The organism is Aeromonas eucrenophila (assembly GCF_000819865.1).
In the GTDB taxonomy this organism is placed as follows: Bacteria; Pseudomonadota; Gammaproteobacteria; order Enterobacterales; family Aeromonadaceae; genus Aeromonas; species Aeromonas eucrenophila.
Genome location: NZ_CDDF01000005.1, coordinates 483,477 through 540,126 on the forward strand (window position 1 = coordinate 483,477; position 56,650 = coordinate 540,126).

Sequence of the window (56,650 nt, forward strand, 5' to 3'; positions counted from 1 at the left end):
CGCCTTTCTTGTTGATGCCCTTGTTGTTGGACAGGGGGCCGGCGACGGTGACGCTGGTGTGAATGCGGGTGCCTTCGACCTGCTCGACTTTGAGCTGTACGCGACCGTCGTCCAGCAGCAGGATGTCGCCGGGGACCACGTCATTGGGCAGGCTCTTGTAGTCGATGCCGACCTGCTCCTGGCAGCCTTCGCCCTTGCCGAGGGCGGCGTCGAGCACGAACTTGTCACCGATGGCCAGGTAGATCTTGCCATCCTTGAAGGTGGAAACGCGGATCTTGGGGCCTTGCAGATCGCCCATGATGGCAACGTGGCGGCCGAGCTTGGCGGCGATTTCACGCACCTGATTGGCGCGCAGGATATGATCTTCAGGAGTGCCGTGAGAGAAGTTCATCCGCACCATGTCGGCACCGGCGCGGATGATCCCCTCGAGGATGCCGTCGCGATCGGTGGCTGGACCCAGTGTGGTTACAATCTTTGTACGTCTTGGCATGAAAGACTCCGGTATGAAGTTGATATGACTTGAAATTCTGCCCCGTCAAGCGTGTGGGATTGGCGTCCGCTTGCAGGCCATCTGGGTGGCCTTATGTTATTAAATTACAATACTACACCAAGCCAAGTGGCATAGACAGTCGGGGGGACTGGCCCCCGGCTGGTCAGGAATTGTGCGGGGTATCGAAGCGGGATTCGCGCAAACCTTCTTTGACTTTCTTCAGGTTTTCGCGAAATTTCATGCCACGGCGCAGGGTAAAACCGGTCGCCAACACATCTACCAGGGCCAGCTGGGCGATGCGGGAGGCCATCGGCATATAGACGTCGGTGTCTTCCGGCACATCCATGGAGAGCACCAGGTTGCACTCGCGCGCCAGGGGGGAATCCTTGGCTGTCATGCCGATCACGGTGGCATCGTTTTCACGGGCCAGTGCGGCGATCTCGACCAGCGCCTTGGTGCGACCGGTGTGGGAGATCAGCACCACCACGTCCCCTTCGCTGCTGTTGATGCAGCTCATGCGCATCATGACGATGTCGTCGAAGCTCACCACCGGAATGTTGAAGCGGAAGAATTTGTTCTGGGCATCGCGGGCCACGGCCGAGGAGGCGCCGAGGCCGAAGAAGCTGATCTTCTTGGACTGGGTCAGGATGTCGACGCAGCGATTAATGGCGGAGATGTCCAAGCTGTTCTTGGCGGCATCCAGACAGGCCATGGTGGATTCGAAGATCTTGGCGGTGTAGGTGTCGGGACCGTCTTCGGCTTCCACGTGGCGATTCACATAGGGCGTGCCGTTGGCCAGGCTCTGGGCCAGGTGCAGTTTGAAGTCGGGGAAGCCCTTGGTATCGAGGCGGCGGCAGAAGCGATTGACGGTCGGTTCGCTGACGTCGGCCATCTTGGCGAGGGTGGCAATACTGGAGTGAATAGCGGTCTGGGGCGACGCCAAGATCACTTCAGCCACTTTACGCTCTGATTTACTGAAACTTTCCAAATTGTTCGTAATTTTATCGAGGGTATTCATCATTACCACCAGGCATTTTTGTAATTTAACTTCAGTGTCTGTGCACTAAGTTCACAGCTCAAGCAGGTTTCCAATCAACTTGATGACTATACAAGACAAGCGCTTATCGGAACTAATCTCGGCCCCATAAAGTATGACTCATGTCTAATTATTTCGTATTTTTGGTTACAAACTTCCATTCGCCCTCTGAAAACGCTTACAAATGTTGCAAAGCAACAACACTGTGAGCGGGCGCACAGTTGCATCCATCAAACGCGCGGCCGGGTCCTGGGCTCGGGTAGAATCTTTGCCAAATAATAATGTCGGGACGGTAAGGGCCGCCCCGAGTCGGTAACGAAGGAGTTTGTTATGCAGCATACCCATGCGCTGGTCGGCGACGTCGGCGGCACCAATGCTCGGCTGGCCCTCTGTGAGTTGGCAAGCGGCACCATTTCCCAGGCAAAGACCTATTCCGGCCTGGCCCATCCCAGCCTGGAAGCCGTGGTGCGCCTCTATTTAGAGGAGCACAACACCGAGGTAAGCGAGGCCTGCATCGCCATCGCCTGCCCGATCAACGGCGACTGGGTCGCCATGACCAATCACAGCTGGGAGTTCTCCATCCGCGAGATGCAGGCCAATCTGGGCCTGACCCGGCTGCAAGTCATCAACGATTTCACCGCCGTCTCCATGGCGGTACCCGTGCTGGGTGAGGGTGATCGCATCCAGCTGGGTGGCACAGCCCCGGTGGCGGGTAAACCTATCGCCATCTACGGGGCCGGTACCGGCCTCGGCGTTGCTCACCTGGTACAGGCCGGGGATCTGTGGCTGAGCCTGCCGGGCGAGGGTGGCCACGTGGATTTCGCCGCCAACAGCGAGGAAGAGGATGCGGTGCTGCAGGTGATGCGCGCCGAGTTGGGCCATGTCTCGGCGGAACGGCTGCTCTCGGGCCCGGGTCTGGTCAACATCTACCGTGGTCTGGTGAAATCCGATGGCCGTGAACCCGAGACCTTTGCCCCCAAAGACATCACCGAGCGAGCGCTGGCGGGATCCTGCCTCGACTGCCGTCGTACCCTGAGCCTGTTCTGCGTGCTGATGGGACGTTTTGCCGGCAATCTGGCGCTCAACATGGGTACCTTTGGTGGCGTTTATATCGCCGGTGGCATAGTGCCGCGTTTCCAGGAGTTCTTCCTCGGCTCGGGCTTCCGGGTCGCCTTCGAGGACAAGGGGCGCTTCAAACCCTATTTGAAAGATATCCCTGTATTCCTCATCACTCACGAGGGGCCTGGCCTGCTCGGTGCCGGTGCTTATCTGCGTCAATCCCTCGGGATCCGACTCTGACATCAGGCAGGGAAAACGATTTCAGCCTGGTTCAGTCCCGATTCAGTGAGCATGGCGTAAAGTGAACTCACGTACTCAAGAGGACAGGGCTTCATAAGGAATTGGAACCGGTCTTCATCCGCTGGGTGCGATTGTCACCTGACAAGCCTGAACTGTTTCACCGGCCCTCGCGGCCGGTTTTTTTATCTCCTTTTGCCAGGCGGCTCTCCTCCATGCCTCGTTTCCTATCTCAATATTCCTCGTTAATGCAGGAAGAGGTTGCTCCCTCAAGCGTTGCCATTCAGCCGTCGATGATCCCCAGCCGCGATCTTACAAATCTGCCCACGAGTACAGTCCCTGTGCCAATAAACAACGCAGAGAGTGTCTGATGAAGGGATAAATAGGTGCTGACTACGAACGGATGCGGCAGGTCCTGTTACCTTGGGGTGGTGGTGAGGGTAGAAAGAGACGGGTGGGGCTAGGGAAGGCTTGTCGGAGCGGCATGCTCTCAGAGGTATATTCCGCGGTAACTCAATGGTGCCCGCCCAGGCTGGCTAGGCGGGTACTCATGGTTCAGGGGAGGGTCATCTGGAATCTGGCTCCGCCGAGTGGAGATTCATCCACCCGAATGTCACCGCCATAGCTGTGCACTATCTCGGTCACCACCGCGAGGCCTATGCCCTGACCGGGGGAGCTGTCAGCCCGGACTCCGCGCTGGAAGATCTGTTCTGACTTGCCGGGCGCGATGCCGGGGCCGTCGTCTTCCACCACGATGAGCAGACCGCTGCCCTGACGATGCACACGCACCTGGATTTCGCTGATGGCAAACTTGCAGGCGTTATCGAGCAGGTTACCCATCAGCTCCATCAGGTCACCCTGCTCGCCATGGAAGAAGACATCGTCATCGAACTGGAAACCTGTCTGTAGCTTCTTGTGGCGATAGACCTTGGCGAGGCTCGCCAGCAGTTTCTCGATGAGCGGAACCGGCTCGGTACCCTTGCTGGCGAGGCGTTTGCGGCCGGTGACGGCACGGCGTAGCTGGTACTGGATGATCTGATCCATGGTGGTGATCTGTTCATTGATGTTGTCATGGATGTCATGGCCGAGCTTGAGCTCCTGCGCCGTGATCTGGATGAGAGCCAGCCGAGTTTTCAGACTGTGGGCCAGATCGTTCAGTGCATGCTGGTAGCGCTGAGTTTGCTGGCGCTCGTTCTCCAGCAACTGGTTGACCGATTCGGTCAATGGCGTCAGTTCCCGCTCGTAGTCGCTGGAGAGTGCCTCGCGTTTGCCAGCCCGGATGTCGTCTATCTGTCGCGCCATGGTACGCAACGAGGAGAGGCTCCAGAAGCTGGTCAGCAGCAGCAGGGCGCCAAGCAGGCAGTAAGAAAGCAGCGCTTGGCGAATGCACTGGTAGAGATATTCCCGGGTCTGTAGCTGGTAGCGCTTGGCCGAGTCAACCATCACCACGTAATAAGTGGTGGGGCCATCGCCGTGATTGCGCAAGAAACGCAGGCTGTAGATGAAATAGCTCTCACCGTTCTTGATGGTATGCAACTTGAAGAAGTAGTCCTGATCCAGGCCACCGAGGTACTTCATCAGATCCCGACAGATGGTCTCCTTGATGGTGATCACTTCCGGCATATGCAGGCTGGACCAGCTCAGTTCGCCATCTGCCCGGCAGATCAGGGTATCGAGATTGGGATCGATGGCATCCGGTGTGATGTTGCTGAGATCGGTGATGGCGTGGGGATCCGGCTGCTTGGAGGAGAACAGCTTGGAGAGGTTCTCCTGCATGCGGGTACTGGCCTTCTGGGCCTGCTCCTCGGTGTGACCCAGGTAGAGGATATAGACGGAGAAGGCCATGATGATGGCGATGACCAGCATGGCACTCAGCATCAGCTTGAGATGGAGAGAGTTGCGGATCAGGTGCATAGGACTCTTCATGGTGGTCACTGCGGCAGGATCAGCTGCACGAGAGATTGAAGATATAACCCTGGCGACGAATGGTAGAGATGGGTGATACCAATCCTTCCGGGTCCAGTTTTTTGCGCAGCCGGCTCACCATGACTTCGATAGTATTCGGATCCCCTTCGCCATCGCCGTAGAGCTGGTCCAGTAGTTGCTGTTTGGAGACCACTTGACGGGCATTGCGCATCAGGTACTCCAGGATGAGGTATTCGAAGCTGGTGAGCACAGTGACTTCGCCCGCGATGGTGAGCTCTTTGCGGGACAGATCGAGCTCGTAGTCACCCGCTTTTACTTTGGGTGAAATAAAGCCGGCACTGCGACGCACCAGGGCATTGAGGCGAGCAAGCAGCTCGTCTTTCTGGAAGGGTTTGACCAGGTAATCATCGGCACCGGCCTCCAGGCCTTCTACCTTGTCCTGCCAGTTGCCACGTGCGGTCAGCACTATGATGGGGAAGGGGATCTGCTGCTCTCTCAGCTGGCTGATGAGCTGCAGGCCGTCCATGTCCGGCAGGCCGAGATCGATGATGGCCACGTCGATGGGATAGTCGCGAGCATAGTGCAGTGCGACCAAAGCACTGTCCGTGCTGTGGACCTGATTCTGGGCCTCGGTCAACAGCGTGGTGAGATGATGATTGAGCAGCTTGTCGTCTTCGACCAAAAGAATTTTCATAAGATGCATGATGATGAGGGTCCAGGCTGTCAATTAGAGGGTGTATGGGGAGGAGAGTCAATGTGGATCCTACACAGAGCCCCCTGTATCGAGACTGAATCGCATATTCCTTATTTCCTGAGGGTTTCCTTGAGCAAGTGTGTACGGCCAATGCGTGTCCATTTGACGGATGCTCTAGGGGCTAATCTGGTGCCGTAGGCCTCTGCTCCGTCCTCTTCGGAGGGCGATTACGACTAATATGATCGCACCGAAAGGTTGAACACCTGTTTAGAGGCTCATGATGACAAGCCACCATGTGTTCAGAAAACATTCTGAACACATAAAATCCTTATCTATAACCATATAAAAGGGAAAGGTTTTCTTTATACTCAGCTAACTTTACCCAAAAATGGTTGAGGAGTACCTCATATGATGAGTCCTTTAAGGGGCTCGTTTGAGGTGGTTTTTTTTCCATGTTTTGACTGTTCATTCTCGGGGGAAGCGAGATAGAATCGGGCGCGAATCGGGTATAGGGCTTTAAATGCCCAAGATGTGAACAATGCATGCTCTTGGAATGCCCAGATGTGCAACGTGATTTGACGTTATTGTTACGCATCAATCAATACAAGAAGCTGGAGGATATGATGACCAACAGCGCGCACAATCAGGTTAAAAGCAGCATATTGGGGGCTGTAACTCAGGGGCGGTAGCCTGCATTTTTGCCATGTTCGGGGTTATCTGATTATCTCCCTTATTCAATTATCTTCATTTGCTAGAGTACCTATCTATATGAAAATCCTTGTGACTGGTGGTGCGGGCTTTATCGGCTCTTCCGTTGTTCGCCATATCATCCGTGATACCCAAGACTCCGTCATCAATCTCGACAAGCTGACCTATGCGGGCAACTTGGAGTCCTTGGCAGAAGTATCGAGCAGCGAGCGCTATGCCTTCGAGCAGGTGGATATCTGCAATCGCGTCGAGCTAGACCGCGTGTTTGCAACGCATCAACCGGATGCCGTGATGCATCTGGCAGCCGAGAGTCACGTCGATCGCTCCATTACTGGGCCCTCAGATTTCATCGAAACCAATATCGTCGGCACTTACGTGCTGCTCGAAGCGGCCCGGGCCTATTGGAACGGTCTAGATGACACGCGCAAGAGTGCTTTTCGTTTCCACCATATCTCCACCGACGAGGTATATGGCGACCTGCCTCACCCGGATGAGGTGAATGCGGGTGAGGCTCTGCCCCTCTTTACCGAGGCCACGCCGTACGCACCCAGCAGCCCTTACTCTGCTTCCAAGGCATCGAGTGATCACCTGGTGCGAGCCTGGCGCCGGACTTACGGTTTGCCGACAGTGGTCACCAACTGCTCCAACAACTACGGCCCCTATCACTTCCCCGAGAAGCTGATCCCGCTGGTGATCTTGAATGCCCTTGATGGCAAGCCCCTGCCCATTTACGGCAAGGGTGACCAGATCCGTGACTGGCTCTATGTGGAAGACCATGCCCGCGCACTCTACACAGTAGTGACCACTGGTATGGTCGGTGAGACCTATAACATCGGTGGCCACAATGAGAAGCAGAACCTGGAGGTGGTGCACACCATTTGCGATCTGCTCGATGAGCTGGTACCCAAGGCAAGCTCCTACCGCGATCAACTCACTTATGTGACCGATCGCCCCGGCCACGATCGCCGTTATGCCATCGATGCCAGCAAAATGAGCCGCGAACTGAGCTGGCAGCCGCAAGAGACCTTCGAGTCAGGCATTCGCAAGACGGTGCTGTGGTATCTGGAAAACACGCAGTGGGTCAACAACGTCAAGAGTGGGGCCTATCAATCCTGGATTGCGCAGAATTACGGGGAGCGTGCCTGATGCATATTTTGTTGTTTGGTAAGAATGGTCAGGTTGGCTGGGAGCTGCAGCGCGCATTGGCCCCGCTGGGCCGCATTACCGCAGTGGATTTCGATTCCACTGACTATTGCGGTGATTTCAGCAACCCTGCCGGGGTGGCCGAGACGGTCCGCCTGCTCAAGCCGGATGTGATTGTCAATGCCGCGGCCCACACCGCCGTTGACAAGGCCGAGAGTGAGCGCGAGTTTGCCGAGCTACTCAATGCCACCAGTGTGGCCGCGATTGCAAAAGAGGCCGAAACACTCGGTGCCTGGCTGGTACACTACTCCACCGATTATGTGTTCGATGGCAGTGGCGAGCGGCCTTGGGTTGAAACAGACCCGACGGCGCCGCTGAACGTCTATGGGGAGACCAAGCTGGCAGGCGAGCAGGCCGCTACGCTGTGTTCCCGCCACCTTATCTTCCGGACCAGCTGGGTGTATGCCGCCCGTGGTGCCAACTTTGCCAAGACCATGCTGCGTTTTGGCAAGGAGCGCAGCGAGATGTCGGTCATCAATGACCAGTTTGGTGCGCCGACGGGGGCCGAGTTACTGGCCGACTGCACCGCTCACGCGATCCGTATTGCACAGGATAAACCGGAGGTAGCGGGCCTTTATCACCTGATCGCCTCCGGTACCACCACCTGGTTTGACTATGCCAAGCTGGTCTTTGCCACAGCGAAAGACGCCGGTGTTGAATTGGCCGTGACTCAAGTCAATGCCGTATCGACCAGCGCGTTTCCGACCCCCGCCAGGCGCCCTCATAACTCACGGCTCGATACCAGCAAATTCCAGCGCACCTTCGAGCTGGTACTGCCGGACTGGACAGTGGGTGTGGAGCGCATGCTGACCGAGATCCTCGGCAAATAATAAAATGACAAGCGGTGCGGGGATGTTATGCCTCTCGCCGACAGGGATAAACGCAAAAGGAGTGGTGTTAAGTTCACTCTTTTTGATGACTTACATAATTCAAATATAAGAAATCAAGTACGATGACTAAACGTAAAGGTATTATTCTGGCCGGTGGGTCTGGCACCCGTCTCTATCCTGTGACCATGGCCGTCAGCAAGCAGTTACTGCCTATTTATGATAAGCCGATGATCTATTACCCGCTGAGCACCCTGATGCTGGCGGGGATCCGCGACATCCTCATCATCAGCACACCACAAGACACCCCCCGTTTCGAGCAACTGCTGGGAGATGGCAGCCAATGGGGACTGAACCTGCAATACAAGGTACAGCCGAGCCCGGATGGATTGGCACAGGCCTTTATTCTGGGCGAAGAGTTTATTGGTAGTGATGACTGCGCGCTGGTGCTGGGTGACAACATCTTCTACGGCCACGACTTGCAGAAACAGCTGGAAGGAGCGGCGGCTAAATCCAGTGGTGCCACCGTGTTTGCCTATCACGTGCATGATCCCGAGCGCTACGGTGTGGTGGAGTTTGATGGCAAAGGGACGGCGATTTCATTGGAAGAGAAACCACTGGAGCCCAAGAGCAACTATGCGGTAACGGGGCTCTACTTTTATGACAACAGTGTGGTCGAGATTGCCAAGAGTCTGAAGCCATCCCCGCGTGGGGAGCTGGAGATCACCGACGTCAACCGCATCTACCTTGAGCAAGGCAATCTGTCGGTGGCCATGATGGGTCGCGGATATGCTTGGCTGGATACCGGCACCCACGAGAGCCTGATTGAGGCGAGCAACTTCATTCAGACCATCGAAACCCGCCAGGGGTTGAAAGTAGCTTGCCCGGAAGAAATCGCTTATCGTCAAAAATTTATTGATGTAGACCAAGTCCGCCAACTAGCCGCACCGTTAGCAAAAAATGCGTATGGCCAATATTTGTTAAAAATGGTTGCCAAAGCCTGACTTGATAATGAGGGGGAGATTAGTACCCCTCACATTAAATAAATTCGATTTGGATATGAGAAATGAATGTAATTAAGACTTCGATACCCGATGTGCTCATTTTTGAACCAAAGATATTTGGTGATGAACGTGGATTTTTCTTTGAAAGCTTTAACCACCAGCAATTTGAAGCGGCGATTGGTCATCAAGTGACATTTGTGCAAGATAACCATTCCAAGTCATCTAAAGGCGTGTTACGCGGCCTGCATTATCAATTACCCCCCCATGCTCAAGGCAAGCTGGTACGTTGTATTGTGGGTGAAGTATTTGATGTAGTCGTTGATATCCGTAAGAAATCACCCAGCTTTGGTCAATGGGTGGGGGTTAACCTGTCAGCTGAGAACAAACGTCAATTGTGGATTCCAGAAGGATTTGCACACGGCTTTCTGACATTGAGTGAAAGTGCCGAGTTTTTGTATAAGACAACGGATTATTATAATGTAAGTAGTGAGCGCGCTATATCATTCTGTGATATGGAATTAAATATAGACTGGCCATGCGATAAAATACTGTTATCTAATAAAGATAGATTGGCAATTAAGTTAAGTGAAGCAGATGTGTTTTAAGGAGTAATAATGCTGATTAATCTGATGGATTTCAATACATGTGGCGATGATAGAGGACATCTAGTCGCTATAGAAGGAAATCGTAATGTACCATTCGAAATAAAACGTGCTTACTATTTGTTCGATACTAAATTTGGCGTAGCTAGAGGATTTCACGCTCATAAAACATTGAAGCAAGTGGCTATATGTGTAACTGGATCATGTCGTTTTGTTATGGATGATGGAGAGAGTAAAGAAAGTATTGTGCTGAACTCACCATCCAAAGGATTATTAATTGATACAATGCAGTGGCATGAAATGTATGATTTCACGGAGGACTGTGTTTTACTTGTACTAGCGAGTGATTTATATTGCGAAACCGACTATATCAGAGACTACAATTATTTTTTACAACTAGCAGGAAAATAAGTTATGTTCATTCACCCTCAAAGTGATGTTCAGTCTATTAATATAGGTGAAGGAACTCGAGTATGGCAGTACAGTGTTATATTTGAAAATGCAGTTATAGGGCAGGATTGTAATATATGTGCACATACATTAATAGAAAATGATGTTGTTATTGGTGATCGAGTTACTGTAAAGTCTGGAGTATATATATGGAATGGAATTACAATCGAAAATGATGTTTTTATTGGCCCCTGTGTTACGTTTACTAATGACAAAAACCCTCGTTCCAAAAATTATCCAGATGTTTTTCTAAAAATACTAATAAAGAATAATGCATCTGTTGGGGCAAATGCAACATTATTACCTGGTATAACGATCGGGAAATATGCCATGGTTGGTGCTGGAGCTGTTGTAACTAAAGATGTACCTGACTATGCAGTGGTTATTGGCAATCCAGCAAAAATAACTCGTTATATAGAGATATAAAAATGATTAACTTTCTCGATCTAAAAGCTATTAATAATCAATACCAACAAGAACTTAAAGAGGCTTGCGCCAAAGTTATTGACTCCGGTTGGTATATTATGGGAAGTGAGCTTGAAACATTTGAAAATGAATTCGCTTCTTATTGTGGAACCAAATATGCCATCGGTGTTGCGAATGGGCTAGATGCTCTAGCTTTGGTGCTGAGAGCATGGAAAGAGCTCGGTAAACTTAAATCTGGCGACGAGATTATTGTTCCTGCTAATACTTATATAGCCTCTATTCTTGCAATAACTGAAAATGATCTAACTCCTGTTTTAGTTGAACCAAATCCAAAGACATATAACCTGTGCCCAGATAATGTGCGCAATGCTATTAGTAGTAAAACAAAAGCTATTTTGCCTGTACATTTATATGGTCTAATTTCTCCAATGCCTGAGCTTTTAAAAATAGCACGAGAATTTGATCTTCTTATTTTAGAGGATTGTGCGCAGGCGCATGGTGCATGTATTGATGGACGAAGGGCCGGCTGTTGGGGAGATGCTGCTGGATTTAGTTTTTATCCAGGAAAAAACTTAGGTGCATTAGGTGATGCTGGAGCGATAACTACAAATGATGATACGCTAGCTAAAGTACTAAAAGCACTTCGAAATTATGGATCTGAAATAAAATATCATAATATTTATCAAGGTATTAATTCTAGGTTAGATGAAATTCAAGCTGCAATGCTTAGAGTAAAATTAAGATATTTGGATGAAGAGACATTAATACGGAAAGAGATCGCCAAAAGATATATTAATGAGATAGTGAATCCATTAATTAAATTACCAACATGGGAGAAAGATGAGCATCACGTTTTTCATATTTTTGTAATTCAATGTAAGGAACGTGATAAATTACAAAGCTATCTAACAGAGTTACATATACAGACGATAATTCATTACCCTATACCACCGCATAAACAAAAAGCATATATTCATTTAAATGAAAACAGTTTACCATTAACAGAGGAAATACATCAGCAAGTGATTAGCATTCCAATTAGTCCCGTCATGAATTATGAACAAGTTAGCTTTGTAATAGATAAATTGAATATGTATTCGTAGGTTTATAAATATCTGTTCACTTACGGGAAAGCAATGTGGTAAGGATGTATTTATATTTGATAGTAATTTTATCATTTTGGTGATAAGAAAAGTTGGAGTAAACTTGTGATTTCTTAAAAGATATGGCTGTTTACGTTCTCGCAATGTACCAAACTAGATTTATACTTATAAAGAAATCGAATCTTCTTATTTTAGCTAGCTTATTTAGCGCTATCTATCTCGCCGATGCCTCACCAACTAGCAAGTACTAGATTTGATGATAGCTGACAACGAGTTCAGAAACTAGCACAGCCACCAAATGATCAGCAGCAAATGTACTATTGTCTACGTTCAACTCAGTATGAATACCGAGTTATGAAAAAGGAACCTACTTTAACGATAAATTTTTTATTCCAATAATAAGTGTGTGTTTATATTATAAGTTTAGTTTGTGTGATTATATTTTTTTTTGGGGGGGGGGAGGAATGCGCTTAGAAATAATTAATAATGTTCTCAGAAAAATAATTGGAAGGTCTTATCAAAAATATAGAATATATTTCTATTCTATGTTATCAGAACACAAAACAAAATCAGTTGTAAATCAACCATTACTCATCTTGGGTAAAGGAATTATTGACATTCATCATAGTGTTATTTTAGGTGTTGAGAATTCTCCAGGTTTTTATAGTAACTATAGTTATATAGAATCAAGACACACTGAGAGTAGTATAAGAATTGGTGAAGGTACAATTATAAATAATGATCTGAAAATAATTTCAGATTGTAAAAATATATTAATAGGAAAAAGCTGTCTAATAGGTAGTAACTTTCAAGTTTTAAATTCCAATTTTCATGATTTAAATCCTAACAATAGATTTAATACTGTTACGGTCCTGCAGGACAATGTTGAAATAGGTAATAATGTTTTTATTGGTAATAATGTCACAGTGCTCAAAGGTGTATCTATAGGTTGCAATTCGATTATTGCAAATGGCAGTGTTGTGGTGAAATCAATTCCAGTAAATAGTGTTGCTGGGGGCAATCCTGCGAAGATAATTGGGTGTTTATGAAATTAATTAAAACCACAATACTTTCTGCAATATCTACACTGATAAAAACAGGAACTGTATTTTTAATTACTAAGGTTATAGCTATTACAGGGGGGCCGATTGGTTTAGCTACAGTTGGCCAGCTTCAGAATTTCATTAATATTTTTACGTTAACAGCTGGTGGTTCTTTAAATACTGCTGTTGTTAAATACACGGCATCTTTAGATAATGATAAGGAGGCTCTATTTTGTTTTTGGAGAACAACCTTAACTATATCATTAATATTGAGCGTAAGTTTATCATCATTACTTTTTTGTTTTTCTAATAGAATATCTGAGATCATTCTTAACTCTAATGATTATGCATATATTTTTATTGTCTTTTCTATCAGTTTGCCATTTTTTGTTCTCAATTTATTTTTTCTCGCAGTCTTAAATGGGCTGAAGAAAATAAACGAATTTATTTTATTGTCAATAATGGTCAGTGTTTTATCGCTATTTATTGTCTGTGCATTTAGTTTGCTATGGGGTTTTGATGGAGCGTTATTATCATACGTAACCAATCAATCCCTCGTATTTTTTATTAGTTTTTTTTATATAAAGAAAAAGGGATATTTAGACGGATTTTTAAAAGAGTTTAAAATTGATAAGAAACATATCTATACTTTGTTATCTTTTTCTACAATTACCTTCACTGCAGTTTTATCATCTAATTTGTCAATGGTTTTTATAAGAGAACATTTAAATGATAGTTTTACACCATCATCTGCAGGTTACTGGCAGGGCATCTGGCAATTATCTCAAGTAGTATTAAGTATGTTTGTTACGACATTTAGCACATATTTATTACCTAAGCTCTCCGAGGCAAAGGGAAGGCGAGCGATTTTATCTGAAATAATATCAAGTATTAAAGTTATTGTCCCATGTGCGTTAATTTCTCTATTAATTATGTATATAAGTAGAGATTATATTATCTGTACCCTGTACAGTAAGGCATTTATGCCGATGTCTGATCTCTTCTTGTGGCAGCTGATTGGTACAGGAATAAAAGTTGTTGGATGGCTGTTTGGATATGTTTTGGTATCAAAAGCCATGGTGAAATATACTGTAATGACAGAGTTGATTTTTGCTTTTTCTCTTTGTCTTTTTATTGTTATTTTTACCAAAGAGTTCGGCCTGATTGGCACTACATACGCATTTGCTATCAACAGCTTTATTCATTTTTTATCGATGTTTTTTATTTTTTATAAAAAGGTGCTTAATTAATCGTGTCGCAACAAAAGGTTTCCATTATCGTTCCTGTATATAATGGTGAACGATTTATATCAGATACAATAAATAGCTGCTTAAGGCAATCCTACAGAAATATAGAAGTGCTAATAGTAGATGATTGTTCGAGTGATAATAGCGTAAAGATCATTGAATCGTGTGTTCATACATGTTTAAGGGATGATATTGATTTATTCTTTTTGAAGAATGAAACTAATATTGGTTTATCTAGAACAATTAATAAAGCAGTTAGGATTTGTTCTGGTGATTATGTTCTGATATTAGGCCATGATGATATAATCCTACCCGAGCATGTATCAAATATGATGTTAGCTGATAAGCTTGATGGTGTCAGTTTAGCTTATTGTAATGCAGCCGTTATTGATGCCAATGGTAAACGGATAGGTCAGAAAATATATAGTGATAGAAAACTTGCATCAAAAAACTCTAAATTTTTAAAAAATATATCTCTAAGTAATTTCGTGCCTAGCTGTGGTTTGTTATTTAAACGTAGATTTTTTTTAGAAGTAGGGGGGTGGGACGAGCGATTTAAGAATTACGGGGAATGGTTACTTTGGATTAAGTTAGCACATAAAGGAAAATTTTTATTTTCAAAAACAGATACCGCATTGTATAGAGTACATACGCAAAATATAAGTTTAACTTTTAGAGATAAAAAAATTAAATCTGAACTAAAAAATTATTTTAAACATTGCCAAACGATTGCCCTTAGCTATGACTTGTCTTTATTTGAGCGGCTATCAATATACTTATCGCGTACAATAATAGCACTTTACAAGTTAATAGTTAACAATTATGGGGTTTTCAAATGAGAGTGTTGATTGTATCAGCAAATAAAGAAGATAATTTAGGTGATATATTAATTTATGAGTCTATCAAAGAGTATTTAAAACGCAACAATTGTCAGGTCGATTCCATCAACTATAGATTACAATACTATGATTTAAATAGAAAAGATGTTTTTTCTACGAAAGATAATTTAAAGGATAAGGATAAGGATAAGGATAAGGATAAGGATAAGGATAAGGATAAGGATAAGGATAATGTTTTTTCATTTTTAATGAAAGTGAAAGAAATCTTCAAAAAGAATAGATCTTTTTATGTTTTCTTACAGATTATTTATTTTCTTTCGCGTGTGATTTTTTATTTCAAGATCGCTAGGGAAAAATATAAATTAGCTGATGTAGTAGTTATCGGTGGTGGGCAGATTATAATGGATACAAAATATAGTATTTTGTTTTCATTAAACCTTCTCTTTCATATATTCATGTCCAGGGTTTTTAGTAAAAAAATCCTATTTCTTGGGGTCGGCATTGCATCTAAATTCAATTTTAGTTTAACAGAAATGGTGATTAAATACGGGTTTAAATGTGCCGATTCGATCATGGTGAGAGATGTCTATAGTTTCCATCGAGCGGTTAAAATACTTGGAGAAAGTAAAAAAATATCATTTTCAATAGACTTGGCCGTACTGTTTCCTTGGGAGCCACATAATGATATGAATAATGTCGTTGGACTGTCGACTTTGCCATATTATGATGCTAGGTATTTCCCTGTAAGTGATGAAATGAAATTTAAATTTTATAAAAATGCTATAAAAGAATGCTGTTATTACATTCAAAAAAACACTTCATATGGTGTAATTTTAATACCGACAACATCTATAGATGCTATTGTTGCTAAAGAAATAGATAGCTCTCTTGTAGATGAATCCCATAACATTACAGAGTTAATTAATAAAATCAATAGCTGCTCTTATTTTATTGCAACAAGAATGCATTCATTCATTATATCCGTTGCGTTAGGGAAGCCAGCATTATGCTTTTATTGGGATGATAAGATAAAAGGGTTCGTATCATCATTCTGTGGTTTTGGTATTGATGAATATTTATTTTATGAAAAAGATTTCAGCCAGCCAGCCACAATGATGAATAGGTTGACCTCGCTCGATATCGCTAATTCGTACAACTTGAGCTATCACAGGACTAGATTAACAAAATGGATTGATAGTAATGTACTTGCTAATTAACCTGATGGTGATGGTGTTGTTATTTTCGGATGTGGTTGTTCATGGCTTGGTGACATTTAGCATCGGTCTATTACCGACACCCAACTCAATATCAAAGGCTGCTCTTATATCTTTTGTTTTTATTTATGTTGCTCTACATGCACATGATATAAAGAAAATATCTTTGTCACCAATAACACTCTTTCCTATATTATGTTTTAATCGAGAATTTTTGGAGTTAAAAACGTATACGTATACATTCTCTTTTTTTGACATGTATTTATTTTTTACATTATTTTATATTGGTGCTGTCAGTTTATTGGAAGACTTTTCTAGAAGAAAATTACGTAGGGGGATTGTTTACACTATTTTATTCTTGCTTGCAATAGGTGTATTGCAGGCTGTTTTTCACAATAAGCCAGAAAATACGAATGGTTTCCTTATAGTATATTTTTATCCCCTTATATATTTCATTATTCTATCTAGAATTAATTTGAATGTTGTTGATATCAGACATTCATTATTTACTATGCTTTTAGTGTCTGTGTTTATATTCGTATTGCAAAATATATATATAGGCCCATCAGTTGTATATCGTTCATCGGTTGAGCAGACATGGTTAACACAAAATATAAGCATAGCAAATGGTGGGCTTCTTGAAATGGGGGCAATGGAAGTTTTTCTAATGCCGATAGCTTTCTATATAATATGGAATATTAATGAAATAAAGTGCTTTTACAGTAAATACTATACAAGAATCCTTGTTGCGAGTGCAATGCTTGTTATTATGATGCCATTTATTTATCATAATCGAGCAAATTCTCTAGTCGTTCTATCATTCATTGTGTTTTTAATTATCAAAAAAAATTCTATGAGAAGAGTTTTTTTATACTTTTCCTCTATAGTCCCTTTGCTTGTGTTTTATTTATATAGAATAGTTGTTTCTAGAAGTTTTGTCAGCGATGGCAAAGGGATTGATGTTCTCGGTTTTTCTATTAGTGGTATTGATAGCACTACATTTGATCATCTCAATTCAACAATATTAGGGCTTGAGACTTTAACTAATAATTTATTTTTTGGCATTGGATTATTAACAGGCGCAAACTCTTTTTTAGCGGGGGATATTTATATTGGAAATATGAGGAATTTTATTTTCCCTGTTATTGAAGTCGCCATTAGTATGGGGGGAGTCTTTTTTCTATCGTATATACTGTTAGTGGTTTTAATTTATCGTGCAACTCAGGACTCTCTCATGAAATATCTGTTGTTGATACAGTTTATTCCCATTATAGGAGCAAACAAATTTTTTTCAGCATATGCAACAGGGCATTTCCCTGTTGATTCTGGTTTCTATGGACTTTCTGATTTTCCCCCGATAGCAATTACAAGTATTTCCTCTATCTATATATATTTGTTATGTACGATTAATGCCAATAATGCCAATAATGCCAATAATGCCAATAATGCCAATAATGCCAATAATGCCAATAATGCCAGTAATGCCAGTAATAAAAACAATCCCTAATTATTTTTAATGATTAATAATAGAGTTGATTATGACAGCTAAGGCTAAAGTTCTATTTTTAACAAGAGGCTCTTCAAGTTTTATCTCTGGTGGTGATGTTGTTCAATTGAATAAAACCGCCTTGGAATTAGAAAACCTTGGGTATGATGTATTCGTAACCAATGATCTTTCTTATGTCGAAACTTTCCAACCAGATATTGTTCATTTTTCAGGAATAAACCTGCAGTATAATATTTCAGAGGTTGTAAAAAAAATAAGAAAAGTAAAATCAGAAAGAAAAATTAAATTAGTAATGTCAACAATATATGTAAATTATGAGCGTTATGAGCTTGACATTAGAAAGTCATTTTTTGTTAAGTTGATTATGCTTGTTTTTGGATATCGAAAATTAGAGTACTTTAAAGAGTTAGTCAGATTGAGGAAGTTTAAATTTGGTAATATAATTAACTTTTTATTAAAGCCATCAAATTTCATATATGATGAGTATTTGACAGACATAGATTTATTTCTGCCTAATTCGTATGTGGAGGCTGAAAAGATAAAGTCTGATTTTAATATACCAGAAAGTAAAGTTTCGGTTGTTACAAATGGCTGTGATTTAACCAAGTATAATACTTATGATCGTATTCCTTATAAAAATTTTGTGCTTTGCGTAGCTCGAATTGAAGAGCTTAAAAATCAAGTCGCCTTAGTTAAAGCATGCAAAATGGCAGATCTAAATTTAATATTGGTTGGCTCTCTGAGTTATAGTCAAAAGAAATATTACAATGAACTTTTTAAGCATCTGGATGATAGAAGAATATATATAGGGCCTTTGTCTCAAGAGGAGCTGGTGCCTTACTATGAATCATGTAGTGTGCATGCTCTAGTCAGCCATTTTGAGACTTGTGGTCTATCTACAATGGAGGCCATCCACTTTAAAAAAAGTGTTGTGGTATCCAATGTTGGATATGTAAGGGGTGTTTTTAATGACATTCCATTTTATTGTGATCCGAATGATATACCCTCTATTAGTAGCGCACTCAAAAGTGCCATTAATACAAAGACAGATAATGAATTATATGAAGATTTCATAAATAAAACCGTTTGGAGTATCGCTGCTCATCAAACTCATGTGGCTTACCAGGGGTTATAGTAAATTGAAAATCAGCATAAATGTTATCGGAACAGTCGGTATACCAGCATGCTATGGTGGTTTTGAAACTTTGGTTCAAAATATGATCGACTCCCAATCAGAACACATCGAATATAATGTTTTTTGTTCCTCTCAATCTTATATAAAAAAGACTGCATATTATAAAAGAGCCAAATTAATTTATTTGCCAATTAAGGCTAATGGTATATCCAGCATACCTTATGACATATTGAGCTTGCTTATCAGCCTGTGGACAAGACCGAATGTTACCTTGATACTGGGGGTATCTGGTGGTTTGTTTTTACCTATTTATCGGTTGTTTAGCACATCGCGTATTGTAACCAATATTGATGGGCTGGAATGGCGCCGTGACAAGTGGGGCCATTTTGCGAAGGCATTCCTTAAATTGTCTGAACGGTTTGCTGTGAAGTTTTCAGACGTGGTTGTCTCAGATAATCAAGCGATTGCCGACTATGTACATACTGAATATGGTGTGCAGAGTAAGGTGATTGCCTATGGGGGAGATCATGCTTTGCTGACAGATAAACTAATTCCTTCTGCAAAGGATGATTATTTTCTGGCACTATGCCGTATTGAACCAGAAAATAATGTGGCCATGATTTTAGGGGCATTTGCCAACAGCCAATATAAATTAAAATTTGTTGGTAATTGGGATACCAGCACTTATGGGCGGGAGCTTAAGAATCGATTTTCTAATTATGAAAATATTGATATTATTGATCCAGTTTATGATATATCAGATCTTTTTAATTTGAGGAGCCAATGTAAAGGATATGTTCATGGTCACTCGGCCGGTGGAACTAATCCCTCTCTTGTTGAGGCAATGCAATTTGGAATGCCTATATATGCATTTGATTGCACCTTTAGTCGTCACACCACTGATAATAGATCTTTTTACTTCTGTGATGGTGAATCGCTACGTCAGCTAATCGGTAAGCATAATGACAGGGCCGTTATTCAATCTGGCTTGGAAATGAAGAGTATTGCGGAGGAAAGCTATAAATGGGCTACTATCGTAGAGAAATATGAAGAAATTTATTGAGCTAAAACCATAAATTATACAGTTGAATAAGAATAATTCTCGCAACATATATTCCATTTTTGTATTTTATTGGAATATATATTTAACTGGTTGTCTGTACATAGAACCATTGGTATCTTAATATGGAATATGTGGCGTTTTTTCTGATAGCTTTTTTGTTTTTATTTTTCCTACGTAAAGTGGCAAAAAAAATAAATCTTGTGGATCGTCCTAACGAGCGCAAGAAACACCAAGGCTTAATTCCTTTAGTTGGTGGTATATCGATCTACTTTACATTGATGTTTGCACTGTGGTTCAAGCCGGATTTGATTGCTAGCTCAGAAATCTATGTCCTATGTGCTTCTGTACTGGTTATAATGGGTGCTATAGACGATAAGTATGATGTCGACTATCGAATTCGCCTAGTAGTGCAAATTCTAATCTCTTGTGCAATGATTTTTGGTGCAGGACTTTCATTAAAGGGGTTAGGTCATCTGGCGTTTGGTCACGAGATCGCTCTGGGGCCCCTTGGCTATATTGTAACTGTCTTCGCTGTTCTCGGTGCAATTAATGCGTTTAATATGGTCGATGGTATTGATGGGCTTTTGGGGGGGTTGACCATGGTTACTTTTGGTGCCCTTTCCTATATTCACTATGCCGATGGGCAGTTATTGCTAGCTCGATTTTGCCTATTGATGATGATCGTGGTTGTTCCTTACATATTTCTGAATTTAGGTTTCCCATTCGGGATTCGTAAAAAGGTTTTTATGGGGGATGCGGGTAGCATGCTGATTGGTTTCACCGTTATCTGGGCATTATTACAGGGAACTCAGGGGCCCAAGGCACAAATGAACCCGGTCACAGCACTTTGGCTGATCGCTATACCACTGATGGATATGACTAGTATCATGGTACGGCGTATTAGGAAGGGAGTTTCCCCCTTTAGACCTGACCGCGAGCATTTGCATCATATCTGTCTACGGGCGGGGCTATCATCACATCAGGCTTTGATTGTTATTTGTGGTGTCGCTATTTTTCTTGCTGGTGCGGGGATTGGTCTAGAATATGGTTCAGTACCCGAATGGATTAGTTTTTTGTTATTTTCTTCAGTGTTTTTTATTTATTATCAGTTGCTTAATAACATCTGGCGAATTCTTGCTTGGATGAAGCCGAAGATTGCGAATCGCCCTGAGTGAATAAATTTTTATGCACGTTTATTTTCTGTTTTTATATGGTTTTATGTTTTGAATAGATATGGCGTTATTTAATTAACGTATAGGCTGCAATTATCTAGAGTGTACTAGGTACTCAATCAGGATGGCTCGGCACTTAAAATTGTTAATTATGTATTATTTAAGTAACCCATCTCATCTTGTCTGAAAAAAACCAAAAGCCTTTTATTATTGTTCTGAACTTATTAGGAAACCACCGCCGTTATGACCAATAAAAAAATTCCTCCAAGCTCCGGTGCTCAGTTGCCGCAAGGCTGGCAAGCTGCGTCCGATGAAATTGACCTGCGTGAACTGATCCTGGTGCTCTGGCGCCAGAAAGGGTTGGTCTTCCTCATTACTGTACTCTTTGCCGTGCTCGGCGTTGTCTACGCGCTGACCACCCCACAGCAGTGGTCCGCCGGAGCTGTGATTGCCGAGCCTAAACCAGAAGATCTGATGCCGATGCAAAAGGTAGTTACACAGGCTGCAGCCATAGGCCTGACCGGGATTCCCAATGCGAAGAGCCTATATCAGGAGTTTGTGTCGGAATTTAATGCCTACGAAAATCGCAGAGTTTATCTGAAGGCTAGTCCTCTCTTTGCCGAGCAGGCAAAGGTGCTCGGATTGGATGAGAAGGCACATCGACGCTGGTTACGTGATTGGAGCAAGCTGATTGTCGCTCAACCCGTGGACAAGAAGGGCGAAGAGCCGGGGGTTGTGATCAATTTTGCAGCGCCAACAGCCGAAGCTTCTCTGGCAATGCTGGAGGGCTATGTCGATTTCATTGTCAAGTTGCAACAAAAGCAGCTGATCCAGCGACTAGATGCACAACGTGATCTGCAATTGGAAGATATGAGCACCCGCTATGCCGTGATGCAAGAAGAGGCTAAACGAGCGCTGCAACAAGATATTTCGGAGACCGCGTTGGCCAACAGCATTGCCAAGGCGGCAGGTGTGAGCGCTCCGTTGGAAAGGAGTAGCAGCCAGGAGCGCTTCTCCATCTCTCTGGGGTCCAAGGGGCTGGAAGAGAAACTAGCTGTGCTTAAATCCCTCGAGCTGGCTCTCTATCAGCCTGGATTGCAGCAGTTGCAGGCGCAGATGGATCGTTTGAAGAATGTTTCTTTAGAAGGAGCGACATTCCGTCCCTTTTCCTATCTGGATGCGCCCGACGAGCCCCTGACTCGTGACAAGCCTAAGCGCCCCCTGATCGTGGTGTTGGCCACTTTGTTCGGTGGCATGTTGGGAGTGGGTATAGTGCTAGTTCGTCATGCGTTTCGAAGGTCGGAACAGGTATAGTGTCCAATCATGAGCAAAGGGGGCATTAGCCCCCTTTTATTTTTTTAAGGCAAAGCGTGATGGCAGGATTGGTATGGGCGTGAGGAGCCAAGGAAAATGATTGCGACGGCAAGGATGTTTAGTGTGTTCAGCGGGCTGTACTGGCTGCTCGGCATGCATTTCTTCATGCACAACCCGGGCGGATCCGGGCTTTATCTGCCGTTCAATGCCTGGGGATGGATCTTCGTCAGCCTGGTGATGGGGCTCGGGCTCTGGCAGGTGACCTTGCGTCAGACGTTGGTGGTATCCCCTTTGCAGATAGGACTCTGGCTGGGAGGCATGTTGTTGTTGCTGCCCATGGCGTATCCGGGCTTCGAGCTCAAGGATTATGCCGTTCCCCGGCTGCTGGGGCTGTTTGCCGGTCTACTGTTTCTGAGTTGTCTCTACCAATGGCAATGGGAGCGCCAGACGCGGGATAAACTGCTCTATCTCTTATTGGGGGCAGTGGCTATTGAAGCTGTTCTCGGCCTGGTGCAGTTCTATCTGCTAACACCGGGTAACTGGATAGGCTACGACACTCGGGCCAACCGCCCTTACGGCATCTTCCAGCAACCCAATGTGATGGCGAGCTTTATGGCGACCGGGCTGTCCTTGGCCATCTGGCTGGAGATACGTGCTGACGCCAATCCTTGGCTGAAGGGGCTGCGCTATGGCGTGATCCTCGCAACTTCGGTGCTATTGGTGGTGTTGCAGTCCCGAGTCGGTCAGATTGGCGGGCTGTTGGTCCTGCTCTTACTGGCGCCGCAACTATATCGCCAGCAGCAGCTAGTCCGGATGCTGGGACTGGTCGGACTGGGTGTGACATTGGGTCTGGCATCCCAATACGGGATGAGCGGCTTTAAACGAGAGGCTGAAGAATATCTATCCGGTGGTGCTCGATCTGATATATGGCCTTTTACGTTACGTTTGATTTTTCAATATTGGCTTTTAGGGATTGGGTATGGAAGTTTTGAATCCACGTTCTTTCAGGCCTATACGGAGGCTCGGCAGTTTAATCCCAATATAGGAATGCCAATATACAACCTCGACCACCCTCACAACGAGTTTCTCTATTGGGCGGTGGAGGGGGGGCTTGCTCCCATGCTCGGCATGCTGATCATGGCGGGGGCCTTGCTGTGGCGATTGAGCAAAGCCGGCTGGCATCGGGGATTGGCCCTGCTGGCATTGGTGACGCCCATCTTGCTGCACACCCAGACCGAGTATCCCTTCTATCATGCCATCGCCCTCTGGTGGGCCCTGTTGCTGCTCATCTATGTGCTGGATGCGGAAGTGGAGGAGGGGGCGCACGCCTTGGGCCATGCGAGCTGGCGGGAATATGTCTATCGCCCCTGGCTACTGCTGCGCTTCGCGGCCATCGCGATTCCCCTCATCGTCGTGCCCTTTATGCTGACCGCCATTCACACCGCCTGGGTGGTGACCAAGTATGAGCGCGGCGGTTACAAGGAGCCGACCCTGCTGCTGGAGGTGGTCAATCCCATGGCTTGGTTGACCCGGGTGGAGTTCGACGTGAATGCGGTGCGCCTGATGGTGGGCCTGCAGGCCAATAACAAGGAGGAGCTCGAAGCCTACCTCGACTGGGGCAAAGAGTTCGTGCGCCACACTCCGCGCGCCAACATCTACGCCAATATGGTGATCGCCCTCAATGCGTTGGGGCGAGCGGAGGAGGCGGACCGTCTGCGCAGCCAGGCGCTGGCGCTCTATCCAGGTGAGCCCTTGCTTACCACCTCGGCGGCCAAGTCGGTGGCGGCGACCCTGGAGCGCAAGCCTTCCTCCTGATGGCATCACCGTTTTACCTTGTTTCGTAACGGCCGCCATGCGGCCGTTATCATTTCCATCTCAGGCAAGCTTGCAGTCAGCTTCGGCGGTGTAGTCTCGTTGGAAAATGGCGAGGATTCTCAATTATCTACAAGCCATTCATCAGCCAGTCGCCCGGATCACAGGGCATTCATTCTTCATCGGAGTCGACATCGTGAAAAGAATCGCATTCATCGCCGCCAGCCTGCTTATCCTGACCATCTCACCCGCCATGGCCGGTACCAGTGCCAAGGTGGAATACGGCACAGTGCAGGAGAGCCGACTCGTCGGCACACCGAGCACTTCCTCCCATCAGCAGGGGAGCCGGCCACTACGCACCATAGGGGCTGCGGCCCTGGGGGCGGCCGCCGGTAGCCAGTTTGGCGGCGGCTCGGGTCAGACCATAGCGACAGTGACGGGGGCCATCGCCGGGGCCGAGGTATCGCGTCGTCGCCAGGGGGATCAGGGAGCTGCGCCTACCGGGCAATCGGTCGAGCTGCTGATCAAGACCGAAGCGGGGACGCTGCTCAATGTCGTGCAGGAGAGCGATCCCAAGCTCAGCTTCAACAAGGGGGACAGGGTGCGCATCCTGACCTCCGGGACCGATACCCAGGTCGACAAGACCCTCTAGGCTGCCACCTCCGCCCACAGGTGAGACGCCGCGATGCCTGGCTAGTCGCACCCAAGATAGGCGGCGCCCCGGCTTTGCCGTCAGCCCGCCGTCATTGGCTGGCCTCGATTGGTTTGCGTTATGCCAGGGCGCCCTGGCCTGAACTGTGCGATGTTTCATCAAGGGTTTGATTGGCTCGCAAAAATGCGGTTCAGTGCTGGACGCCTGGAGTGCCTTGGCTAAGATAACCGCCTTAACGTTTGGCAAGGGAGGTTGAAATGGAGTTAGTACTAGGCCCGCTGGAGGCTCGCGTGATCGGCTGTCTGATAGAGAAAGAGATCTGCACGCCGGATCAGTACCCTCTCTCTCTCAATGCGCTGGTCAACGCCTGCAACCAGAAGAGCAACCGCGAACCCGTGCTGGAGCTCTCCGAGCTGGACATCCGCGCTGTCATCGACGAGCTGATCCGTCGTCGGCTGGTGGTCAATACCGCCGGCTTCAACGCGCGGGTGCCGCGCTACCAGCACCGCTTCTGCAACACCGAATTTGGCGAGCTGAAGTTCAGCGCCCAGGAGCTCGGCATCATCTGCGAGCTGCTGCTGCGCGGCCCGCAGACGCCGGGTGAGTTGCGCTCGCGCACCAACCGGCTGTGCAGCTTCGATGATGTGACCCAGGTGGACGCCGTGCTGGCCAGGCTCGCCGAGCAGGGCCCCTATGTGGTCAAGCTGCCGCGCGAGCCGGGCAAGCGTGAGTCCCGCTACGCCCACCTGTTCAGCGGTGAGATAGACCTGCAGGCCCTGGCCGAGGCGGCTCCCGTCAGCCATCCTGTCTCTCCTGCCGCCGATCGCCTGAGCGCGCTGGAGGACGAGGTCGAGGCCCTCAAGGCGCAGCTGCAGGCGCTGGAAGCGCGACTGGCCGAGCTGGAAGGCTAGCCTTTCCCACCATGGACCTTATGAAACAAGGCGCTTCGGCGCCTTTATCTTGCCTTTTCCTCGCATGATCCCGGCATTTTCCCGCGTTTAATCCACTTCGCTCCTCTTCCTTCCCATCGTCGAACCGTCCTGTGGCCTAGGTCATAACATGAGCCTGCCCGCTTTTTTTGTACTAATTCGCGGTTAAGGGTCGAGCCGCCGCCGCTTTCCCGTTAAAATTCCGCCTTTGCACCTGCCCGTGAGTTCTGATGTCAGCCTTCACCCTCTCTTCGGATTGCTATGCCCTGCTTGGCGAGCTGCAATTGCAGCGCACCGCCAGCCCTCGCTATTTGCTCGATATGCTGCCGGCACCGCTGTCGTTGCAGGCGCTGATCGACAAGCTGAACCAGCTGCAACAGCAAGGCTTGGTGCGGCTGCGCGGGGAGCAGCAGTGGAGCCTGACGGCGGAGGGAAGCCTGACCCTGATCCTGGCGGTACGGGCAGGGCTGTGCCCCATGCCTGACTGGACGCGGGTGCCATCGGTCACCGGCCAGGAGATGGCGCAGGCCCTGGTGCGCGAACTCTGTCTGGGGAAGAAAGGTCAGATCCCGGCCTATTACCAGAGTGCGGAGCTCTTGAGCCTGCTGGACTTGCCCGATGCCCATCGCCTGTTGCCGGACGCGAGCCCGGCCTGGCAACAACTGCTGCTGGAGCATTTTGCCCTGCAGACCCTGCTCGACGCCGAACCCGAGTCTGGTTGGCCGCTGACGCTGCCCACTACCACTTGCGCCCCTGAGCTCGCGAGCCTGGTTCATGGGCTGGCCGCCGAGTGGGCGTGGCTCTGTGGCCCGCTCGCCGACGAGGTGACCACTCACTGGCCGGCCCTGCAACAGCTGGCCGAACGGGGTGGGGACCAGCCCCTGGCCGAGCGCCTGCTGGGTGCGCTGGGGCAATGGCAGCAAGAGGAGGGGCAAGCGCCCTGGCCCAGGATGTTCAGTGCCCTGCTTTGGCTCGGTTGGTTGCAGCAAGCCGACCCTGTGCTCGCCAGCGAGCAGCGCAAGAAGTGGCAACGCAGCCTCGGCAATCAGTTCCCATTGCTTGCCGATCTGCTGGCGCAGTGGGCCGGAGATCGCCATGGGCAGGCGGTCGGGCTCTTCGATACCCTGCAATTACCCCTGGAGGAGTTGCACTGGGGCTATCTCTGGCTCGATCTCTGCACTCTCGCGCGCCATGGGGAGCAGAGCCCCCAGGTGGCCATCTTGCACAAGTGGGATCTCTCCCATGTGCTGGAGGCCACGCCCCGTCATCGCCTGATGGCCTTCTGTCAGGATCTGCTGCGGCTGTTGCTCGGGCTGGGAGCCGAGCACCTACCGCTGCAGCAGTTGCGCGCCACTCCAGATCCCGACGCGACCGATGAGTCGGACGATGAAGACAACACCCCCGCCTCGGCCAGCTGGCTGAACTGGCTGCAGGGGCTGGGGCGCTCCAGCGGCGTGCGCAAGGCGCAGGAGCGGCTGGTGTGGCTGCTTCATGCCGATGGTCCCGAGCTCGAGTGCAAGATTCAGAAACAGAGCACCAAGGGGGAGTGGACCGCCGGTCGCCGGGTCGATCCGGCCCTGCTCTCCACCCAGTACGCCGCCTTGCTGGACGAGGCTGACTGGGCGCTGGTACGCACCCTGCCAAGGGGCATGAGCAAGCTGCCGCGGGATGCCTGGGCGCCGCTCGCGAGCCACCCCCGCCTGTTCAATGCCAAGGGGCAGAAGCTGCAACTGGCCATCAGCGCGCCCTTGCTGCAGATAGTGGCGACCGAACAGAATTCAGAGACACCGGGCATGAGCGCCGTGCTGAGCCCGGCCGCCGCCGCCCGTGGGGCACACATAGTGCCGTTGGCGCAGGACTTGTGGCAGCTCATCCTGACGCCGCAGGCCCTGCTGGACAAATTGCCGGCGCTGGAATCCATCCCGCAACTGCCCGAGGCCGGCTTGGCCGAGCTGCAGCGCACCCTGGACGCCATCCCCGATCTGCCCTGGCACAGTCAGGTAGCGGGGCTCAAGGGCAATGCCGAACTGGCGCCCTGGCCCGGTGTCGCCGCAGTGCAGCTGGATTGGCAGGATAGCCAGCTGGTGGTGCAACTGGTGACCCGACAGGGGGAGCTGCCACCCTTGCCGCTTGGCAAAGGGGAGGCCATCGTCCGCCAGGGCGTCAGGGACTATCACTACTGGCAGCGGGATCTGGCCGCCGAGAAGGGTGAGGCCCAGCGCTTGCGCAACCAGCTGCCCATCGGGCTGCCTGGCAACGAATGGAAGCTGGAGGGTGAGCAGGCGCTGACCCTGGTCAACTCCCTGCCCGAGCTGGTGGAGGCCGGAGTGGTCATTCACTGGCATCAGGACAGCGCGCGGCTCAAGAGCCTCGACGAGGCTGCCCTCAGCCTGCGTATCGAGCGACGCCAGGATTGGTTCCAGGTGGAGGGGGCGCTGGCGCTGGACGAGCACCAGATCCTCGACTTGCGCCTGATCTTGCGCCAGCTCACCCCGGGTCAGCGCACCGTCCAGCTCGACGAGAAGACCAGCCTGATGCTGAGCGACAAGCTGGTGGAGCGCCTCACCATGCTCGGCGCCATGCTGGACACCGAGCAGCGCATCAACAACAAGCTGGCCTATCCATTGGCCCGGCTGCTGTCGGCGGTCACCACCGCCGGGGATGACGCCTGGCAGTCGCTGCAACAGGAGTGGCAACAGGAGGTGGAGTGCGCCCCCGAGCTGCTGACGGCGCTGCGGGATTACCAGAAGGAAGGGGTGCGCTGGATGGCGACCCTGGCCCACCACGGTTTCGGCGCCTGCCTGGCCGATGACATGGGCCTTGGCAAGACGCTGCAGGCGCTGATGGTGCTGCGCATGCGCCAGCACTTGGGCCCGGCCCTGGTGGTGGTGCCCAAGTCAGTGGTCACCAACTGGCAGGAGGAGGTCGCCCGCTTCGCCCCCGAGCTGGAGGTGGTGGTGTTCGAGAACCCCGCCGAGCGGGAGGCGCTGATCCAGGACGCCAAGCCCGGCCAGATCATCCTGGTCAACTACGGCATGCTCGGCAGCCTGGCCCAGGCGCTCAAGTCCCGTCGCTGGGCGAGCATGGTGCTGGACGAGGCGCAGCAGATCAAGAATGCCGGCACCCAGCGCGCCAAGCTGCTGTTCCAGCTCGAAGGGGATTTTCGTCTCGCCCTGTCCGGCACTCCCATCGAGAACCACCTCGGCGAGCTGTGGAGCCTGTTCACCTTCATCAACCCGGGTCTGCTCGGCAGCCTCGGCGAATTCAAGCGCCGCTTTGGCAAGGCGGTCAAGGATCCTCAGCACATGGCGTTGCTGCGGGCGGTGATCAGCCCCTTCATCCTGCGCCGCCTCAAGCAGCAGGTGTTGACCGAGCTGCCGGACAAGACCGAGATCATCCACCACATCAGCCTCTCTCCCGAGGAGCGTCAGCTCTATGAGGCGACGAGGCGCGAGGTGGTGCAGCAGGTGCAAAGTGCCGATGGCCGTGCCCTGATGCACGTGCTGAGCGGCCTGACCCGGCTGCGCCGGCTCTGTTGCTCACCGGCGCTGGTGATGCCGGAGTGGAACCAGACCAGCAGCAAGCTGGATGAGGCCATGGCGTTGCTGGAGGAGGCCATCGACGGGGGCCATCGAGTGCTGGTGTTCAGCCAGTTCGTGGATCTGTTGAGCCTGCTGCGCGCGCGCATCGAGCAGAAGCAGTGGGACTACTGCTATCTGGACGGCGGCTGCTCCGCCAAGTCCCGCCAGGAGTCCATACTGCGGTTCCGTCACGATCCCGTACCGCTGTTCCTCATCAGCCTCAAGGCCGGCGGCACCGGCCTCAACCTGACCCAGGCCGATACCGTGCTGCATCTCGATCCCTGGTGGAACCCGGCGGTGGAGGATCAGGCGAGCGATCGGGCGCACCGCATGGGGCAGACCCAGCCGGTGACAGTGTATCGCCTGGTGTGCGAGCAGACGGTGGAGGAGAAGATAGTGGCGCTGCACGATGAGAAACGGGCGCTGGCCGACGGCCTGCTCAGCGGCCAGTCCGAGGTACGCGGCCTCGACGTGGAGAGCCTGCGCGCCCTGCTGATGGGGTGACAGCGGCAACCACTGTTCGTGCATTCGTCCAGGCAAGGGGATCGTCATCATGGCGATCCCCTTGTCATTTGAGAGGGTTGACCTCGTTGCCGGCAGGATGGCTAGCCACCAGGTGGCGTCAGCCCCGTGGCTGGAGACTACCCCTGATAGCGATAGAGGTGCAGCCGCTCTATGATGGCCTCGCCCCCTATCTTGCGATCCCGCCGCGCCTGGCGCAGCTTGGGCGGGTAGTGGCCGAGGTGGGTGACGCTGGGCGGCGTGTCCGAGCAGAGCAGTAGCGGCAGGCTTGCCTTTAGCTGCTGCTTGCGTGGCTCCCTGTCCTGCCACAGCAGGTTGATCATGGGGTGGGTCTTGACCGGCCGCCGGATCCGCAGCTCCACATCGGCCGGCAGGCGGCGAATGTCGTACACCTCCTGATCCACCATCTTGCTCCACTCCTCGTTGTCCGACAGCGCCGGAATATAGCGGCGGCTGCGCTCCAGCATCTCCAGCACCTGCTCCCGGCTGAGGCGGCTGATGCTCTGTTTGTCCGCCCAGGTGAAGCCGAGGGAATGCAGCTCCCCTGTGAGCAGGGTCAGCTTGCGGTAGACCTGCAAGGTGATGACGCCGGGCAGCGCCTGGTGCACCAGCTCGAACTTCTCGTCCCGTCCTCCCGCCTCCTGCACCATGGCCTTGAAGGTGAGCTTGTGGCCGTTGATCTCGTCGATGAGCGGAGCGAGCTGGCCGGCACTGGCAGCGGGGAAGCGCAGCCAGCCAGGCAGCCTGTGGGTGGCCTTGGTGGAGCAGCCGGGGCGGGCGCTGTGATCCCGATAGGCGGCCAGGGTGGCGGCCAGCGCGGCTTCGCCGCCCAGATAACCCACCTCGATCGCCTCGATGGGATCGTGTTCCTCTCCCAAGGGCACCGTGGGCAGGGGATAGACATGGGCCTCCAGCGGCTCGAGTTGACCGAGCAGCCCGGCGAGGCGGGCCAGCGCGTCTTCCAGGGTGGCCATCTGCTGGCGCAGGGCGGCGGTGGGGGTAAAGGTATCCATCGGCATATCCTGTGGTCGACCCCGCTTTTACCCGTGTCAGGCGGAAAGCGGGGCTGGCTAAACTACTGTATAAATAACCATACCAGCATGCCACAAGGGCGCCAAGTGCCGCTTTGATCGGTGCTCCGGATGAAGGGAAAATGTGATAGCCATTTGAGTGTTTCCGCTTTGTATCTTCCTGTTAAATAAGGATCGATGAAAGATCACATGATTAACAACTGGCTGTAAATTTCAGGTTGCCAGCGGGATCGCCGGATCCGGTGACTGCATACCTAATTTGAGAAAGTGCATAGTTAGAAGTGTGCCATGCAGCAGAAAATGCTGCGGGGGAAATATGCGGAATAACAGGAAGGCATTATCTTTTAAAATCAACAGCTTGATGTCTCCGTTATGCGGTTATTCGCCATTAGTTTTACTAATGTCTTGTATCAAAATTCGTCAATTGAGACGCCTCCTCTGCCTGACTAAGCTTTGCGCAACTGATTTGAACCTTGTGCAGAACCTTTGAGAGGAGCCATCCCATGGCCAACATGACTTATACCGAAGCCGGTTACCAGCATTCCAGCCAATCGAACCTGATGGCTCGCGTGAAAACGACTGTCCTGACCTGGCTGGAACGCAGCCGCAGCCGTCGCCAGCTCTCCGAGCTGCCTTCCTACCTGCTCAAAGACATCGGCTTGAACGAATCCGACCGCTATCAAGAGACCACCAAGCCGTTCTGGCGTGGTTGATCGACCGGGCATGGATGCCTCGTTTTTCTGCTGACTTGTGTTTTTCTACCGATAGTCTTCCCTATTGCCGCCGCTCACCGCCGGCCCTGTTTCTCCTCGCTTCACCCGTTTGAATGCCCCTTCTCGCTTGCGCTTCCTGCTTGCCATCCCTATCACGTAATTTGTCATCGCCTGTCGTCACATTTGTATCCTTACTGTTTGAATTTGTTTAAAAACTGATTTTAAGCCGAGGCGCCTTGCGTATAATCCGCATTGTCTGACATCGACATGTGTGAACCGACAAGAGGGTGAGACGGATGATTCCCCAGCATGACTTTTTGGCCCTGACCCGCCGCCACGAGTGGCAGCTCGAGCCTTTCTCCTATGCGCTGCCAAACGGTGATGCGGTCCAGGTGTGGGACACGGGGGTACTCTGCCTGGAGCCTGCCAACGGCGCCGGTGATGAGCCTGGCGGACGCAAGGACATAGTGCTCTCCTGCGGCATTCACGGTAATGAGACGGCCCCCATCGAGATCTGCAACCAGTTGCTGACGCGCTTGCTCAGCGGCGAGTTGCAGAGCCGCCATCGGGTGCTGTTCCTGTTCGGCAACCCGGCGGCCATGAACCTGGGGCTGCGGGAGGTGGAGGAGAACATGAACCGCCTCTTCTCCGGCGCCCACAGCAAGGGGGAGGGACTGTGCAACCGGGAGCGGATCCGCGCCATGCGCCTCGAGCAGTATGTGAGCCGCTTCTTCGCCGACCCCGCCCGGCCCCGTTATCACTATGATCTGCACACCGCCATTCGCGGCTCGCGCCACGAGAAATTTGCGGTCTACCCCTTCCCCCACGAGCGGCCCCACTGCAAGGAGCAGGTGCAGTTCCTCGGCGCCTGCGGGGTGCGCACCATACTGCTCTCCGCCGGACCGACCACCACCTTCAGCTACTACAGCTCCCATCGTCACGGCGCCCACGCCTTCACGGTGGAGCTCGGCAAGGTGCGTCCCTTCGGCGAGAACGACATGACCCGCTTCCTCGAGGCTCGCCAGGCGTTGCAGGAGTTGGTGACCCAGGACGAGATGGCGCTGGAGTCCTGGCGGGCGGATGACTTCACCCTGTTCGCCATCGATCGGGTGATCAACAAGCGCTCGGAGCAGTTCCGCTTCCTGTTTGCCAGCGATGTGGACAATTTCACCGAGTTTCCCCAGGGGTTTGTGCTGGCGGAGGACGGGGATCAGCAGTACAGGGTCGAGAAACCGCGGGAGGCGGTGGTTTTCCCCAACGCCAACGTGGCCATCGGCCAGCGCACCATGCTGCTGGTGGTGCCGACCCGGCTGTGGGAGTGATCTGAGCCCGTCTCTGCCCGCCAAACCGGCGTCCCTGGCGGCCGAGAGGGCAGAACACAGATTGGGAATGATCCCGTACCCACCATGACAGGGAGCCCGAAAGGGCTCCCTTCTTCGTTCCTACTCGCCGAAAATCTCATCTTCTTTCTGAAATTAAAGAAGTTTCTACTGGTCTAACCTGACGAAATCCCATTGCCATAAAGTTAACATGTTGTTTACATTTTGAGGGTCACCTCATGGTGGTGACGTTGACAACGGCAAGGAGCCAGTTATGACCCATGTCGACATCCCTTTCCTTCGTTACCTCGATGAGGAGGGGCGCCCGGTCGCGACACTGCCGACCTGGCTGGACAAGGCGATCCTGCACACCTTCTACCGCAACATGGTGATGGTGCGCAGCTATGACAAGAAAGCGATAGCGCTGCAGCGAACCGGCAAACTCGGCACCTTCCCCTCTCACCTGGGGGCGGAGGCGGTGGGGATTGGGGTCGGGCTCGCCATGCGGCCGGAGGATGTCTACGTACCCTATTACCGGGACATGCCGACCCTCTATGTGAGAGGCGTGCCCATGGAGCAAAACCTGCAATATTGGGGCGGGGATGAGCGGGGTAGTGTTTTCTATAAGTCAGATGGTGAATTATCGGAAGATTTACCTATCTGCGTGCCCATCGCCACTCAGATCACCCACGCCGCCGGCATCGCCGCGGCCTTCAAGCTGCGCAACCAACCCAGGGTCGCCGTGGTCACCATCGGTGATGGCGGCACCTCCAAGGGGGATTTCCTCGAGGGGCTCAACTGCGCCGGCGTCTGGCACCTGCCCATGGTGATGATCATCAACAACAACCAGTGGGCCATCTCGGTGCCGCGCAAGCTGCAGACCAGTGCCCCCACCTTGGCCCAGAAGGGCATAGGGGCCGGGGTGCGCAGCCTGCAGGTCGATGGCAACGACGTGGTGGCCGTCTATGAGGCGACCCGCGCGGCCATGGATCGGGCCCGCAGCGGCAAGGGGCCGACCCTGATCGAGGCTGTCAGCTACCGGCTCGGGGATCACACCACAGCCGACGATGCCACCCGCTATCGGGAATCCGCCGAGGTGGAAGCAGCCTGGGCCAAGGAGCCGGTCAAGCGGCTGCGCCAGTTCATGGCCGAACAGGGCTGGTGGGACGAGCAACAGGAGCAGGCCCTGCTGGCGGAAGCCGCCCGTGAGGTCGAGCGCGCCGTCGCCGCCTACGAGGGCACGGCACCCCAGGCACCGGAAACCCTGCTCGATTACCAGTTCGCCGAGCTGCCGCGGGACTATCGCGCCCAGCGCCAGCGCATCATCGCCAAGGGCATGCAATTGCAGGGCGGGGAGACACATCATGAGTGAAATCACACTGCTCGAAGCGGTCCGCCTGACATTGCATCACGAGATGGCTCTGGGCTTGGGGAGGCTGCATGAGTGAAATAACGTTGCTCGAAGCCATCAATCTGGCGCTGCATCACGAGATGGAGCGCGACCCGGACGTGGTGGTGCTCGGTGAGGACGTGGGAGTCAACGGCGGTGTGTTTCGCGCCACCGTGGGCTTGCGCGACAAGTTCGGTTTCAAGCGGGTGATAGACACCCCGCTCGCCGAGGGGCTGATCGCCGGGGTGGCGGTTGGCATGGCCACCCAGGGGCTCAAGCCCGTGGCCGAGTTCCAGTTCCAGGGCTTCATCTTCCCCGGTATGGAGCAGATCATCTGCCAGGCGGCACGCATGCGCAATCGCACCCGCGGCCGGCTCTCCTGCCCCCTGGTTTACCGCTCTCCCTATGGCGCCGGCATCCACTCGCCGGAGCACCACAGCGAGAGCGTGGAGGCGTTGTTCGCCCATATACCCGGTCTGCGGGTGGTGATCCCCTCCAGCCCCAAGCGGGCCTATGGTCTGTTGCTCTCCGCCATCCGCGACCCGGATCCCGTGATGTTCTTCGAGCCGGATCGCATCTACCGCTCCATGAAATCAGATGTGGTGGATGACGGTGTCGGTTTGCCGCTGGATGTCTGCTTTACCCTGAGGCCCGGGCGGGATCTCACCATAGTCGCCTGGGGAGCCTGCATTCAGGAGGTGATGCGGGCATCGGCCCAACTGGCGGAGCGAGACATCCAGTGTGAGGTGCTGGACTTGGCCACCATCAAGCCGCTGGACATGGAGAGCATCCTCGCTTCGGTGCGAAAGACCGGCCGGCTGCTGGTGGTGCACGAGGCCTGTGGCAGCTTCGGGGTCGGCGCCGAGATAGTGGCGCGGGTCACCGAGGAGGCGCTGACCTCCCTCAAGGCGCCGCCCAGGCGCCTCACCGGGGTGGACGCCGCCGTGCCTTACTATCGCAATGAGGAGTATTACCTCATCACCGAGCAGGATATCGCGGATGCAGCTCACCAGCTGATGGAGAAAAATTGGCTATGACCTGGTTCACATATTGGCGGTTGAACGACCGCGCAAACGACGGGCATGGAATTTTTCAACGTGCGGTGATTTCCCAGCGGATGGAGAACGGGTCATGAAATTTTTCAAATTACCGGATCTGGGCGAAGGACTGGCCGAGGCCGAGATAGTGGAATGGAAGGTCAGTGCCGGTGAGACGGTGCAGGTGGATCAGGTGCTGCTGTCGGTAGAAACAGCCAAGGCGCTGGTGGACGTGCCCTCGCCGGTGGCCGGGGTCATCGCCCGTCTGTGCGGCCAGGAGGGGGATATCCTTCACATCGGCGCCCCCCTGGTGGAATTTGAGGGCGGTGAGGACGATGGCACTGTGGTGGGCAAGGTGAGCGCTCATCAGCAGCATATCGAGGATCACTTCGTGGTGGGGGCCATGGCTCCCGGTGGCAGCCTGGTGCAGGCGATGCCCGCGGTGCGGCTGCTGGCACAAAAACTCGGCCTCGACATCGACAAGATCAAGGGCAGCGGTAGCGCCGGCATGGTCACCGAGCAGGACGTGCAGTCGGCGTTCGAGGCGATGCAGAGCAGCGGAAACGAGTTCCTCAAAGGCTCGCGCCGGGCCATGGCCAAGGCGATGGAGCTTTCCCACAAGACGGTAGTGCCGGTCAGCCTCACCGACGAGGTGGACCTGCGTCACTGGCGCGCCGACGAAGACGTGACAGTGCGCCTCATCAAGGCCATCGGGGTGGCGTGCCGGGCCGAGCCGTCCATGAACGCCTGGTTCGATGGGGATACGCTGTCAAGACGCTTGTTCAACGAGGTCAACGTGGCCATCGCGGTCGACTCCAAGCACGGCCTCTATGTGCCTGTGATGGAGAACGTGGCCGAGCGGGAGCGGGGGGATATCCGTCAGGGGCTGGATCGGATGATCGCCGACGTGAAGGCCCGCGCCGTGCCGCGGGAGATGCTGCAGGGGGCGACCATCACGCTGACCAACTTCGGCGCCATCGCGGGCCGTTACGCCAGCCCCATAGTGACGCCGCCGCAAGTGGCCATCATAGGGGCGGGCAAGTTGTTCGAGAAGGTGGTGTTCATCCACGGGGAGGCGCGGCCGGTTCGAGCCTTGCCATTGTCGATGACATTTGACCACAGGGCCTGCACCGGTGGGGAGGCGGCACGCTTCCTCAAAGCCCTGGTTCAGGCACTGGAATCGGCGGACGTATAAACGCGTGTGCCCTGCGGTTGGCAGGGCACAAATTTGTTTGCGTAATCGACAAAGGCACGTATAATCCTAGGCAGCTTGAAAGGGCGATGGTTATGCCACTGAAGACGATGTTTTACATTTTCTCCCGTTGTTCATAAGTAATCCCGTTTTTGAGCTTTATCCGCTGAAAAGCATAAGTAATTTTTTTGAATACAGGTTAAAGATATGTCTAACATGATCACCGGTACCGTTAAGTTTTTCAACGAAACCAAAGGTTTTGGCTTCATCCAGCAAGAAAACGGCCCGGACGTTTTCGTTCACTTCAGCGCTATCGGCGGTAACGGCTTCCGTACCCTGGCTGAAGGTCAGCGCGTACAGTTCTCCGTGACCCAAGGTCAGAAAGGCCCGCAGGCTGAGAACGTAACTGCTCTGTAATTCTTACAGAATTTAAGAAAGCCGTGGTGCCTCTGGTACCACGGCTTTTTGTTTATGGCATATTCTTAAACCTCTCTCATCCATCACATCAATCCTCATGATCCCATCACTGCTGTTGACCGCATCCTTGCTCGGCCTTGCCGACGTTCCCGCACCGGATCCCGTGGCGAGTCAGGCCGTGACCGTCTGCCAGCAGTTCGTACAGGTGCGTCTGGGGAAGATGGAAGTGCCCGATGAGATCAAGGCTCAGCCGGTGGCCAAGCGGGCGGGGGAGTGGTTGATCGATGGCAAGATAAAAGGACCCGAAGGTCCTTTGTTGTTCGCCTGTCTGCTGCGACAAGGTAAACATTGGGAATTGCTCAACTTCTCGCTCTGGGCGCCGCAGGAAATCAACTCGGCTTGAGCGCGACCAGCAGATGATGGAGATGTTCGAGCATGGTCATGCCGAAGGGGGTCAGATAGCCACCATCGGCAGCACTGATGAGGCCTTGTTGATGCATCCGCTCTGCCGCCTGGCACAGCCCTTCAGACATGTCGCTGCGTAACTTGATCCCCTGACTCATGTTGGCCGGATCAAAGCATGCCAGTATTTTCAGCTCATTTACAAAATCGTCAGAAACCTGGTCGATCCCACTCATGGATGCACTCCTTACGCTAAAGATGTATGCAAACTAGCATTCCCGGTTTTACTTTAGTGCGCGCTGGCTCAAACTATTGGGCTTTGTCCGGGCAGGCCGAGTGCGAACGCTGCTTTTTTGGCCTTCACCCCAGACAGGGCAAGCGTGACGGCGCAATCCGTGAGCCGGTAAACATGATAGAATAGGTTCTCTTTTGTCTTTTCGGCCAGGTACGATCCCGGTCTTCCAGCTCAAGGCGTCTCTTATGATCACTGTGACTCTGGTCTCTCTGCTGCACTCCCTTGCTCCCCGTTTTCCTTTTTATGCTCCCTCTCTGCTGCTGCCCCTGCTCGATGCACATCAAGGGGATCTTTGGCTGCCTGGCATCAAGGGGGAAGACATGACGCGCCTGCGTCAGCATACCAAGGGGGGGAGTGCACAGATACTGGCGTCGCTCGCGGCGGGATGGTGTGATTTTGCGGCGGGCAACGAGGGCAAGACCCCCGAGCTGGACGCGCTGGAAAGTTACGATGACGAGATGATGGACAACCTGCTGATGTATTGGAGCAATCCGGCCAAGATCAACAGCCCGATCACCGATAACCTGTTCGAGCTGCGCCGTGAGGTGGTGGACGAGGCCCACGGCAGCAAGCTGGCGAGCGCCTGGCAGCAGCAGCAGCTGGCGCGTTTCGAGCAGATCATGCAAGGGGTGCAGGCCGGTCGGGATCAGCTCTGCTTCGTGGAGGTGGAGTCCGCCTACTGGCTGCGTCAGCGCCTGAGCGAGACAGAGAACGTTGCACTGGTGACGCCGACCCTGGGTTGAACCCGCCAGACCATAACGTGCTCATGCTGGACAAGCCGCCGGCAAGATGTGAACATGTCGCCCTTTATTGAACGAGAGACTTGACCAATGAGCTATGAACTTAGCGACACCGAGCGCAATGCCGCGCTGCAACTGAACGCCGACTACCGCTTTGATCACTTCATCAGCAAGCTGGTCGAGCACGAAGAGCTGTTTGTCCTGACTGACGAGCACGGCGTCATGATGCTGACCACCGAAGACGAAGATTGCATCCCGGTGTGGCCGCATCCTGAGTATGCCAAGGCCTGGGCCGAGGGCGAGTGGGCCGACTGCAAGCCGCAATCCATCACCCTCAAGGTGTGGCTGGAGCGCTGGGTCGATGGCATGGAGCAAGACGAGCTCTGCGTTGCCGTGTTCCCGACCCCGGATCAGGAAGGCATAGTGCTGGAGCCGGCCGACGTCGCCGACGCCATCGCTCAGAAGCAGGCCAAGCGCGGCTAATCCCTCGCATCGGTATCTGCTGACATAAAAAGACCCCGCCAAGTTGCGGGGTCTTTTGTTTGGACGGCGACTTGTCTCCGTGTACTCAAGACCCCGTCCGACATGGTGCAGGGTCTTTTGTTTTCAGGCTCTTCTCTTTTCGTACAAGAGACCCCGTCCAATATGGCACGGGGTCTTTCGTTTGGTACTGAAAGCAAGGCCTAAGGCTGCTGGTAGCGGGTATCGATCAGGGTGACGGGGGGGAAACGCTGGCCACTCTTGATGGCCGCTTGCGTCTCCTGTTTCACCTGCTCGTCGATCCAGAACAGGCCGCCAAAGCTGTAGCCCGAGTTGGTGCCATCCAGCGGCCAATACAGCAGATCGCTCTTGGGGGTTGCCGGGATCTTGGGCAGCTTCACCCAGCGCCAGGCACCGGCCCGGGTATAGGGCACCTGATAGGCGGGCACGAAGCTGGCGAGCTCATAGAGCCGCTGCTGGATCTGGCGAGACAGCTCGGCCTTCTTGGCAAAGTCGAACGCCTTGTCGAACTGCTCCACCAGGGCGGTGATGGCATCGTCATCTATGTTCATGATGTTGTTGGTCTGCGGCTTGTTGGCATTGACCTTGTGAAAATGCTCCCAATAGGCGGGATAGCGACCGGAGCTCCAGCCCATCCAGGCGCTCTGGTGCTTCTTCTCCAGCATGGATTTGAAGCCGGCTGAGGCATCCATCAGGTTCAGATCCAGATTGAGACCCGCCTTCTTCGCCTCCTCCCGCAGCAGGGTCAGCCGCTGGGCATGCTCCTGGGTGGTGTAGGTGATGCTGAGCGAGAGAGGTTGCCCCTTGTCATTTTGCAAGATGCCATCGGGCCCCGTCCTGGTGAAACCCGCCTTGGCGAAATACTCCCGCGCCAGCTTGGGATCGAAGGGCCGCGCCCTGAGATCGGTGTTGGTGAAGGCGCCCTGGCCGGAGCCATAGGTGTTGAGGCGTTGATAATCCCCGCGCAGCAGAGTGGCGATCATCTTGTCGATGGCGAGCGCATACTGGATGCCGAGCCGCACATTGAGATCCCTGAGCAGCGGATCGGCGGTGTTGAGGTAGAGCCCCATGGGGGATTGCGGCGTCTGGGTATAGAACCAGATCTTGTCGATATAGCCCTTGTCGAACTCGGGGGTCTTGCTCTTGTCGTGCCACCAGTTGGGCATGACGAGGGGGAAGGTATCGAGATCGCCGCGCAGGAAGTGTTGCCAGGCGATGTTCTGATCCCGCAGCACCTTGATCTCAATCTGATCGGGATTGAAACGGTGCTGGAAGTAGCGCTCCCCATCCCCCCACCAGTCCTTGACCCTATTGAAGGTCACGGACTTGCCTTTCTTCAGCTCGCCAACCTCATAAGCGCCGGTGACCGGCAGTATCTTCCAGTTGTACTCCTTGACCCAGTTGTCGGTGAGCTTGATGGCATGGCTCGGCTCCGGGCTGAAGGGCAAGGATTCCAGCAGATCTTCCCGGCTCTTCTCGGTGCCGCTGGTGATGGAGAGCGTGTGGTCATCGAACTTGGTCACCGCGCTTATCTGGGTGCTGTAGTAGTTGTTGTACCAGGGATCGTTTATCTCCTTGCTGCGCATCATCTTGAGGGTAAACAACCAGTCGTCGGCGGTGACGGGTTGACCGTCCGACCAGCGCGCCTTGGGGTTGATGCGAAAGTAGAGGGTCTTGTGGTCGGCCCCGAACGCCCACTGGTTCGCCAGCATGGGCATGGGCTTGCCGGTGAGGGGGTGGGTAGCGAGCAGGGGCAGGGTGCCCTCCCGGATATAGCCCGCGAAGCCGCCGTTGGAGTCGGGCCCATATTTGCGCAGGGTGAGGGGGAAACTCGACATGAAGTCGTGAAAGGTGCCCCCACGCTGGGCGGCGGGATCGGCGTAGACGGGGTCATCATCGTTGCTCTCCCACACAAGATCCGCCGGCAGGGCGGCGCTCCAGCCAAAGGCGCTGAAAAAGAGCGGGATCACCAGAGTCGTGAATCGTGCAACGCGCGGGAACAGTGAAATAGTCGGTGACGAAGGGTGCAGCATGTCCTTGCTCTCCTGATGATCGGCATCCTGCCGGGAACGATGTCAGGCCCGGGAGGGCCTGTCTCATGATGGGAACTTTCCCCGTTCAGGTCAATGTCTTGTCAATGCTCGGCCTGAGGCTTGAACAACTTCATGCGCCCCCCCAGCACATGCACCACGAAGCCGAGCAGCACCAGCCCGGAGCCAAGCCACTGCAGGGTGTTGGGATGCTCGTCGAGCAGGAGGGCAGCAGCCACCATGCCGACGCAGGGCACCAGCAGGGAGAGGGGGGCGACCTGGGCCACCGGATAGCGCATCAAGAGTCGACCCCAGAGGCCGTAACCGAGCCAGGTGGCAACCAGAGAGAGGTAGAGCACGCATAGGAGCCCCTGCCAGCTGAAGTGCTGCAGGCTGCTGGCGATGCGCTCCGGCCCCTCGAACAGCCAGGAGAGCGCGAGGAACGGCAGTATGGGCACCAGACCGCCCCAGGCGATGAGGCTCGGCAAGCTGGTCTGATAGCGCAGGCCAATCTGGCGGTTGATGACGTTGCCAAGGCCCCAGCAGGCGGCCGCGCACAGGGTCAGCATGAAACCGAGCAGGGTGAGGTTGCCCTCACCAAAGGCGGCGATGAGATAGAGGCCGCCTCCCGCCAGCGGCAGCGCCACCCAGTGATGAGTCTGCCAGCGCTCCCCGAGCCAGATCATGGCGAACAGCAGGGTGAACAGCACCTGGGATTGCAGCACCAGAGAGGCCATGCCTGCCGGCATGCCGAACTTCATGGCGCTGAACAGGAAGGCGAACTGCCCGAGGCTGATGGCGCCGCCATAGGCCAGCAGCCAGCGCCAGGGCATGGCGGGCCTGGGTACCAGCAGGATGGCGGGGAACACCACCCCGATGAAGCGCAGGGCTCCCAGCAGCAGAGGCGGGATCCCGTCCAGTCCCCACTTGATCACCACGAAATTGAGTCCCCAGCACAGAATGACCAGGGCGGCCAGACACTTGTCCTTGGCTTGCATGATGCGTCCTTGTTGATACGGCAGTTGTGATGCGAAAGGCACTGGCCAAAGGGCGCCGGCGAGTCGACAGAGACTCGAGCATAACTGCTAAGGGGTGATGGGCGTCAACCAGATAGCGGCGATGGGCGCGGCAATAGTGCGCCGCGCAGGGTTGGTCAGGCGGCGACGCAGTGCAGGGTCACGCCGCGGGCGGCGAGGGCGTCACGCATGGGGGCGGGCAGGGCATCGTCGGTGACCAGCACCTTGATCTGGCCCGGGGTGCCCAGCGGGCTGGGGTGGATGGCGCCAAATTTGCTGCTGTCGGTGATGACGATGTTGGTCACCCCCTTGGCCAGCACGCTGTTGACCACGTCGGCCCGCATCATGTCCCGGCCGGTGAAGCCGACGTCGGGGTGAAAACCGTCGACCCCGATGAAGGCCTTGGAGAAGTGCACCTGCTCGATGCACAGGCGGGTGAGGGGGCCCACCACGCTCTCGCTCTGCTGTTGATAGAGACCGCCGAGCAGCACGACCTGGGCCTGGGTGTCTTTGAGCAGATGGGCGATGAAGCTGCTGATGGTGATGATGGTGATGCGTTTGTGCAGGGCCAGGTGGCGGGCCAGTAGGGCGTTGGCGCTGCCCCCTTCGATAAACACCGTCTCGCCATCCTCCACCAGCTGGGCGGCCCGCTCGGCGAGCCGCTCCTTGAGCGGATAGTTGATGTTCATGCGGGCATCGGGATCGTCGCTCTCCAGGGCCATGGCGAAGCCGTGCACCCGCTTGAGCAGCCCCTGTTTCTCCAGCGCGGTGAGATCGCCCCGTACCGTGACCTCGGAGACCCCGGTCAGTGCGGCCAGCTCGCTCACGCTCATCTTGTGGGCTTGGTGGACCAGGGTGAGGATCTGTTGACGGCGTTGATTCATGAGATGGTTCGCTTCGAAAAGGGTGGAAAACAACATGGCGGCCAGTGCCGCCATCGGGATCCAGAGTCAGAGGCCGGCTTGGTACAGGGGATGATACCACTTTGCATAGCCGGCGATAAGATGTTGAAAACGCTCGGGGAGAGCGTCTTCAACAGCCTTCATCCGCCGTCAGAGGCTGTGCTCGGTGCGGGCGATGATGTCGTCCTGGGCATCCGGGGAGAGCGCGGTGAAGAAGGCGGAGTAACCCGCTACCCGTACCACCAGATCCCGGTACTTGTCCGGCTGCTCCTTGGCCGCCAGCAGGGTCTCTCGCGAGACGATGTTGTACTGCACGTGCCAGCCCTTGTGCACCTCGAAGAAGGTGCGCAGCAGGCTTATCAGCTTGGCCTTGTCCCGCGGGTTGTCGAGGCTCGCCGGGCTCAGCTTCTGGTTGAGCAGCACGCCGCCGAGGATAGCCTCGGTGGGCAACTTGCCCAGCGAATTGAACACCGCCGTCGGCCCCAGACGATCGGATCCCGAGGCCGGGCTCGCCCCCTCTGCCAGCGGCGTCTTGGCGCGGCGGCCATCCGGGGTGGCCATGGTCGCCGCGCCGAAGGGCACGTTGGCGGAGATGGAGGAGGTGCCGGCGTAGTAGGTGCCGCCGATGGGGCCACGGCCGAAGCGGGTGTTGTGCAGCCCCTTGAGCTCATCTATGTAGCTCTGGTAGGCGCGTACCAGCAGCAGATCAACCTCGTCCAGATCGTTGCCGTATTTCGGCGCCGCGTTGGTGAGCCGTTGGCGCAGCAGTTCGCCAGGCAGCCCCGCGAAGTCCTGCTCCAGGGCCTCGGCCAACACGGCCTGATCGACCACTCCCTGCTCGAATACCAGCTGCTTGATGGCCGCCAGGCTGTTGCCGAGGTTCGCTATCCCCACCTGCAGGCCGGAGACCCAGTCATAGACGGCGCCCCCCTGCTTGACGGTCTTGCCGCGCTCGATGCAGTCATCCACGAGCGTGCTGCAGAGGATGTCGTGGGCCTGTTCCTCCAGTACCGTGTCCACCACGCAGTCGATCTCGATGGACTTGCGGGTGAAGTAGCGCACCTGCTCGTCCCAGCACGCCATCACCTCGTCGAAGCTGCCGAAGTTCCCCTCCCGCAGTGCCTGGAACTGGGACAGGAACACCTTGCCCGTGGTGGCGTCGCGGCCGCCGTCCAGGGCCGCCAGCAGGATGCGGGCGAAGTTGATGAAGCTCATGCCGGTGCAGCGGTAGCCCCACTTGCCGGGCACCGCGGTCTCGATGCAGCCGATGGCGGCGTAGTGGTGGGCGTCCTCCACGCTCACCCCGAGCTTGATGAACTCGGGGATGACGATCTCGTCGTTGTTGAAGGCGGGCATGCCGAAGCCGCAGCGGATCACCTGGATGCAGGCGTCGAGGAAGTCCTCGCTCATGCCCGCATGGTAGCGCACCGAGAGGTTCGGCTGGGTCGAGCGCAGCTGGCCGCAGGATTCCAGGATGGCGTAGGAGAGGCCGTTGACGGCGTCATGGGCCTGGCCGTTTCGCCAGTTCTGGCCGCCGATGGTGACGTTCTGATACAGCGGGCTACCGGCGGAGGCCTTGGAGTGGGTGCCGGAGCGGATCTTGTTCACCTCCAGCAGTTTCAGCCAGCAGGATTGCAGCAGCTCGAGGGCGCGGGCGCGGGGCAAGGATTCTGACAGCTCCACCTCCCGGCGATACCAGGGATAGAGGTACTGATCCATGCGACCAAACGACACCGAGTGGCCGTTGGACTCGATCTGCAGGATGAGCTGGATGAAATAGCACAGTTGCAGCGCCTGCCAGAAGGTTTCCGGCGGCTGGTGGGCGATGCGGGCGCAGTTGGCGGCGATCTGCCGTAGTTCTTCGCGGCGCTCGGTGCGAGATTCGCTTCCCGCCATGTCGCGAGCCAGGGCGCCGTAGCGCTCGATATGTTCGCTCACCGCCTCCAATGTAATGGCCACGCCCTGCAGGAACTGCTCCTTCTGCAGATCTGCCCAGTCGGCGAGATCGAGCCGGCCACGACGCTCGCTCACGCGGGTCTGAAGGCCGGCCAGCCCCTTGCCGAGCAGCTCCTCGAAGTTGACCGCGAGGTGGGCATCCCCCGAGGTCATGTTGCCCTCGGCCTTGATGATGCCGCTCTCCAGCAGCGCCTTCTGTTCGTCGGTGAACATGCCAAAGCAGCGATCCTGCACCGTCTGGCCGCGCCAGAAGGGCGTCAGGGCGTGAATGGCCTGCTTGTCCGCCTCGCTCACCGCAAAGCCGGCGCCGGGCCGCTCGGCCAGCTCGTCGATCTCTTTCTCAATCCAGCCCACGGTGTACTCGGGGAACAGCGGTGCGGAGCGCACCTGGCTCGCCTGGTTGCCGACGATGAGCTCGTCGTGCTTGATCCAGATGGTGCGTTCCTTGAGGTGATGGGCCAGGGCCAGGGCACGGCGCACCGGCAGCGGGCGGGCGAGGTGGGTCTGATAGGCCTCGGTATAGTGGCGGGCGCGCTCGGTGCAGACCGGCGGCTGGACTATGTGGATCAGGCTCTCCTTGTGGGCGCGGATCCGGGGGCTCAGGGTATTCAGGTCGAGCTGGGTCATGATCTTATCCTCTGGTGATCGGGGTCAATCCGTGGCGTTGGGCGCAGTCATGGGCAAAGGCCAATAACTCGGGGGCGTCGAGGGGCTGGTCCGGCGCCTCGTAGGGCAAGTCCAGCAGGGCGTACTTGCCCATGCCGAGGGTGTGGTAGGGCAGGAAGTGGATCTCCTCGACCCCGTCCAGGTCGGCCGCGGCCTCGACGATGGCCTTGATGGAATCCCGATCCGCGTTGAAGCCCGGGATGAGCGGCACCCGGATCTGAATGGGAATGCCGCACCAGGCCAGGCGCTTGAGATTCGCCAGCACCTTGTCCGCCTTGCCGCGGGTCCACTCGAAGAAGCGGGCCTTGTCCACGTGCTTGAGATCCGCCAGCACCAGATCGAGGTGGGGCAGGCTCGGCTCTATCTGGTGCCAGGGCACGTGCAGGCAGCTCTCCACCGCGGTGTGCAGGCCCTCGGCCTTGCAGCGGGCCAGCAGCGTCGCCGCCAGTTCCGGCTGCATAAAGGGCTCGCCGCCGGAGAGGGTCACCCCGCCGCCACTGCGTTCGAAGAAGGGGCGATCCCGCAGGATCAGGCCCATGAGTTCATCGACGGACTGCTCCTGACCGCACAGGGTCAGCGCCTCGCTCGGGCAGAGGTGGCGCAGCCCCTCCAGCTGGGGGCTGGTGAGACGACGGCGCTCGATCCGAAGGCGGTCTGCTTCCTTATGCAGGGCGGAGGGGCAGGCCTGCTGGCAGAGATCGCACCCCGCGAGGCAGCGCCTGGCATCGAACAGCAGCTCAGGCCTGGGGGACTGGCTCTCCGGGTTCTGACACCAGCGACAGGCCAGCGAGCAACCCTTGAAGAACACCAGGGTGCGGATACCGGGGCCATCGTGAGTCGAGTAACGTTGCAGGTCGAAAATCATGCGGCCTCTTCAGCGTGGTAAAGGTGCGGATCCGAGGGTGGGCACACAGCGCATTGGGTTGTGCTGGTCGCGCAGATGTCACCCTAAATCATTTGATCGACATCTTATTTGCTTTCGTTCGTAAGTTGATTTGATTTTGATCAAGAGTTTGGGGGATAGGTTGTCGTTAGAATGGCGACAGCTTGAACATCTCATTAGGAGTCAGACATGGAGCTTTATCTCGATACCGCCGATGTGGCCGCGGTGCGCCGCTGGTCCAGAGTTCTGCCGCTGGCGGGAGTCACCACCAATCCGAGCATTGCCGCCGCCGGGGGCCAGCCCCTGGCCAGCCTGCTGCCTGCCTTGCGGGAGGTACTGGGGCCAAAGGCGCGGCTGTTTGCCCAGGTGATGGCAAAGACGGAGGCGGGGATGGTGCGAGAGGCGTTGGCCTTGCGCGAGCTGGACCCGGATCTGGTGATCAAGATACCCGTGTGCGGGGAGGGGCTGGCGGCCATCAAGACGCTGACGACGGAGGGGGTGCCGACGCTGGGAACGGCAGTCTATACGCCTCTGCAAGGTTGGTTGGCCGCCCTGGCGGGGGCCGAATATGTGGCGCCCTATGTCAACCGGCTCGATGCTCAGGGCGGTGACGGCATCAAGGCCGTGCAGGAGTTACAGCAACTGCTGGCGCTGCATGTGCCGGGCAGCAAGGTGTTGGCGGCCTCTTTTAGAACCCCGCGTCAGGCGCTGGATTGCCTGCTGGCGGGCTGCCAGTCCATCACCCTGCCGCTCGATGTGGCCGAGCAGCTGCTCAATGTGCCGGCGGTGGATGCGGCGCTTGCCAGGTTCGACCAGGATTGGCAGCGGGCCTTCGGCTAGGGTCGGGGCAGGGGGCACTACACTCTGGGGAGGCCCGGCATCCCGGGCCCTCTGGCAGGAGGTTCCCCATGAGCGATCACAGTCTGTTGCCCCAGGGCGAGGATCTGCGCCGCGCGGTGCGCTGGCTCGGTGAGCATCAGCAGCACGACTTGCGGGCCATCGAGGAGGCCAGCCAGCGTTTTTGCCTGTCCCCCCTGGATGAGGAGTTCCTCATCCGCTACTGCCGCGAGCAGCGGCCCGAGTTTCGCGATCGCTAGACGAAGTTCGCGAGGTTGATGTCAAACTCCTTGGGATCCACTGTGCATTCGATGGATTCCTGCACCCCGCTCCTGGCGAGATCCAGCCACTGTACCTCGAGGTAGTGACGCTGGCCGGTGTGATAGATCACCTTCACCACCGGCTTGAGCGGCTCCTGGGGATTGCGCTGCATGACGATGGCAAGGCGCTGGTTGGACAGTTGCACCAGGGTGCCGACCGGATAGACCCCCATGCACTTGATGAAGCGGGTGACCAGCTCCCGATCGAAGTGGTGATCGGCCCCCTTGAGCAGGATCCGGAACGCCTGGGTCGGCTGCATGCCCTGCTTGTAGACCCTGTCAGCCGTCACGGCATCGTAGACATCGACGATGCCGCTCATGCGGGTGTAGAGGGAGAGCTGGGGCCCCTTCAGCCGGCGGGGGTAGCCGCTGCCATCGAGCCGCTCGTGGTGATTGGCCGCCACCTCCAGCATGATGGGGGTGATGCCGGCCGTCGCCAGCAGAATGTCGTGGCTGTGCACCACGTGCAGGCGCATCACGCCAAACTCCTCGTCGGTCAGTTTGCCCGGTTTGTTGAGCACCTCGTCCGGGGTCATGATCTTGCCCACGTCGTGCAGCAGCCCCCCCAGGGTCAGCTCCTTGAGCACGCCGCGCTCCAGCCCCAGATAGCGGCCGAAGTTGGCCAAGAGGATGGCCACGTTCATGGAGTGCTCCATCAGGTAGGCATCCTTGGCCCGGATCCGGGCGAGGCAAAGCATGGCATCGCCGTGGCTGAACATGGTGTCCACCATCTCCTCGGCGACCGCAGCGAGCGGCGTGATGTCGATGGGTTCCCCCGCCTTGAGCTGGCGGATGAACTTGCCCTGCAGCTCGCGCGCCTCCTGATACAGCCGGCGGATCTTGAGCTCGCGCCCCTCGCCGTTGGCACTGCCACCGGGACGGGGCGTGCTGGCAGAGGGGTCGTCAGGCTGGGGGGAGGTGGCCGGCTCGCGCCCGGCCAGCTTGCTGCGGGAGAGATCCACCTGCACGGCGCTGACCCCGCGCAGGATCAGAGCCTCGATCTGCTTGGGGTTGGTGACCAGTCCTGTCTGGGCAATTTCCATGGCGCCGGTCTGGCGGGTGATGGCAACCACATACATGCCAGATTGCAGTTGGTTGACGGGGATGACGGGATGAGGCGTGCTCGACTTCATACGGCTTCCTGACATTATTATGCGTAACGGGCGCGTGATCGAGCAATCTACCACGACACTATTGAGTCTGTGCCTGTTTGTGTGGTTTTTGTCATCGAAACCAGCTTGTATCGCTATGTAACACCAAGATTGAGGCATTGGGGGGCGGCTTTCAAGCACCGTCTTCGGACCGACCTCACCTGGGCCGGTGCAGGCGCTTGTCGTGCATCTGATCATCCCGTGACCCCGATCCTTGCTTAGTGCTGGCGTTGTCTGGCCCGGCCGATATAATGACGCCCCTTTATTGATGGACTCCGAGGTTTGTGCATGCGGCTCGATAAGTTTCTTTGCGATTGCTCCGATTTGACCCGTTCCCAGGCGGGCAAGCTGATCCGTCAGGGTGAGGTGATGGTGGACGGGATCCTGGTCAAGCAGCCCGCCTTTCACATCAACGAGCAGAGCCAGATCGAGTTCGATGGTGTCATGCTCTCGCTGGATCAACGCAACCGCTACTTCATGCTGCACAAACCGGAAGGCTACGTCTGCTCTAACGAGGATCCGGATCACGCCACCGTCTTCCAGCTGCTGGATGAGCCCGCCATGGGCAAGCTGCACGTGGTGGGTCGGCTCGATCTCGACACCACCGGGTTGGTGCTGATCACCGATGACGGCCAGTGGTCCCATCGCATCACCTCGCCACGCCACGAGTGCGCCAAGACCTATCACGTCTGGCTGGCCGATCCCGTGAGCGAGGATGCCATCTCCCTGTTTGCCGACGGTGTCTTCCTGCGCAACGAGGAAGACAAGACCCGCCCTGCGCAGCTGGAACTGCTGGGGGAGTGCGAGGCACTGCTGACCATTCACGAGGGCAAGTATCATCAGGTGAAGCGGATGTTCGCCGCCATCGGCAACAAGGTGGTGGGGCTGCATCGGGAGCAGATCGGAGAGCTGGTGCTGGATGAGGAACTGGCGCCGGGTGAATATCGTGAGCTGACCGACGCCGAGATTGCCCTGTTCTGATCGCCCTATGGGGCAACGAAAGTCCGGTTTCGCAGGGATGTGACCGCGCCTATGTCCCTGGGTTGAGGCGAATCGAACCTGCAGGATCCCGTGAACGTGCAGGTTCGCATGGTTAAGCGGCTTAGGCCGAGAGCATCAACACCCGGCGTCAACGCCGGGTCGCCTTATCCCGCCCCCAGCACCAGGGCCGTGCCCAGGGTCGCCAGCAGGGCGCCAGCCCAGGCGGGCAGGGCGGGGCGCACTCCCGAATGCCACCACAGCAGGGGCAGCAGTATGACCGGGGTAGTGGAGGAGAGGATCGCCACCATGCCCACATCCCCCTGACGCAATGCCACCAGAATGAGCGTCATCCCGAGGGCCATCGCCAGGAAGCCGTTGATCCCTATCATGCCGAGCACCCGCCGATTGATGGGATTCTGTGGCATGGCCAGCGGCACCCGCAGCAGCCGCAACACAGAGTGCGCCAACAGGGCGCTGCCCATGCGAATGCCGGAGGCGCTCACCGCGTCCACCTCGCCACTCATCATCACCGGCTTGGCGATGATGGCCCCCAGGCTCTGACACAGGGCCGCGGTCAGCCCCAGCCCTATGCCGATGGCCAGATGGCCGCGTACCTGCTCCCACTCGTTGTGCTGCTGAGACTGCTGCGAGTTGCCGCGTCGCCCGAACAGGATGGCGAGCATGACCCCGGCCAGCACCAGCAAAGCCCCCACCAGCCGCCAGCCATCGAGCCGCTCGCCAAACAGCCAGAGGCCGAGCAGGGCGGAGAAGAGGGCGTGGCAGGAGAACAGTAAACCGCTGCGACGGGGTCCCAGCCGGTTCATGCAGGCGAAGAGGGCGGTGTCGCCGACGAAGATGCCGATGAGCCCGGACAGGGCCAGCAGGGGCAGGGCGCTCTCGGTGAGGGTCTGCCAGCCACCGGTGACCAGGCTGGCACTGCCCAGCATCAGGCTGACCAGGAACATCCGCCAGCGGCTGTAGGCGAAGGCCCCCAGATGGCGGGCCGGTTTGACGGAAATCAGGGCGGCAATCGCCCATAAACTGGCCGCTGCCAGCGCCAGCCACTCGTACCCCATAAAAACTCCTAAAAAAAACTCCCGAAGGACTCCATCTATCGGGCAAGCCCGATACAATACGGGCCGTCTTCGGGGATAACAAGCGCGGCATCATGCATTCTCACCCGGGCGCGCCGCCGGCCTTCCCCCTTATTTGCAGTCAAAAAGAATTGAATGAGGTTTATGTCATGGTTCACCGTCCGGCAGTTCACTGCTCCCTCCACCGGCCAGTCCGTCGCTGGCTCCCTTCCGTGCTGCTGGGTCTGATGCTGGCGCCGCCCTTGCAGGCCACCACTGTGGTGCAACAGCCTACGCTGTCGGACAGGCAGACCCTGGTCAAGGGCAACGGCGCCGAGCCGGAATCCCTGGATCCGGCCCAGATCCGCACCGGTTTTCCGGGAGAGGTGGTGCTGGTGGATCTGTTCGAGGGGCTGGTGAGCGAGGATGGGCAGGGCAAGATAGTACCGGCTCAGGCCCAGCGCTGGGAGACCAGCGAGGATGGGCTGGTGTGGCGCTTCTTCCTGCGCCCGCAGCTCAAGTGGTCAAACGGCGAGCCGCTGGTGGCACAGGATTTTGTCTACGCCTGGCGGCGTCTGCTGGATCCGGCCCAGGCCTCGCCGTCCGCCGGCCTGCTGTTGGCCACCGGCATCAACAATGCCCAGTCTATCTATGCCGGCGCCCTCGATCTCGGGGCGCTGGGGGTCGAGGCCGAGAGCGATCAGATCCTCAAGGTGACCCTGGAGCGGCCCGTGCCCTACTTCCTGCAACTCATCAGCCAGCGCCCCTTCGTGCCGGTCAATGCCAAGGCGGTGGCCCAGTTTGGCAAGCAGTGGACCCAACCCGGCAAGCTGGTCAGTAATGGCGCTTACAAGCTGGTGAACTGGGTGCCGAACGAGCGTATCGAGGCGGAGCGCAACGCCCAGTACTGGGACGATGCCCACTCCCGCATCCAGCGAGTGACCTATCTGCCGCTCGCCTCCCAGCATGCGGAGCGGCTGCGCTACGAGGCGGGGGAGATCCAGCTCACCAACAAGGTGGCGCTGGAGTATTACCAGAAAACCATGCAGGAGACCCCCGAGCGGATCTGGGGCTTGCCGCTGCTCGGCACCTATCTCTATACCTTCAACCTGCGCCGGCCCGAACTGCAGGATGTGCGGGTGCGTCAGGCGCTTTCCATGGCCATCGATCGCCACCTGCTGACCGAGAAGGTCAGTGGCCAGGGAGAGCCGCCGGCCTGGTCCCTGTTGCCCGCCATGCCGGGTTATGAGGAGCTCGACACCGGGTTGTCCTTGCTGGATCAACCGACTCGGCTGGCCAAGGCGAGCGCCTTGCTGAACGAGGCCGGCTACAACAGCGCCCATCCCCTCAAGCTGACGCTGACCTACAACACCTCGGAGAACCACAAGAAGCTGGCGCTGGCGGTGGCGGCCATGTGGAAGCCGCTGGGAGTGATGGTGGAGCTCAACAACATGGAATGGAACGCCTACCAGGTGGCGAAAGACAGCGGAGATTTCATGCTGGCCCGCTCGTTTTTGTTTGGTGATTATGTTGAGCCTTCCTCCATGCTCAACAGTTTCCGCTGCCAGGATCCCCAGAACGAGAGCGGCTACTGCAATCCGGCCTTCGATGGGCTGTTGCAGCAAGCGGCGGATACCCTGAACGACACCACCCGGACCGGGCTCTACCACCAGGCCGAGCAGTTGCTGATGGACGAGGTACCGGCCATTCCGGTTTATCACTACAACCAGATGCGGCTGGTGGATCCCACCCTGCGCGGCCTGCCCAGCCGCAACCTGAAGGGCGCGATCGCCACCAAGGATCTCTATTTCAGTCAGCCATGAGGAAAGCGGGATGAAGATAGCCATTATCTCCGATGTGCACGGCAGCCTGGATGCCCTGGAGCGGGTGTTGGCGCGGCTCGCCCCCTGGCAGCCGGATCACTACCTGCTGCTCGGCGACTTGCTCAATCACGGTCCGCGCAACCCGGTCCCCGCGGGCTATGCGCCCGTGGCGGTGGCCGAGCGGCTCAACCAGCTGGCCCCCCGCATCATGGCGGTGCGGGGCAACTGCGATTCGGAAGTGGATCAGATGCTGCTCGATTTCCCCATCACGGCGCCCTACAACCAGTTGCTGGTGGACGGGCGGCGCTGGTTCGCCAGTCACGGCCACCTCTATCGTCCCGAGGAGGTGCCGCTGCCGGCCGGCAGCCTGTTTATCAGCGGCCATACCCATCTCCCCCTGCTGCAACGGGAAGGGGATCTGGTGCTGGTGAACCCGGGATCCATCTGTTTTCCACGGGGTGACTGGGCGGCCAGTTATGGCTGTTACGAAGAGGGGATGCTGCGCATCCATGGCTGCAACGATGGCGCCGAGCTGATGCGGCTGGTGCTGTAAAACGCTAACGAATGGAAAGAGAGGGAAGGATCAGGCCTTGATACCCAGGGAGCGGGTGCCGGAGCGGGTGTTGCCCTTGGCGTCGTAGGTCAGGGAGTTTCTGTCGCGCAGCTTGCTCAGGAAACTGGCAAGGCGACGGTTGGAGATGATGCTGAGCTCGAGCAGTCGACCATTGAGGTTATTTTGCTCCTGGCAGGCGTCCAGCTTGGCTTGCAATGCCTGCATCTGTGCCGGGAAGGCCGCGAGTCGTTGCTGCAGATCGGGCAGCTCGGCCAGACTCTTGTCCAGGGTCTCGATGGCCAGCAGCAGCAGCTGCTTGCGATCGGTCAGCGCCGGCAAGGCCAGGGCCTGGTGTTGTTTGAGCAGGTCAAACTCCTCTGCCAGCAAGCCTTGCATCTGGGAGAGGTATTCGTCTTGAGCGTGCAGCAGCGAAGGCAGATCCATCATCCGAGCCGTTTATCCAGATCGGCTTCAAAACTGAACATCTTCTTGGCCACGGCGGCGCTGTCGACCTTGTATTCTCCACTGGCCACGGCCTTCTTCAGGCTTTCGACGCGGCTTTCATTACCGGTGGAGGCGGTGTTGAGGGTCTTCTGCATCTGTTGCAATTGCTGCGCCTCGCTGGTCAAGGAGACAGAGTCAGTCTTGACGGTTGCCGCGCGGTTGCCTTCGGCCGAGGTCGTAGACTTGCTGGCCACACCCTGACTGGTTGCGTTATTTTGCAACCTGCTGTTTGCCAAGTTGTTGATATTGTTGATAGCCATACGCTTTACCTTCGTCTGCTTTGCTGTTCGCTTATCTGTTTATCGGTGACGGTGGTCAGAACTTTAGAAAAAAAATCGAAGCATTAACAAAATAATCAGAATGTGACCACCACGGAACCAACGGCACTGACGGTGCCCTGTACCTGCCTGCCCGAGCGAATGTTGACTAGCCTGATCATGTCTCCGAAGCTGCCATCTTGCAAGGCTCGGGCCATGGTTTTGATCTGCATGCTGCTATTTTCGGCGAGGAGGGTCACCTCATCTCCCTTGCACACCACGCAGACCTGGGTGAGCCGAACGGGTTGGCCCGGTTTCAGCTCACGCTTGCTGCGTGCGCCGATGAGGGGGGCCGGATCGCTCAGATAGTCGCCCCGGATCTGGGTCTGATCCTGATAGGCCAGGGTCAGCATGGATTCACTGAGGATGTCGCCCTTGGCCACCGGGGCGGCCACCGTGACATAGGGTTTCTGGATGCTGACTCGCACCGGCAGGTAGAGATCCCAGGGCTGCGCCGATTCGCACTTGAGATAGACGGTGGTGTTGCGGCGGATCTCCATCTTGGCAGGGAAGGAGATGGTCAGCGCCTCCTCGCAGCGGTTCAGGGGGAGGCGTTCATCGATGGCGGCGGCCTTGACCTCGGCCTGGGCATCGAGGGGGATGTCCAGCTGGCCGAGAACGAACTCCTGCGCCTGTTCCTGCAGGTATTGGGTGACCTCGGACGCCATGGCGTGAGAGAGGCCGCAAAACGGCAGTAAGATCAGGAAAAGTCTACTAATCATTTTTGCTTGCCGGTCGATAAGTTGATCACGTATACCACCGTAGTTAACTATGCTTGCTGCTGAATTTGGTTGCCGAGACATTGATCGTCTGACGCAAGCCAACCCGCATGCAGCGACATATGCACGATCAGTGCCAAGCGTTTTTAGGGAGTGTTTATGGCGAGTATTCTGGACTCGGTCAACCAACGGACCCAGCTGGTGGGACAAAACCGGCTGGAGTTGCTGTTGTTTCGTCTCAATGGACGTCAAAGATTTGGCATCAACGTGTTCAAGGTGCGTGAGGTGCTGCAATGCCCCCCCTTGACCGTGATGCCGAAACTCAACTCCTGCATTCGCGGTGTGGCTCATATCCGTGGCCAGACCATCTCGGTGATCGATCTCAGCATGGCGATGGGCAATCGCCCGATCCAGGATATCTCCAAGTGCTTCATCATCATCTCCGAGTACAACAGATCCATTCAGGGGTTCCTGGTGCAGTCGGTCGAGCGCATCATCAACATGAACTGGGAGTCCATACTGCCGCCGCCCAAGGGGGCCGGTCGCATCAACTACATGACGGCGGTCACCGAGGTGGACGGTGAGCTGGTGGAAATCCTGGACGTGGAGCGGATCTTGAACGAGATCTCGCCGGTCTCCACCGAGGTGAGTGCCGAGCTGGTGGAAGCCAGCGTGGAGCGTAATCCCCATGGACGTCCGGTGCTGGTCGCCGATGACTCCTCGGTGGCGCGCAAGCAGGTGCAGCGGGCACTGGAGGCGATCGGAGTGCAGTGTGTACTGGCCAAGGATGGGCGCGAGGCGCTCAACATGCTGCTGGAGATGGCCAAGCTGGGTCCCATCAAGGATCAGATTGCGCTGGTCATCTCCGACATCGAGATGCCGGAGATGGACGGTTACACCTTCACGGCGGAGATCCGCAACAATCCCGCACTCAAGGAGTTGCATGTTATCCTGCATACCTCCCTCAGCGGGGTGTTCAATCAGGCCATGGTACAAAAGGTTGGCGCGAACAATTTCATTGCCAAATTCCAGCCCGATGAATTGGCCAAGGCCGTACAAGGCGCTCTCTAATAAAGAAGAAAAAACTGCATGAAGACACTGTCGGACGACTTATACAAACAATTCAGCAATTTTCTGGCGCTGCAGAGCGGCATAGTGCTGGGTGACAACAAACAGTATCTGGTCAAGAGCCGTCTGTCGCCCTTGATGACTCAGTTTGGTATCGAGAGTCTGTCTGAACTGGTGACCCGGGCGATGAACGTGCGCGAACGGGATCTGAAGATGGCCGTGATTGACGCCATGACCACCAACGAGACTCTGTGGTTTCGCGATACCTATCCGTTCCAGTTGCTGAGCGACAAGATTTTCCCGGAGCTCGGCAAGAGCGGCCGTCCCATCAAGATCTGGTCCGCCGCCTCTTCCTCGGGGCAGGAGCCTTACTCCATCGCCATGACGGCGCTGGAGCAGCAGGTCAAGCGGCCGGGTACCTTGCCGGGCGGGGTGCAGATAGTGGGGACCGACATCTCCAGCACCATGCTCAACCAGTGCAAGGAGGGGGTCTATGACAGCCTGGCGCTGGCACGCGGCTTGTCCCCCGAGCGCAAGCGGTTGTTCTTCGAGGCTCATGGTGACAACAAGATGCGGGTGGTGGAGCGTGTCAGAAAATTGACCAGCTTCCGGCCCCTGAACCTGCTGGAGAGCTACAGCCTGCTCGGCAAGTTCGACATCATCTTCTGCCGCAACGTGCTCATCTACTTTGCGCCCGAAGTGAAGTCCAAGATCCTCAACCAGTTCGCCAGCAGCCTCAATCCCGGCGGCTATCTGATGCTGGGGGCCTCGGAGTCCCTTGCCGGTCTCACCGACAAGTTCGAGATGATCCGCTGCAACCCCGGCATCGTCTACAAGATCAAATAACCCCTTCCAATCCCCCTTTGGCACACCTCTTGCTAAACATTCGTGAAGCAGGAGGTGCGCTATGGCAATTTCATTCGACAAGGCATTCGGTATTCACCAATACACGCTGAGCGTTCGCGCCAAGCGTGCGGAGGTGCTATCGAGCAACATCGCCAACGCGGATACCCCGGGCT

The 56,650-nt window shown here is 54.8% G+C and carries 54 protein-coding genes (2 of these 54 only partly in view); 38 read left to right on the forward strand and 16 right to left on the reverse strand.

Features of this window, described 5'->3' with window-relative positions; all coding sequences use genetic code 11:
* Both pyk and BN1124_RS06200 read right to left on the reverse strand, forming a co-directional pair.
* Nucleotides 1–490, reverse strand: partial view of a pyruvate kinase gene (gene pyk / locus BN1124_RS06195; RefSeq protein WP_042640116.1) — the start only. The gene continues 950 nt to the left of window position 1, outside the view; the window shows 490 of its 1,440 coding nt (coding positions 1–490); the start codon lies at nucleotides 488–490; its stop codon lies beyond the left edge, outside the window.
* A 163-nt stretch (nucleotides 491–653) separates the two neighbouring features.
* Nucleotides 654–1,508, reverse strand: a complete 855-nt coding sequence (locus BN1124_RS06200) for a MurR/RpiR family transcriptional regulator (RefSeq protein WP_193354252.1) — start codon at nucleotides 1,506–1,508, stop codon at nucleotides 654–656.
* A gap of 348 nt (nucleotides 1,509–1,856) precedes the next feature.
* Here BN1124_RS06200 and glk point away from each other — a divergent pair, with 348 nt between their 5' ends.
* The gene (glk, locus tag BN1124_RS06205) at nucleotides 1,857–2,825 is read left to right on the forward strand and encodes a glucokinase (protein WP_042640118.1); all 969 of its coding nucleotides are present in this window, start codon (nucleotides 1,857–1,859) and stop codon (nucleotides 2,823–2,825) included.
* A 552-nt stretch (nucleotides 2,826–3,377) separates the two neighbouring features.
* Here the strand turns inward: glk and BN1124_RS06210 are convergent.
* Together BN1124_RS06210 and BN1124_RS06215 are read right to left on the reverse strand one after the other, a co-directional pair.
* On the reverse strand, nucleotides 3,378–4,748 hold the full coding sequence (locus BN1124_RS06210) for an ATP-binding protein (protein ID WP_042640120.1): 1,371 nt from the start codon (nucleotides 4,746–4,748) through the stop codon (nucleotides 3,378–3,380).
* Between the two features lie 19 nt (nucleotides 4,749–4,767).
* The gene (locus BN1124_RS06215) at nucleotides 4,768–5,442 is read right to left on the reverse strand and encodes a response regulator transcription factor (RefSeq protein WP_033129908.1); all 675 of its coding nucleotides are present in this window, start codon (nucleotides 5,440–5,442) and stop codon (nucleotides 4,768–4,770) included.
* Nucleotides 5,443–6,210: 768 nt separating this feature from the next.
* On the opposite strand from BN1124_RS06215, the gene rfbB reads away from it, so the two are divergent.
* From rfbB to BN1124_RS06270, 20 genes are all read left to right on the forward strand, one after another.
* Nucleotides 6,211–7,296: a dTDP-glucose 4,6-dehydratase gene (rfbB, locus tag BN1124_RS06220; protein WP_042640122.1), complete on the forward strand. Its 1,086-nt coding sequence runs from the start codon at nucleotides 6,211–6,213 to the stop codon at nucleotides 7,294–7,296.
* Complete coding sequence (gene rfbD / locus BN1124_RS06225; protein ID WP_042640123.1) at nucleotides 7,296–8,183, forward strand: dTDP-4-dehydrorhamnose reductase; 888 nt, start codon at nucleotides 7,296–7,298, stop codon at nucleotides 8,181–8,183. Before rfbB ends, rfbD begins: the two co-directional genes overlap by 1 nt.
* A 122-nt stretch (nucleotides 8,184–8,305) precedes the next feature.
* On the forward strand, nucleotides 8,306–9,184 hold the full coding sequence (rfbA, locus tag BN1124_RS06230) for a glucose-1-phosphate thymidylyltransferase RfbA (RefSeq protein WP_042640125.1): 879 nt from the start codon (nucleotides 8,306–8,308) through the stop codon (nucleotides 9,182–9,184).
* Between the two features lie 62 nt (nucleotides 9,185–9,246).
* The gene (rfbC, locus tag BN1124_RS20700; protein WP_082041448.1) at nucleotides 9,247–9,789 is read left to right on the forward strand and encodes a dTDP-4-dehydrorhamnose 3,5-epimerase; all 543 of its coding nucleotides are present in this window, start codon (nucleotides 9,247–9,249) and stop codon (nucleotides 9,787–9,789) included.
* Between the two features lie 9 nt (nucleotides 9,790–9,798).
* A complete protein-coding gene (locus BN1124_RS20705; RefSeq protein ID WP_082041450.1) occupies nucleotides 9,799–10,197 on the forward strand; it encodes a sugar 3,4-ketoisomerase in 399 nt (132 codons plus the stop codon).
* A 3-nt stretch (nucleotides 10,198–10,200) separates the two neighbouring features.
* Nucleotides 10,201–10,662: an acyltransferase gene (locus BN1124_RS20710; protein ID WP_082041451.1), complete on the forward strand. Its 462-nt coding sequence runs from the start codon at nucleotides 10,201–10,203 to the stop codon at nucleotides 10,660–10,662.
* Nucleotides 10,663–10,664: 2 nt separating this feature from the next.
* The gene (locus BN1124_RS20715; RefSeq protein ID WP_082041453.1) at nucleotides 10,665–11,765 is read left to right on the forward strand and encodes a DegT/DnrJ/EryC1/StrS family aminotransferase; all 1,101 of its coding nucleotides are present in this window, start codon (nucleotides 10,665–10,667) and stop codon (nucleotides 11,763–11,765) included.
* A 464-nt stretch (nucleotides 11,766–12,229) separates the two neighbouring features.
* Nucleotides 12,230–12,814 (forward strand): acyltransferase, encoded by a 585-nt coding sequence (locus tag BN1124_RS20720; protein ID WP_082041455.1) that lies wholly within the window; start codon nucleotides 12,230–12,232, stop codon nucleotides 12,812–12,814.
* Nucleotides 12,811–14,058 (forward strand): O-antigen translocase, encoded by a 1,248-nt coding sequence (locus tag BN1124_RS20725; protein WP_082041457.1) that lies wholly within the window; start codon nucleotides 12,811–12,813, stop codon nucleotides 14,056–14,058. The genes BN1124_RS20720 and BN1124_RS20725 overlap by 4 nt, the downstream gene beginning before the upstream one ends.
* A 2-nt stretch (nucleotides 14,059–14,060) precedes the next feature.
* Entirely contained in the window at nucleotides 14,061–14,894 is an 834-nt protein-coding gene (locus tag BN1124_RS20730; RefSeq protein ID WP_197066170.1) for a glycosyltransferase, read from the forward strand.
* Nucleotides 14,891–16,111 carry a polysaccharide pyruvyl transferase family protein gene (locus BN1124_RS21210; RefSeq protein WP_156128092.1) on the forward strand — a complete coding sequence of 407 codons (1,221 nt, stop codon included), beginning with the start codon at nucleotides 14,891–14,893 and terminating at the stop codon, nucleotides 16,109–16,111. The genes BN1124_RS20730 and BN1124_RS21210 overlap by 4 nt, the downstream gene beginning before the upstream one ends.
* Nucleotides 16,095–17,615 (forward strand): hypothetical protein, encoded by a 1,521-nt coding sequence (locus tag BN1124_RS21215; RefSeq protein ID WP_156128095.1) that lies wholly within the window; start codon nucleotides 16,095–16,097, stop codon nucleotides 17,613–17,615. The genes BN1124_RS21210 and BN1124_RS21215 overlap by 17 nt, the downstream gene beginning before the upstream one ends.
* 31 nt (nucleotides 17,616–17,646) lie before the next feature.
* A complete protein-coding gene (locus tag BN1124_RS20745; RefSeq protein WP_082041462.1) occupies nucleotides 17,647–18,750 on the forward strand; it encodes a glycosyltransferase family 4 protein in 1,104 nt (367 codons plus the stop codon).
* Between the two features lie 4 nt (nucleotides 18,751–18,754).
* Nucleotides 18,755–19,813: a DUF1972 domain-containing protein gene (locus BN1124_RS20750; RefSeq protein ID WP_197066171.1), complete on the forward strand. Its 1,059-nt coding sequence runs from the start codon at nucleotides 18,755–18,757 to the stop codon at nucleotides 19,811–19,813.
* Nucleotides 19,814–19,935: 122 nt separating this feature from the next.
* A complete protein-coding gene (wecA, locus tag BN1124_RS06245; protein ID WP_042640131.1) occupies nucleotides 19,936–20,988 on the forward strand; it encodes a UDP-N-acetylglucosamine--undecaprenyl-phosphate N-acetylglucosaminephosphotransferase in 1,053 nt (350 codons plus the stop codon).
* Nucleotides 20,989–21,228: 240 nt separating this feature from the next.
* The gene (locus tag BN1124_RS06250) at nucleotides 21,229–22,299 is read left to right on the forward strand and encodes an LPS O-antigen chain length determinant protein WzzB (RefSeq protein WP_042640133.1); all 1,071 of its coding nucleotides are present in this window, start codon (nucleotides 21,229–21,231) and stop codon (nucleotides 22,297–22,299) included.
* A 114-nt stretch (nucleotides 22,300–22,413) separates the two neighbouring features.
* Entirely contained in the window at nucleotides 22,414–24,114 is a 1,701-nt protein-coding gene (locus BN1124_RS06255; RefSeq protein WP_231553608.1) for a PglL family O-oligosaccharyltransferase, read from the forward strand.
* A gap of 193 nt (nucleotides 24,115–24,307) precedes the next feature.
* Nucleotides 24,308–24,763, forward strand: a complete 456-nt coding sequence (locus BN1124_RS06260) for a glycine zipper 2TM domain-containing protein (RefSeq protein ID WP_042640137.1) — start codon at nucleotides 24,308–24,310, stop codon at nucleotides 24,761–24,763.
* A 257-nt stretch (nucleotides 24,764–25,020) separates the two neighbouring features.
* Nucleotides 25,021–25,674, forward strand: coding sequence for a YceH family protein (locus BN1124_RS06265; RefSeq protein ID WP_042640139.1), 654 nt, complete (start codon nucleotides 25,021–25,023; stop codon nucleotides 25,672–25,674).
* Nucleotides 25,675–25,922: 248 nt separating this feature from the next.
* A complete protein-coding gene (locus tag BN1124_RS06270; protein WP_042640141.1) occupies nucleotides 25,923–29,777 on the forward strand; it encodes a DEAD/DEAH box helicase in 3,855 nt (1,284 codons plus the stop codon).
* A 137-nt stretch (nucleotides 29,778–29,914) separates the two neighbouring features.
* Here the strand turns inward: BN1124_RS06270 and BN1124_RS06275 are convergent, their stop codons facing one another.
* Nucleotides 29,915–30,808: a DNA replication terminus site-binding protein gene (locus BN1124_RS06275; RefSeq protein ID WP_042640143.1), complete on the reverse strand. Its 894-nt coding sequence runs from the start codon at nucleotides 30,806–30,808 to the stop codon at nucleotides 29,915–29,917.
* 521 nt (nucleotides 30,809–31,329) lie between these two features.
* Here BN1124_RS06275 and BN1124_RS06280 point away from each other — a divergent pair.
* The 7 genes from BN1124_RS06280 to BN1124_RS06310 all read left to right on the forward strand — a co-directional run bounded on the left by BN1124_RS06280 (nucleotide 31,330) and on the right by BN1124_RS06310 (nucleotide 37,297).
* Nucleotides 31,330–31,539, forward strand: a complete 210-nt coding sequence (locus BN1124_RS06280) for a DUF1127 domain-containing protein (RefSeq protein WP_042640145.1) — start codon at nucleotides 31,330–31,332, stop codon at nucleotides 31,537–31,539.
* 296 nt (nucleotides 31,540–31,835) lie between these two features.
* A complete protein-coding gene (gene astE, locus BN1124_RS06285) occupies nucleotides 31,836–32,861 on the forward strand; it encodes a succinylglutamate desuccinylase (protein WP_042640147.1) in 1,026 nt (341 codons plus the stop codon).
* 271 nt (nucleotides 32,862–33,132) lie between these two features.
* Nucleotides 33,133–34,230 (forward strand): pyruvate dehydrogenase (acetyl-transferring) E1 component subunit alpha, encoded by a 1,098-nt coding sequence (gene pdhA, locus BN1124_RS06290; RefSeq protein WP_042640149.1) that lies wholly within the window; start codon nucleotides 33,133–33,135, stop codon nucleotides 34,228–34,230.
* 68 nt (nucleotides 34,231–34,298) lie between these two features.
* Nucleotides 34,299–35,285: an alpha-ketoacid dehydrogenase subunit beta gene (locus BN1124_RS06295; RefSeq protein WP_042640151.1), complete on the forward strand. Its 987-nt coding sequence runs from the start codon at nucleotides 34,299–34,301 to the stop codon at nucleotides 35,283–35,285.
* Nucleotides 35,286–35,379: 94 nt separating this feature from the next.
* Complete coding sequence (locus BN1124_RS06300; protein ID WP_042640153.1) at nucleotides 35,380–36,480, forward strand: dihydrolipoamide acetyltransferase family protein; 1,101 nt, start codon at nucleotides 35,380–35,382, stop codon at nucleotides 36,478–36,480.
* 204 nt (nucleotides 36,481–36,684) lie between these two features.
* On the forward strand, nucleotides 36,685–36,894 hold the full coding sequence (locus BN1124_RS06305) for a cold-shock protein (RefSeq protein WP_033130512.1): 210 nt from the start codon (nucleotides 36,685–36,687) through the stop codon (nucleotides 36,892–36,894).
* 97 nt (nucleotides 36,895–36,991) lie between these two features.
* Nucleotides 36,992–37,297 carry a hypothetical protein gene (locus BN1124_RS06310; RefSeq protein WP_042640156.1) on the forward strand — a complete coding sequence of 102 codons (306 nt, stop codon included), beginning with the start codon at nucleotides 36,992–36,994 and terminating at the stop codon, nucleotides 37,295–37,297.
* Here the strand turns inward: BN1124_RS06310 and BN1124_RS06315 are convergent.
* Complete coding sequence (locus BN1124_RS06315; RefSeq protein ID WP_033130510.1) at nucleotides 37,284–37,532, reverse strand: TIGR02647 family protein; 249 nt, start codon at nucleotides 37,530–37,532, stop codon at nucleotides 37,284–37,286. The two genes, BN1124_RS06310 and BN1124_RS06315, sit on opposite strands and share 14 nt — an antisense overlap.
* Nucleotides 37,533–37,776: 244 nt before the next feature.
* Here BN1124_RS06315 and BN1124_RS06320 point away from each other — a divergent pair, with 244 nt between their 5' ends.
* The gene (locus BN1124_RS06320; protein ID WP_042640158.1) at nucleotides 37,777–38,334 is read left to right on the forward strand and encodes a hypothetical protein; all 558 of its coding nucleotides are present in this window, start codon (nucleotides 37,777–37,779) and stop codon (nucleotides 38,332–38,334) included.
* Between the two features lie 87 nt (nucleotides 38,335–38,421).
* Nucleotides 38,422–38,814 (forward strand): DUF2750 domain-containing protein, encoded by a 393-nt coding sequence (locus BN1124_RS06325; RefSeq protein WP_033130508.1) that lies wholly within the window; start codon nucleotides 38,422–38,424, stop codon nucleotides 38,812–38,814.
* Between the two features lie 200 nt (nucleotides 38,815–39,014).
* Here the strand turns inward: BN1124_RS06325 and BN1124_RS06330 are convergent, their stop codons facing one another.
* The 5 genes from BN1124_RS06330 to BN1124_RS06350 form a co-directional block, all read right to left on the reverse strand.
* Nucleotides 39,015–40,865 (reverse strand): extracellular solute-binding protein, encoded by a 1,851-nt coding sequence (locus tag BN1124_RS06330; protein WP_042640160.1) that lies wholly within the window; start codon nucleotides 40,863–40,865, stop codon nucleotides 39,015–39,017.
* Nucleotides 40,866–40,966: 101 nt separating this feature from the next.
* Nucleotides 40,967–41,860, reverse strand: a complete 894-nt coding sequence (locus BN1124_RS06335) for an EamA family transporter (protein ID WP_042640162.1) — start codon at nucleotides 41,858–41,860, stop codon at nucleotides 40,967–40,969.
* A 155-nt stretch (nucleotides 41,861–42,015) separates the two neighbouring features.
* A complete protein-coding gene (locus BN1124_RS06340; protein ID WP_456236304.1) occupies nucleotides 42,016–42,798 on the reverse strand; it encodes a DeoR family transcriptional regulator in 783 nt (260 codons plus the stop codon).
* A 132-nt stretch (nucleotides 42,799–42,930) separates the two neighbouring features.
* Nucleotides 42,931–45,363, reverse strand: a complete 2,433-nt coding sequence (locus BN1124_RS06345; RefSeq protein WP_042640164.1) for a formate C-acetyltransferase/glycerol dehydratase family glycyl radical enzyme — start codon at nucleotides 45,361–45,363, stop codon at nucleotides 42,931–42,933.
* Nucleotides 45,364–45,367: 4 nt separating this feature from the next.
* Complete coding sequence (locus BN1124_RS06350; protein ID WP_042640166.1) at nucleotides 45,368–46,267, reverse strand: glycyl-radical enzyme activating protein; 900 nt, start codon at nucleotides 46,265–46,267, stop codon at nucleotides 45,368–45,370.
* 207 nt (nucleotides 46,268–46,474) lie between these two features.
* On the opposite strand from BN1124_RS06350, the gene fsa reads away from it, so the two are divergent.
* Both fsa and BN1124_RS06360 read left to right on the forward strand, forming a co-directional pair.
* The gene (gene fsa / locus BN1124_RS06355) at nucleotides 46,475–47,125 is read left to right on the forward strand and encodes a fructose-6-phosphate aldolase (protein WP_042640168.1); all 651 of its coding nucleotides are present in this window, start codon (nucleotides 46,475–46,477) and stop codon (nucleotides 47,123–47,125) included.
* Nucleotides 47,126–47,193: 68 nt separating this feature from the next.
* A complete protein-coding gene (locus tag BN1124_RS06360; protein ID WP_042640170.1) occupies nucleotides 47,194–47,382 on the forward strand; it encodes a hypothetical protein in 189 nt (62 codons plus the stop codon).
* Here the strand turns inward: BN1124_RS06360 and BN1124_RS06365 are convergent.
* On the reverse strand, nucleotides 47,379–48,575 hold the full coding sequence (locus BN1124_RS06365; protein ID WP_042640172.1) for a cyclic di-GMP phosphodiesterase: 1,197 nt from the start codon (nucleotides 48,573–48,575) through the stop codon (nucleotides 47,379–47,381). The two genes, BN1124_RS06360 and BN1124_RS06365, sit on opposite strands and share 4 nt — an antisense overlap.
* Nucleotides 48,576–48,881: 306 nt before the next feature.
* Between BN1124_RS06365 and rsuA the strand changes: the two genes are divergently transcribed.
* Nucleotides 48,882–49,574 (forward strand): 16S rRNA pseudouridine(516) synthase RsuA, encoded by a 693-nt coding sequence (gene rsuA, locus BN1124_RS06370; RefSeq protein ID WP_042640174.1) that lies wholly within the window; start codon nucleotides 48,882–48,884, stop codon nucleotides 49,572–49,574.
* A gap of 164 nt (nucleotides 49,575–49,738) precedes the next feature.
* Here the strand turns inward: rsuA and BN1124_RS06375 are convergent, their stop codons facing one another.
* On the reverse strand, nucleotides 49,739–50,650 hold the full coding sequence (locus BN1124_RS06375) for a DMT family transporter (RefSeq protein WP_042640176.1): 912 nt from the start codon (nucleotides 50,648–50,650) through the stop codon (nucleotides 49,739–49,741).
* 167 nt (nucleotides 50,651–50,817) lie between these two features.
* On the opposite strand from BN1124_RS06375, the gene BN1124_RS06380 reads away from it, so the two are divergent.
* Together BN1124_RS06380 and yfcE are read left to right on the forward strand one after the other, a co-directional pair.
* Complete coding sequence (locus tag BN1124_RS06380) at nucleotides 50,818–52,470, forward strand: peptide ABC transporter substrate-binding protein (RefSeq protein ID WP_042640178.1); 1,653 nt, start codon at nucleotides 50,818–50,820, stop codon at nucleotides 52,468–52,470.
* A gap of 10 nt (nucleotides 52,471–52,480) precedes the next feature.
* Complete coding sequence (yfcE, locus tag BN1124_RS06385; RefSeq protein WP_042640180.1) at nucleotides 52,481–53,023, forward strand: phosphodiesterase; 543 nt, start codon at nucleotides 52,481–52,483, stop codon at nucleotides 53,021–53,023.
* 30 nt (nucleotides 53,024–53,053) lie between these two features.
* Here yfcE and BN1124_RS06390 read toward each other — a convergent pair whose 3' ends face one another.
* The 3 genes from BN1124_RS06390 to flgA form a co-directional block, all read right to left on the reverse strand.
* Nucleotides 53,054–53,470 (reverse strand): flagella synthesis protein FlgN, encoded by a 417-nt coding sequence (locus BN1124_RS06390; protein ID WP_042640181.1) that lies wholly within the window; start codon nucleotides 53,468–53,470, stop codon nucleotides 53,054–53,056.
* Nucleotides 53,467–53,787: a flagellar biosynthesis anti-sigma factor FlgM gene (gene flgM, locus BN1124_RS06395; protein WP_033131129.1), complete on the reverse strand. Its 321-nt coding sequence runs from the start codon at nucleotides 53,785–53,787 to the stop codon at nucleotides 53,467–53,469. Before flgM ends, BN1124_RS06390 begins: the two co-directional genes overlap by 4 nt.
* Before the next feature lie 95 nt (nucleotides 53,788–53,882).
* Nucleotides 53,883–54,488 carry a flagellar basal body P-ring formation chaperone FlgA gene (gene flgA, locus BN1124_RS06400; RefSeq protein ID WP_033131222.1) on the reverse strand — a complete coding sequence of 202 codons (606 nt, stop codon included), beginning with the start codon at nucleotides 54,486–54,488 and terminating at the stop codon, nucleotides 53,883–53,885.
* 234 nt (nucleotides 54,489–54,722) lie between these two features.
* Here flgA and BN1124_RS06405 point away from each other — a divergent pair, with 234 nt between their 5' ends.
* The 3 genes from BN1124_RS06405 to flgB form a co-directional block, all read left to right on the forward strand.
* A complete protein-coding gene (locus BN1124_RS06405; RefSeq protein WP_033131130.1) occupies nucleotides 54,723–55,634 on the forward strand; it encodes a chemotaxis protein CheV in 912 nt (303 codons plus the stop codon).
* An 18-nt stretch (nucleotides 55,635–55,652) separates the two neighbouring features.
* The gene (locus BN1124_RS06410; protein ID WP_042640184.1) at nucleotides 55,653–56,477 is read left to right on the forward strand and encodes a CheR family methyltransferase; all 825 of its coding nucleotides are present in this window, start codon (nucleotides 55,653–55,655) and stop codon (nucleotides 56,475–56,477) included.
* Between the two features lie 61 nt (nucleotides 56,478–56,538).
* Nucleotides 56,539–56,650, forward strand: partial view of a flagellar basal body rod protein FlgB gene (flgB, locus tag BN1124_RS06415; protein WP_033131132.1) — the start only. 287 nt of this gene lie beyond the right edge of the window; 112 of the gene's 399 nt are visible here — the first part of the coding sequence; its start codon is at nucleotides 56,539–56,541; its stop codon lies beyond the right edge, outside the window.

Excerpts from the sequence above, each read along its gene's own strand:
- flgM (WP_033131129.1), bottom strand. The coding sequence starts at position 53,787 with ATGGCTATCAACAATATCAACAACTTGGCAAACAGCAGGTTGCAAAAT.
- BN1124_RS06295 (WP_042640151.1), top strand. The coding sequence starts at position 34,299 with ATGAGTGAAATAACGTTGCTCGAAGCCATCAATCTGGCGCTGCATCAC.
- BN1124_RS06350 (WP_042640166.1), bottom strand. The coding sequence starts at position 46,267 with ATGATTTTCGACCTGCAACGTTACTCGACTCACGATGGCCCCGGTATC.
- BN1124_RS06390 (WP_042640181.1), bottom strand. The coding sequence starts at position 53,470 with ATGATGGATCTGCCTTCGCTGCTGCACGCTCAAGACGAATACCTCTCC.
- BN1124_RS06320 (WP_042640158.1), top strand. The coding sequence starts at position 37,777 with ATGATCACTGTGACTCTGGTCTCTCTGCTGCACTCCCTTGCTCCCCGT.
- yfcE (WP_042640180.1), top strand. The coding sequence starts at position 52,481 with ATGAAGATAGCCATTATCTCCGATGTGCACGGCAGCCTGGATGCCCTG.
- BN1124_RS06275 (WP_042640143.1), bottom strand. The coding sequence starts at position 30,808 with ATGGATACCTTTACCCCCACCGCCGCCCTGCGCCAGCAGATGGCCACC.
- BN1124_RS06375 (WP_042640176.1), bottom strand. The coding sequence starts at position 50,650 with ATGGGGTACGAGTGGCTGGCGCTGGCAGCGGCCAGTTTATGGGCGATT.
- BN1124_RS20705 (WP_082041450.1), top strand. The coding sequence starts at position 9,799 with ATGCTGATTAATCTGATGGATTTCAATACATGTGGCGATGATAGAGGA.
- BN1124_RS06315 (WP_033130510.1), bottom strand. The coding sequence starts at position 37,532 with ATGAGTGGGATCGACCAGGTTTCTGACGATTTTGTAAATGAGCTGAAA.
- BN1124_RS06265 (WP_042640139.1), top strand. The coding sequence starts at position 25,021 with ATGGAGTTAGTACTAGGCCCGCTGGAGGCTCGCGTGATCGGCTGTCTG.
- BN1124_RS06280 (WP_042640145.1), top strand. The coding sequence starts at position 31,330 with ATGGCCAACATGACTTATACCGAAGCCGGTTACCAGCATTCCAGCCAA.
- BN1124_RS20745 (WP_082041462.1), top strand. The coding sequence starts at position 17,647 with ATGACAGCTAAGGCTAAAGTTCTATTTTTAACAAGAGGCTCTTCAAGT.
- BN1124_RS06360 (WP_042640170.1), top strand. The coding sequence starts at position 47,194 with ATGAGCGATCACAGTCTGTTGCCCCAGGGCGAGGATCTGCGCCGCGCG.
- pdhA (WP_042640149.1), top strand. The coding sequence starts at position 33,133 with ATGACCCATGTCGACATCCCTTTCCTTCGTTACCTCGATGAGGAGGGG.
- BN1124_RS06380 (WP_042640178.1), top strand. The coding sequence starts at position 50,818 with ATGGTTCACCGTCCGGCAGTTCACTGCTCCCTCCACCGGCCAGTCCGT.
- rfbA (WP_042640125.1), top strand. The coding sequence starts at position 8,306 with ATGACTAAACGTAAAGGTATTATTCTGGCCGGTGGGTCTGGCACCCGT.
- BN1124_RS06345 (WP_042640164.1), bottom strand. The coding sequence starts at position 45,363 with ATGACCCAGCTCGACCTGAATACCCTGAGCCCCCGGATCCGCGCCCAC.
- BN1124_RS20720 (WP_082041455.1), top strand. The coding sequence starts at position 12,230 with ATGCGCTTAGAAATAATTAATAATGTTCTCAGAAAAATAATTGGAAGG.
- BN1124_RS06270 (WP_042640141.1), top strand. The coding sequence starts at position 25,923 with ATGTCAGCCTTCACCCTCTCTTCGGATTGCTATGCCCTGCTTGGCGAG.
- BN1124_RS06200 (WP_193354252.1), bottom strand. The coding sequence starts at position 1,508 with ATGAATACCCTCGATAAAATTACGAACAATTTGGAAAGTTTCAGTAAA.
- BN1124_RS06305 (WP_033130512.1), top strand. The coding sequence starts at position 36,685 with ATGTCTAACATGATCACCGGTACCGTTAAGTTTTTCAACGAAACCAAA.
- BN1124_RS06330 (WP_042640160.1), bottom strand. The coding sequence starts at position 40,865 with ATGCTGCACCCTTCGTCACCGACTATTTCACTGTTCCCGCGCGTTGCA.
- BN1124_RS20725 (WP_082041457.1), top strand. The coding sequence starts at position 12,811 with ATGAAATTAATTAAAACCACAATACTTTCTGCAATATCTACACTGATA.
- BN1124_RS06365 (WP_042640172.1), bottom strand. The coding sequence starts at position 48,575 with ATGAAGTCGAGCACGCCTCATCCCGTCATCCCCGTCAACCAACTGCAA.
- BN1124_RS06215 (WP_033129908.1), bottom strand. The coding sequence starts at position 5,442 with ATGAAAATTCTTTTGGTCGAAGACGACAAGCTGCTCAATCATCATCTC.
- glk (WP_042640118.1), top strand. The coding sequence starts at position 1,857 with ATGCAGCATACCCATGCGCTGGTCGGCGACGTCGGCGGCACCAATGCT.
- BN1124_RS06405 (WP_033131130.1), top strand. The coding sequence starts at position 54,723 with ATGGCGAGTATTCTGGACTCGGTCAACCAACGGACCCAGCTGGTGGGA.
- rfbC (WP_082041448.1), top strand. The coding sequence starts at position 9,247 with ATGAATGTAATTAAGACTTCGATACCCGATGTGCTCATTTTTGAACCA.
- BN1124_RS20710 (WP_082041451.1), top strand. The coding sequence starts at position 10,201 with ATGTTCATTCACCCTCAAAGTGATGTTCAGTCTATTAATATAGGTGAA.
- BN1124_RS06210 (WP_042640120.1), bottom strand. The coding sequence starts at position 4,748 with ATGAAGAGTCCTATGCACCTGATCCGCAACTCTCTCCATCTCAAGCTG.
- astE (WP_042640147.1), top strand. The coding sequence starts at position 31,836 with ATGATTCCCCAGCATGACTTTTTGGCCCTGACCCGCCGCCACGAGTGG.
- BN1124_RS06410 (WP_042640184.1), top strand. The coding sequence starts at position 55,653 with ATGAAGACACTGTCGGACGACTTATACAAACAATTCAGCAATTTTCTG.
- BN1124_RS06335 (WP_042640162.1), bottom strand. The coding sequence starts at position 41,860 with ATGCAAGCCAAGGACAAGTGTCTGGCCGCCCTGGTCATTCTGTGCTGG.
- BN1124_RS21215 (WP_156128095.1), top strand. The coding sequence starts at position 16,095 with ATGTACTTGCTAATTAACCTGATGGTGATGGTGTTGTTATTTTCGGAT.
- wecA (WP_042640131.1), top strand. The coding sequence starts at position 19,936 with ATGGAATATGTGGCGTTTTTTCTGATAGCTTTTTTGTTTTTATTTTTC.
- rsuA (WP_042640174.1), top strand. The coding sequence starts at position 48,882 with ATGCGGCTCGATAAGTTTCTTTGCGATTGCTCCGATTTGACCCGTTCC.
- fsa (WP_042640168.1), top strand. The coding sequence starts at position 46,475 with ATGGAGCTTTATCTCGATACCGCCGATGTGGCCGCGGTGCGCCGCTGG.
- rfbB (WP_042640122.1), top strand. The coding sequence starts at position 6,211 with ATGAAAATCCTTGTGACTGGTGGTGCGGGCTTTATCGGCTCTTCCGTT.
- rfbD (WP_042640123.1), top strand. The coding sequence starts at position 7,296 with ATGCATATTTTGTTGTTTGGTAAGAATGGTCAGGTTGGCTGGGAGCTG.
- BN1124_RS20715 (WP_082041453.1), top strand. The coding sequence starts at position 10,665 with ATGATTAACTTTCTCGATCTAAAAGCTATTAATAATCAATACCAACAA.
- BN1124_RS06310 (WP_042640156.1), top strand. The coding sequence starts at position 36,992 with ATGATCCCATCACTGCTGTTGACCGCATCCTTGCTCGGCCTTGCCGAC.
- BN1124_RS06325 (WP_033130508.1), top strand. The coding sequence starts at position 38,422 with ATGAGCTATGAACTTAGCGACACCGAGCGCAATGCCGCGCTGCAACTG.
- BN1124_RS06300 (WP_042640153.1), top strand. The coding sequence starts at position 35,380 with ATGAAATTTTTCAAATTACCGGATCTGGGCGAAGGACTGGCCGAGGCC.
- BN1124_RS06340 (WP_456236304.1), bottom strand. The coding sequence starts at position 42,798 with ATGTTGTTTTCCACCCTTTTCGAAGCGAACCATCTCATGAATCAACGC.
- BN1124_RS06250 (WP_042640133.1), top strand. The coding sequence starts at position 21,229 with ATGACCAATAAAAAAATTCCTCCAAGCTCCGGTGCTCAGTTGCCGCAA.
- BN1124_RS21210 (WP_156128092.1), top strand. The coding sequence starts at position 14,891 with ATGAGAGTGTTGATTGTATCAGCAAATAAAGAAGATAATTTAGGTGAT.
- BN1124_RS06255 (WP_231553608.1), top strand. The coding sequence starts at position 22,414 with ATGTTTAGTGTGTTCAGCGGGCTGTACTGGCTGCTCGGCATGCATTTC.